Below are 44,583 nucleotides of genomic sequence, written 5' to 3'. Positions count from 1 at the left end.
GCCACCGTCCGCGGAGCCTCCGGCACCTGGAAGGACCTCACGGACAACGTCAACGTGATGGCGTCCAACCTGACCGGGCAGGTCCGTTCGATCGCCCAGGTCGCGACCGCCGTCGCCCGCGGCGACCTCAGCCAGAAGATCACCGTCGAGGCGAAGGGCGAGGTCGCGGCGCTGGCCGGCGTGATCAACACCATGGTGGACACGCTCTCCGCGTTCGCGGACGAGGTGACCCGGGTGGCGCGCGAGGTCGGCACCGAGGGCACCCTCGGCGGGCAGGCCCGGGTGCCGAACGTCGCCGGCACCTGGAAGGACCTCACCGACAACGTCAACTTCATGGCGCACAACCTGACCAGCCAGGTCCGCAACATCGCCCAGGTCACCACCGCGGTGGCGAAGGGCGACCTGACGCGCAAGATCGACGTCGACGCCCGCGGCGAGATCCTGGAGCTCAAGACCACCATCAACACCATGGTCGACCAGCTCTCCGCGTTCGCCGCCGAGGTCACCCGGGTGGCCCGGGAGGTGGGCACCGAGGGCACCCTCGGCGGCCAGGCCGAGGTCGAGGGCGTCTCCGGCACCTGGAAGCGCCTCACCGAGAACGTCAACGGCCTCGCCGGGAACCTCACCCGGCAGGTCCGGGCGATCGCCGAGGTGGCCAGCGCGGTGGCGGCCGGCGACCTGACCCGGTCGATCACCGTCGACGCCTCCGGCGAGGTCGCCGACCTCAAGGACAACATCAACTTCATGGTGGAGTCGCTGCGCGAGACCACCCGGGCCAACGAGGAACAGGACTGGCTGAAGACCAACCTGGCCCGCATCTCCGGCCTGATGCAGGGCCGCCGCGACCTCGCCGTGGTCGCCGAGGTCGTGATGGACGAGCTCACCCCGCTGGTCGGCGCCCAGTACGGCGCGTTCTACCTCGCCGAGGACACCCCCGAGGGCACCGAACTGGCCCTGGTCGGCTCCTACGCGCACCGGCCCGGACAGGCCCCCGCCCGCTTCCGCCTCGGCGAGTCCTTCGTCGGCCAGGCCGCCCGCAGCAAGCGCATGATCGTGGTCGACCGACTGCCCGGCGACTACGTCACCGTCTCCTCGGGTCTCGGCAGCACCACCCCGCTGGAGCTCGTGGTCTTCCCGATCCTGGCCGAGGACCAGGTGCTCGGCGCCATCGAACTCGCCACCGTGCACGGCTTCACCGCCGTCCACCGCGGCCTGCTCGACCAGCTGATGGAGACCATCGGCGTCAACGTCAACACCATCCTCGCCAACGCCCGCACCGACGAACTGCTCGGCGAGTCCCAGCGGCTGACCGCCGAACTCCAGACCCGCTCCCGCGAACTCCAGTCCCGGCAGGAGGAGCTGCAGTCCTCCAACGCCGAACTCGAGGAGAAGGCCGCCCTGCTGGCCGCGCAGAACCGCGACATCGAGACCAAGAACCTGGAGATCGAGCAGGCCCGCCAGGAGCTGGAGGACCGCGCCCACCAGCTCTCGCTGGCCTCCAAGTACAAGTCCGAGTTCCTCGCCAACATGAGCCACGAGCTGCGCACCCCGCTCAACAGCCTGCTCATCCTCGCCCAGCTGCTCGCCCAGAACCCCACCCGGAACCTGACGGCCAAGCAGGTCGAGTACGCGGGCATCATCCACTCCGCCGGCTCCGACCTGCTCCAGCTCATCAACGACATCCTCGACCTCTCCAAGGTCGAGGCCGGCAAGATGGACATCAGCCCCGAGCGCATCCCGCTCACCAAGCTGCTGGAGTACGTGGAGGCCACCTTCCGGCCGCTCACCGGCCAGAAGAGCCTGGACTTCCGGATCACCACCGCGGCCGGCGTGCCCGCCACCCTGCTCACCGACGACTACCGGCTGCGCCAGGTGCTGCGCAACCTGCTCTCCAACGCCGTCAAGTTCACCGAGCGCGGCGGCATCGAGCTGCGGATCGAACCCGCCGCCGCGGAGGCCGTCCCGGGCCTGGCCCGGCACGGCGGCCCGGTGGTGGCCTTCCACGTCACCGACACCGGCATCGGCATCGCCCCGCAGCACCTCGACAGCGTCTTCGGCGCCTTCCAGCAGGCCGACGGCACCACCAGCCGCAAGTACGGCGGCACCGGCCTCGGACTCTCCATCAGCCGCGAGATCGCCTACCTGCTCGGCGGCGCCATCACCGCCGAGAGCACCCAGGGCCGCGGCAGCACCTTCACCCTGTACCTCCCCACCGAGCACCCCGACGCCGTCGAGCCGCGCCCGGCGGACCAGGCACAGCCCGCCGGCCCGCAGGAACGGACCGCCCCCGCCGCCCCGGCGCCCGTGCTGCGCAAGCGGCTGCTGGTCATCGAGGAGCGGCCGCGCGGTCTGCTCTCCATGGTCGCCGAGAGCGCCGCCGCCGACCTGGCCGCGCACGCCGACCCCGGCGACCCGCGCGGGCCGGTCGAGATCGTCGCGGCCGCCGGCGCCCAGGAGGCCGCCGCCCTGCTCGCCGACCAGGCCTTCCACTGCGTCGTGCTGGACCTCGACCTCCCGGACGGCGCCGCCGCGGCCTTCCTCGACTCGATGGGCCGCGACCCCGCCCTGCACGGCGTGCCCGTCCTCGCGCACAGCGGCCGCCGCACCGGGGGCCACGAGGAGACGCTCGCCGCCCGGTCCGCCCAGCCGCCGGTCGACATGCTCTCCAGCCTGGACGAACTCCGCGAACGCATCACCCTGCACCTGAGCGCCGACCGCCCCGGCGACGTCCTGCCGCTGGTCCGCGGCGAGGAGACCGCCGGCCCCGTCGCCCAGGACGTGGACGGCACGCTCGCCGGGCGGACGGTGCTCGTCGTCGACGACGACGACCGCAACCTGTACGCCATCACCGGCATCCTCGAACTGCACGGCATGACGGTGCTGCAGGCCGAGAACGGGCGCGCGGGCATCGACACGCTCACCCGGCACCCCGGCGTCGACCTCATCCTGATGGACGTGATGATGCCGGAGATGGACGGCTACACCGCCACCACGGCGATCCGCGCCATGCCCGCCCACGCCGACCTGCCGATCATCGCGGTCACCGCCAAGGCGATGCCGGGCGACCGGGAGAAGAGCATCGCCTCCGGCGCCACCGACTACGTCACCAAGCCGGTCGACGCCCGCGACCTGGTCGCCTGCATCCGGCGCAGCCTCGGCAGCGGCGTCGCGGAGGTCCCGGCATGAGCACCGACCTCCCTGCGTCCGGCGAACTCCCGGCCGAGGCCCCTGCGGAGAGCGCCGAGGCCCCTGCGGAGAGCGCCGAGGTACCACCGGACACCGCCGAGGCCGCCGAGCTGCCCGTGCCCGGGCCGCGCCGGACGGACGGCCCGGTGCCGGGCGTCCTCGGCAGGCTCGCCTCCACCGTCGAACGGCTGCGCCGGGAGGTCCGCGAGGCCCAGGCCGCCGCCGACGGACGCGCGCTGATCGAGCTGGCCAAGGGCATCCTGATCGGGCAGCTCACCTGCGGTCCGGCGGAGGCCGAGGCGCAGCTCGCCGCACTCGCCGAGCGGGCGAACGTCACCGTGCTGGAGCTGGCCGCCGACATCATCAACCAGGCCGCGCAGGACGGCATCACCGACACCGCGCGGGAGTTCGTCGCCGCCGGTGGACCCGCCCCGCACGGCGGCGACCGGTCCGCACCCGCCGAGCCGGTCTCCCCGGCGCTGCGGCTGCGCACCGCCGAGGCGGCCGCCATGGCCGCCGACGACATCCACACGGTCGCGCGCTCCGTGCTCGACCACGCCCTCGCCCCGCTGGACGCCGGTGCCGCGGTCATCTGGGAGGCCCAGCCGGACGGTTCGCTCCGGCTCGCCGGCTCGGCCGGGTTCACCGCCGAGGAGGCCGCCCGCTGGCACTACGTCCCGCCCGGCGTCCCCACCCCGGCGCGCTCCGCGCTCACCGCCCGCGACCTCGTCCGGTTCGACTCGGTCGCCTCCGGCCCGCCCGGCATCGGCCGCCGCCAGCTCACCGGCACCCGGATCGCCGTGCCGGCCGGCATCGGCGGCCGGCTCACCTGCGTCCTGGAGATCTGCTGGGCCGCCCGCACCGCCGAGCAACCCCCGGCCGTGCTACGCCAGTTCGAGGCGCTGGCGGAGCTCTGCGCCCGCGCCCTGGAGTCGGCGCCGGAGATCCAGCCCGGCGCGCTGATCCCGGCCGCCGACGCCCGCCTGCGGGAACTGCTCGACCTGGTCGACGGCCTGCACGATCCCGGTCTGCTGCTCAAGCCGCTGCTCGACGACCGCGGCGCCGTCGCCGACTTCCTGATCAGCCACGTGAACACCCGCTTCGTCGACTTCGCGGGCCGCCCGGCCGCCGCGGTCGCCGGCGCCACCCTGCTGGAGGCGTACCCGCTCAGCGCGGAGCCCGGCGGCCTCTTCCAGCTCGTCGAGCACGTCCACGCCACCGGCGAGCCGTACCGCTCGGCGAACCTCGGCCTGGCCGCGCTGATCGACGACGTCCCGCTCACCATCACCGCCGAGGCCGCGCTCAGCCGCCACGGCGACCACGTGGTCTGCGTGTGGCGCACCCGGGACGAGTCCAGCCGCGTCGCCAGCCTGCTCCAGCACGCCCAGCGCCTCGGCCGGATCGGCGGGTTCGAGGAGGACCTGCGGACGGGCGCGGCCACCTGGAACGAGACCGTCTTCGACCTGTACGGGCTGCCGCCGACGGCGCCACCGGTGACCCTCGACCAACTCGCCGCCCACTGCCACCCCGACGACCGGCACGCCATCGGCCGCTTCGTGCGCACCCTGCTGCACCACCGCCGGCCGGCCGACACCGCCTTCCGGCTCAACCGGCCCGACGGCGTCGTCCGGCACATCCGGATCGTCGCCGAGCCCGTGCTGGACCAGTGGTCGCGGCTCGCCGCCGTCCGCGGCGCCTACCAGGACGTCTCCGCCCAGCACTGGACGGAGGTCGCCCTCGCCGCCACCCGCGAGCAGCTGGCCCACACCGAGGAGCAGGCCGCCGCCCGCAACCGGCTGGCGCTGCAACTCCAGCACGCCATCATGCCGGTGGGCCGCGGCCCGCTCGACCTCACCGGGCTGCGGATCGCCGTCCGCTACCGCCCCGCCGAGAAGGACCACATGGTCGGCGGCGACTGGTACGACGCCGTCACGCTGCCCAGCAAGCGGATCCTGCTCTGCGTCGGCGACGTCGCCGGGCACGGCATCGAGGCCGCCACCGGCATGGTCGCCCTGCGCAACGCGCTGCGCGGCCTGGCCGCGACAGGCTCCGGTCCGGCCCAACTGCTGGGCTGGCTCAACAACGTGACGCACCACCTGACCGACCACGTCACGGCCACCGCCGTCTGTGCGCTCTACGACCCCGCCGACCGCACCCTGAGCTGGGCCCGCGCCGGGCACCTGCCGCCGGTGCTGCTGCGGCGCGGCCGCGCCGAGACCGTCCCGCCGCTCGGCGGCATCCTGCTCGGTGCGCTCGCAGACGCGGACTACGAGGAGGGCACCCTCCAACTGGAGGCCGGCGACACCCTCATGATGTACACCGACGGTCTGATCGAGCGGAAGGACCGCACCCTGCAGGAGTCGCTCGACGGCCTGGTCGCGCTCACCGAGCGGGCCTTCGGCGCGGCCCGGGACGCCCGGGACCAGGCGCCGCTGGAGCGCCACCTCGACCACCTGCTCACCCACAGCAGCGCCGACACCGACGACGACACCTGTCTGATCGGCATCCAGGTCTGCTGACGCCGTCCCGGCCCGCACCCTGACCGGCCGCACCCTGACCGGCCGCACGCACGGCACCGGGCCGGTCGCCGACTCCTCGGCGACCGGCCCGGGTGACGGGCGGACGGGACTACCAGCGGTACCAGCGGGCCCGCGAACCGCCTGCCGTGGTGCCGCGGGCGACGAAGCCGACCAGCCACACGGCCAGGACGATCACGGCGATCCACCACAGTGCCTTGAGCGCGAACCCCAGGCCGAACAGCAGTAGCGCGAGCAGCAGGACCAGGACGACGGCGAGCATGCGCGTTCTCCCCTCACGGTGACGGACTGTGCACCGCTCCGGCTGCCCCGGCCCGGCCCGATCATGCGTGCCGCGGACCCGCCGCGTCAGCCGGCCGGGTCGCCGCCGCTCGGGACGTGGGCGAGCGCGGCCGCGGTGAAGGCGCGGAGCGCGGCGCTGCGGTAGGCGCTCTCGCGGTGGAGCAGCACGACCGTACGGGTGGGCAGCGGCGGATCGGTGGGCACCTCGGAGAGGTCCGGGTACTGTCGGACGGCCCGGTCCGGCAGCACGCTGGCCAGGGCGCCCGCGGCGACCAGGTCGGCGATCACCGCGATCGAGGCCGCCTCCACCGCGGCCGCCAGCGCGAGGCCGTTCTCGGCGGCGTAGGCGTCCAGGTGACGCCGGGTGGCGAAACCGCCGCTGAGCAGGGCGAGCGGATGCCCGGCCAGCTCGGCCGCGGGCAGCGGCTCCCGCCGCCCGGCGAGCGGATGGGACGGGCCGACGGCCAGCACCAGGCCCTCCGGGAAGAGCGGCTGCGCGGCGATCCCCGGACGGTGGGTGCCGCCGAAGGCGATGCCCAGGTCGAGCGCGTCCTCGGCGAGCTCGACCTCGATCCGGTCCTGCGGGACCTCCCGGACGTCCAGGACGATCCCCGGGTGCGCGGCGTGGAAGGCCGCGACCAGCGGCCCGGTCAGGTAGGCGCTGAAGGTCGGCGTGGTGGCCAGCCGCAACGTGCCGCGCGACAGGTCCTGCACGTCCTGCACCGCGCGTTCGGCGGTCGCGAGTTCGCGCAAGGCCAGCCGGGCGTGCCGCAGGTACGCCTCGCCGGCGTCGGTGGGCCGCACCCGCCGGCCGGTGCGGTCGAGCAGCTCCACGCCGAGCGACCGTTCGAGCTGCCGGACCTGGTGCGAGAGCGTCGGCTGGGAGAGGTGCAGGGCCTCGGCGGCCCTGGTGAAGCTCCCGTGCTCCGCCACGGCGAGCAGGTAGCGCAGGTGGCGCAGTTCCATGGCCCGATCATAGATGCAGTTGATGGGAGCCATGGAATCTCCGTCTTGGACGCTATACCCGCTGGTCGGGCAGAGTCGACGCCATGCAGCAGATCACCGACGGGCTGCGGCGCTTCCGCCGCGAGGCCTTTCCCCCGCGGGCCGCGCTCTTCGCGGACCTGGCCGTCCGGCACCGGCCCGGCACGCTCTTCGTCGGATGCTCGGACAGCCGGGTGGTGCCCGAGCTGATCACCCAGAGCGAGCCCGGGGAGCTCTTCGTCGTCCGGACGGCCGGCAACCTGGTGCCCCCGCACCCGGCCGGCGCGGACGGGATCGCCGCCAGCATCGAGTACGCGGTCGGCGTCCTGGGCGTGAGCGACGTCGTGGTCTGCGGGCACTCCGGCTGCGGGGCGATGACCGCGCTCGTCACCGGAGAGGGCCTCGACCGCCTGCCGTCGGCCGCCGCCTGGCTGCGGCACGGTGCGGGCGTCGCCGCCGAGGCGGACCCCGGCGCCGCGGACGCCCCGGTCGAGGACCGGGTGGCCGCCGTGGTGCGGGCCAACGTCGTCGCCCAGCTCGACCGGCTGCGCACCCACCCGGTCGTCGCCGAGGCGCTGGACCGGCGGGCGCTGACCCTGCACGGCTGGGTCTACGACATCGCCTCCGGCACGGTCGAGGCGCACGACCGGGAAACCGGCGGCTTCGCCCCGCTGCCCTGCTGACGGCGGCCGGCCCCATGGCTGAGCGGTCGTCAGAACATCACTCCACCGGGTGAATTCCCGGCTGGGCGGCGGTTCCCGGAAATAGCACGGGGATTCGGCCGGTTCGGGTACCACGGGCGGCCGCAGGGCCGTCGGCGTACCGAGGAGGGTGTTATGAAGATCGGCATCATCGGGGCCGGGAACATCGGCGGCAACCTCACCCGTCGGCTCACGGCCCTCGGCCACGAGGTGCGGGTGGCCAACTCGCGCGGCCCGCAGTCGTTGACGGCGCTCGCCGAGGAGACGGGGGCGACTCCCGTCGCGGCGACGGAGGCCGCGCTCGGCGCGCAGGTGGTCGTGGTGACCGTCCCGCTGAAGCGCGTGCCGGACCTGCCGGCCGGGTTGTTCGACGGCGCCGCCGACGGCTTCGTGGTGATCGACACCGGCAACTACTACCCGCAGCAGCGGGACGGCCGGATCGCCGGGATCGAGGACGGGCTGACGGAGAGCCGCTGGACGAGCGGACAGCTCGGCCACCCCGTCGTCAAGGCGTTCAACGGCACCTACGCCCAGGACCTGCTGGACGCGCCGCGCCCCCAGGGCGACCCGGAGCGCATCGCCCTGCCGGTGGCCGGCGACGACCCGGCGGCCAAGGAACTGGTCCGCGCCCTCATCGACGAGCTCGGCTTCGACACCGTGGACGCCGGCACCATCGACGAGTCCTGGCGCCAGCAGCCCGGCACCCCGGTGTACGGGCTCCGCGGCGGCGTGGCGCAGGTGGAGAAGGCCCTGTCCGAGGCCTCGCCCGAGCGGTCGGCGGCCTTCCGCGGCTGACCGCACGGCGAGGCGACGGGCCGGTACGACGACGGGCCGGACACGACGGGCCCGGTGCGGCAGCCCCCTCCGGGGGGCCGCACCGGGCCCGGACGGGCGGTGCGACCGCAGGTCAGCCGGTCGGCCCGTCCACCACGGAGTTGCCGGTCACGGCGCCGCTGGTGCCGTCCACGGTGACCAGGTGCCGGACACCGTCCGTGCCGACCACCACCGCCTGCCAGCTGCGGCCGCCGCCCTGCCGGTCGGCCGGGCGCAGCGACTCGACCTTGCCGCCGGGCACGGCCGCGGCGGCCTTCGCCACCGCGTCGCCCGCGGCGAGCTCGGGCAGCGGTGCGGGGGCGAGGTGCGGTATCGCCCTGCCGTCCGACGGGCCGGCCTCCGCCGGGTCGCCCACCGCCGGGCGGCCCGCCGTCCGCTGCTCGATCACGATCCGCCGCCCGTCCTCACCACGGACGATTCGCTGCTTGCCACCGACGGGCCCGACGGGCTCGCCTTCCCGGAAGGCGACCCGGGAGCCGTGGTGCTCCTCCACGTGGTGGACGGCGACCGCCGCGACACCACCCAGCACGACCACGGCCGCACCGACCCCGACCCAGCGGGCCGTCCGCCCGCGCACCCACCGCCCGACGGTCGTCCGCCGACCGCCCGGACCGACCGCCCCCGGCACCTTGCCGGTCTCCGTACCCGGCTCCGCCGGACCCACAGGCTCGCTCATCGGCCGCCTCTCCTCATCGCTCGTCTCCGCACGGTGTCGCCGCACCCCGCGGGCCCTCGCCCGGCCGGTACGGCGGCGGCCAGCATGCGGCACCGTTCCTGAAGCGCCGCTGAAGAACCTGAAGACCCCTTCAGGGAGCCGCCGGGACCACCTGTCACCCTGTAGCGCATGCGGGTACTGGTGGTGGAGGACGAACGGCGGCTGGCCGCGGCGCTGCGGCACGGCCTGACGGCCGAGGGCTTCACGGTGGACGTCGCCCACGACGGCGTCACCGGCCTCGCCCGCGCCGCCGAGCAGCCCTACGACGTGATCGTGCTGGACATCATGCTGCCCGGCCTCAACGGCTACCGGGTCTGCTCGCTGCTGCGCGCCGCCGGCCACGACGCGGGCATCCTCATGCTGACCGCCAAGGACGGCGAGTGGGACGAGGCCGAGGCGCTGGACACCGGCGCCGACGACTTCCTGTCCAAGCCGTTCTCCTACGTCGTCCTGGTCGCCCGGCTGCGGGCCCTCGCCCGGCGCATCGGCAGCCGGGCACCCCGCGCGACCGTCCTCGGCGACCTGGTGGTCGACGCCGCCGGACGCACCTGCACCCGGGCCGGCACCCCCGTCCGGCTCACCGCCCGCGAGTTCGCCGTCCTCGACCACCTCGCCCGGCGGGCCGGCGAGGTGGTGACCAAACGGGAGATCCTCGACGAGGTCTGGGAGTCCGGACCGGACGGCGATCCGAACATCGTCGAGGTCCACATCAGCGCCCTGCGCCGCAAGATCGACACCCCGTTCGGGCGGGGCGCCCTGCAGACCGTGCGGGGCGCCGGCTACCGACTGGCGGCCGACGGTGGCTGAGCCCATGCCCCCGGTACCGCACACCCCGGTGCCGCAGTCCCGTGTGCCGCACACCCCGGTGCCGCCCACGCAGGTGCCGCAGTCCGCCGGACCGGCGGTCGGCCTCACCCGCCCCCGCCCCCGCCTCCGCAAGCGCCTCCGCGGCCGGGCCGGCCGCCTGGTGGCGCGCCTCGCCCCGCGTTCGGTGCGCGCCCGGACCACCCTCGCCGCCTGCACCACCGTCGGCGCCGCCCTGCTCGTGGCCTCCACCGCACTCCTCGGCCTGCTGCACGCCAACCTCGAACGCAGCGTCGAGAGCGGCGCCCGCGAACAGGCCGTCGCCGTCGCCCGGCTGGCCGCGGACGCCCGGCTCACCCCGCTGCTCCCGCTCGACCACGGCACCGACTTCGTCCAGGTCGTCGACGAGAACGGCCGGGTGCTGGCCGCCAGCCAGAACCTGGCGGGCCGCCCGGCCGTCACCCCCGTCGGCGGTCCCGACGGCCACACCACCTTCGACCTGCGGCCGTTCGGCGAGGAGCACCGGCAGCGGGTCGCCACCATCACCGCCACCACCCCGTCCGGCCCGGTCATCGTGCACGTCGGCTCCTCGCTGCGCACCGTCGACACCGCCCAGCACGTCGCCGCCGGGGCACTCCTCGTCCTCTGCCCGCTGCTGCTGCTCACCGTCGGGGTCCTCACCTGGCGCACCACCGGCCGCGCGCTCGCCCCGGTGGAGGCGATCCGCGCGGGCGTCGCCGCCATCGGCGACCGGCACCTGGACCTCCGGGTCCCCGTGCCGGCCGCCGACGACGAGATCGCCCGGCTGGCGGGCACCATGAACGCCATGCTGGCGCGGCTGGAGGCCGCCGGCGCACGCCAGCGCCGCTTCATCGCGGACGCCTCGCACGAGCTGCGCAGCCCGCTGGCCGTGCTGCGCACCCAGCTGGAGGTCGCGCTGGCCCACCCCGATCCCGAGGTGCGCACCACCCTGCTCGAAGGCGCCCTGGAGGACACCGACCGGCTGCAGGCCCTCGCCACCGACCTGCTGCTGCTGGCCCGGCTCGACTCCGCCGGGCCCGAGCGCGCCGCCGACTCCTTCGACCCCCTCGATCCGGTCGACCTCGCCGAACTGGTGGCGGGCACCGTGCGGACCCGGGCCGGTGACCCGCACCCCGTAGGCCTCGACCTGCCGGACGGCGTCGCGGTGGTCGGCAGCAGGCTGTGGCTCGGCCGGCTGCTGACCAACCTGCTCGACAACGCGCAGCGGCACGCCGACCGGGACGTCACCGTCCGCGTCCACCGCGAGGACGGCGCCGGGTACGCCGTCCTGGAGGTCGCCAACGACGGCCCCGAGGTCGCACCCGAGGACCGCGAGCGGATCTTCGAACGGTTCACCCGGCTCGACGACGCCCGCAGCCGCGACCACGGCGGCGCCGGACTCGGTCTGCCGATAGCCCGCGACATCGCCCGCCACCACGGCGGCGACCTCACCCTCGCCCCCGCCCCGGGCACCACCGTCTTCCGCGCCCGCCTCCCGCTCGCCCCCGCCCGCGGCTGACCCGACCCGGCACACCACCTGCGGCCCGCCGGGCCCGGCCGCACGGGCTCAGGCCCGGCGGGCCGGACGCCCGGCCTCCAGATGGACGACGGTGCCGGCCTCGCGCGCCTGCAGGGCGGCGGACACCCGGGCCCCGAGGAAGGGCAGCAGCCGTCGGACGGCCTCCTCCGGAGGCAGCCAGCTCGCCGCCCTGATCTCCCCGTCGGCGAAGACCAGCCCCTCGGCCTGCTCCGGTGTCAGCGGCGCGGTGTCGAAGACGAAGCAGGCCAGCGCCCGGCCGTGCCTGGTCGCGGAGGCCGGCGTGGTGTCCACCACCAGCAGCCGTCCGACGGGCACGTCGAGGGACAGCTCCTCCATCAGCTCCCGTGCGGCGGCCTGCCCCGGGTCCTCGTGCGCCTCGACCATCCCGCCCGGGAGCTCCAGGTGGTCCTTGTAGCCGGGGTGCAGGACGAGCACCCGCCCGGAGGTGTCGGTGACCAGCGCGGTGGCCGCCGCCATCGGCGCCGGCAGCTGGGCGTAGTGGTCGCGCGGCCCCATCGGCGTCCGGTGGCCGTCGCGCAGCACCGCGGTGTGCGCCCCGCGCTGGGCGTCGACCGCGGCCGCTAGCCGCCGTGCCGCCGGTGGCGCGAGCAGCGCCACGGCCTCGTGCTCGGGGCGGAACGCGGCGGTGCTCGGCAGCACCCACCCGTCGCCGTCGACGGTGCCGTCGACGGCATGCACGGCGTGGAGGAACACCAGACGGGTGCGCCGACCCGCCGCCGGTGACTCGGTGTCCACGGCCAGCAGCCGGCCGGTTTCGGCGGATCCGCCGAACCGCTCCGCGAGGACGCGCAGGAGCGCGAGCGCGGGTTCCTCGTCCGCGACCGGGCCGCCGGGCAGCACCCAGGTGCCGCCGTCGCCCGCGCGGACGAGCAGGACCTGCCCCCGGTCGTCGCGGATCAGGGCTTCTGCGTGGACGGCGGGCGCGGGGGCGGGGAGGAGCGGGGTCACGGGCGGGTTCTCCAGCGGGTCCGGCGGCGGTTGTCGCCCGGAGCCTGCCCACCGGGCGCCGCCCGCTACGCACGGGCACGCCGTCCGGTCCGGCGGACCGGCAGGTCCCCGCCCCTGACCAACTCCGTTCGTGCCCCGGCCCCGTTCGACCGCCCTCGCTGCTGCGGCGCGCGGTGCACGGCGAGGGCGCGGGCCGGGGCGTCGTGCGCCGATCGTCCGCCTGTCCACTCCTGCATGCTCCTTCCCGCCGGGGTGGGCGCGGCGCGGCGTCCACACGCCGGGCGGAGCCGCGTCCCCGTCGCCCCGCGGCCCCGGTACGCCGTCGTCCGGTGTGCTCCGTGGGCCGACGTGGCGGTTCGGGGGTGATCGGCAGCGGCGACACCCCCCTGGAGCTGCTCCCGCGCGGCCCGGGTGCACCTGTGAGGGCGACGTTGCGCTGCGCAGCCCCGGCGGGATTCACTGGGACCGAACCGACCGACGCCGGAGGACAGCCATGAGCAGCGCCTTCCCGGCCCGCGGCCAGGATCCGGCCGTGTGGGCCGCGGCCGCCGTGCCGGGCCCGCTGATGCGAGCCCTCGACCAGCGGGGCGGCCTGCCGCACACCGTGCGCCAGGACATCGCCCGGCAACTCGCCGAGGGCACGCCGGCCACCCGGTTGCGGGACCGCATGGAGCGCCGCTGGTGGGAGCGGTACGCGCAGCTGACCGCGCCGGAGCTGCTGCAGCGGGCCGACGACATCGCCCTCGACCTGGTGGCCGCGCCGACCTGCCCGCTCGGCTGCGAGGACGGCTGGCTGCCGGACGAGTCCAGAGTGTGCCCGTGGTGCCGGCCCAACAACACCGTCATCGACGTGGCCCCGGACGAGGAACCCGCCGGCCGCCGCCTCGAACCCGAGGAGCAGGCCCGCCGCGCGGCCGAGGTCCGCGCGGCGATGCGCGCCGGCCGCCGCTACCCGCGCCCCGCACGGTGAGCCGCTGACGGCCGGACCTTCCCGGCCGAGGTGTCGGCGGGCCCGGGCCCCGGGTGTCGTGTCGGGGGCGGGTTCGGGACGGCGGGTCGGCAGCGGCGCGGCCGGTGGTCAGCGGCCGATCTCGAGGTCGGCCGCGACCCGTCGGGCGGCGGGAGCGAGTTCGGCGTCGATCGCGGGCCAGTCCGCCGAGTCGGCCCGGAGCCGACCGGCTGCGGGCGGCCGGGCTTCGAGCATGGCGAGCCTCAGGTGGGTCGGCGGGTGCGAGCGGTCGACGGTGCCGAATTCGCGGGCGGAGAGCCTCAGCAGCCGTTCGCGTTCCAGCGCCGGCACGTCGGTGAGCCGGGCCGAGAGCTCCTCCCACGGTCCGGCGGCGGGTGCCGGGCCGGTCCCGGCGCGGCGGCCCCGCCGGGCCCGGTCGGCCCGCATCCGCAGCAGGGTGGTGTCGACCGTCCGCCGGAGCATCAGGGTCCGCAGCAGCCCGAGGCTCGCCCCGGTGCCGGCGAGGTCTGCGGCGAGCCGGTCGGCGCGGTACTCGGCGGCCTGGCCGGTGCGCAGCGTGAGCCGGTCGAGCAGTTCCAGCAGCGCCCGGGCCACGAGGTTGACCGGGCGTAGCAGCAGTTGCAGGAGCGCCGAGGCCGCCAGCTCCACGAAGGTGCCGAAGGACTGCCGGTACAGGGCGGGCCGGGTCAGCTCCTCCCACTCGTCGAGGGCGGCGAGCGCGGACCGCAGCCACAGTCCGCGGCGGCTGTCGGCGTTGACCTGGTGCCCGAGCTCGTGGCCGAGCAGGGCCAGCCGCTGCCCTGGGTCCAGCACCGCCCACAGCGGGAGGCCGAGCCACAGCACGTGGCGCCGCCGCAGGCCGATCCGTCCGAATCCCGCGTTGAAGTCCTCGGTGACCAGCACGACGTCCACCGGCCTGCCGCCGAGGGCCCGTGCCACCCGGTCGGTCAGGGCGAACAGCCCGGGGGCGTCACCGCGGTACAGCCGGGCGGTGTTGCGCGGCAGCCGTCCGAGTCGTGGGCGGAGCGAGAGGACGAGCGCGGCGGCGAACAGTCCGAGCACCCGCAGGGGCCGGGTGGGGGCCGCGATCAGCAGGCCGGCGGCGCAGACGGCCAGGGCGAGGGTGGTGAGGTGGACGGCGCCGGCGAGGGCGTTGGCGCCGAGCCAGGCCGGGTCGCGGACGGCCGGGCGGTCGGCGGCGACCGCCGTGTAGACCCGCTCGACCCGGCCCCGCACGGTGCGGCGGGCTGCCTCCTCCTTGCGCCGGCGGCGGTCGGTGCGCCGCCGTTCGCGGGCGGAGGCGGCCGGGGCGGGCGCGGGGGAGGGGTCGAGGTTCCACTCGCAGGAGGGGCACCAGGAGGTGAAGCGCGGGTCGTCGGCGACCGGGGACCCGCACGCCGGGCAGGGCGCGGCGTCGGCCGCGCGAACTCGGGTCACGCCACCTGAGCTTGCCACTGCGGCCGCCCGGCGGGAAGGGGACCACGGCCTCCGGGTGGTTCCGTCCTTCCGCGCACGGGCGGCGCGCTGCAGGTCCGGGCGTGCCGTGCTCAGGCGGTCCGACCGCGCGCCCGGACGGCGGTGCGGGGCGGCGGGGCGGCCGGGGCCGTCCGTGCCGGGGCGGTGGCACCGCGGTCCGTGGGGCCGGTGCGGTCGCCGTGGTCGCCGTCCGCCGTCCCGTGCCCGCCGCCCGGCCCGCCGGGCCGGACCGGGAGCCGGCCGGGCAGCGCCAGTCCGGCGCCGACCGCGCCGACGAGGCAGATCGCCGCGGCCACCAGACAGGCGAGGTGGAAGGCGTCCATGAAGGAGGTCTGCACGGCGGTCAGCAGGTCGGCCCGGCCGAGGCCCGAGGCCGTGCCGAGTGCGGAGGCGACGGAGTCCTCGGCCGACGTGGCCGTCCGGGACGGGAGTCCGGAGAAGGCGGTGTCGGCGAGCCGGCTCGCGTAGAGCGAGGTGAAGACGGAGCCGAGGACGGCCACGCCGAGGGTGCCGCCCGCCTCGCGGGTGGCGTCGTTGACGGCGGAGCCGACACCGGCCTTGGCCGGCGGCAGCACGCTCAGGATCGACTCGGTGGCCGGCGCGGTGGTGAGCCCGAGGCCGAGGCCGATCAGCACCATCTGGCCCACGATCCGCTCGTACGACACGAAGGCCGACGAGGCGGCGATCCAGGCGAAGGAGACGCCCAGCAGGACCAGGCCCGTGGTGACCACGGCGCGGGTGCCGAGCCGGGCGACCAGGGCGACACCGCCGAGCGAGCCGACCGCGATGGTCAGGGCCACCGGCAGGATGCGGACGCCGGTGGAGAGCGTGCCGTACCCGCGGATGAACTGGAAGTACTGGGTCACCAGGAAGATGAAGCCGAAGAGGGCGAAGAACGCGAGGGTGACCGAGCCGCTGGCGGCCGAGAAGGCAGGGGTGCGGAAGAGCGACAGGTCGATCATCGGGTGGGCGCGGCCGCGTTCGATCCGGACGAAGGCCGCGGTGAGCACGGCCGTGGCGGCGAACCCGGCCAGGGTGGCGGGTGCGCCCCAGCCGCGCTCCGGCGCCTCGATGATCGTGTAGACCAGGACGCCGATGGCGGCCGAGGAGGCGGCGAGCCCGGGCAGGTCGAGGCGGGCCGAGCCGGGGTCGCTGGACTCCGGCACCCAGAGCCAGGTGGCGACCAGCGCGAGGAGGGCGACCGGCACCAGCGCGAGGAACACCGAGGGCCAGCCGAAGTGTGCCAGCAGCACGCCGCCGACCACCGGGCCGACCGCGACGCCGAGACCGGTGACGGCACCCCACACGCCGACCGCCTTGGCCCGGGAGCGGCGGTCGGGGAAGGTGTTGGTGATGATCGACAGGGTGGTCGGGAAGATGAGCGCGGCACAGGCGCCCATCGCGAACCGGACCGCCACCAGCGCGCCGGGCGATCCGACGGCGCTGCCGACGGTGCTGGTCGCGGCGAACCCGGCGAGTCCGAGCAGCAGGGCGGGCCGGCGACCGAACCGGTCGCCGAGCGAGCCGGCGCTGAGCACCAGCGCGGCGAAGGCGAGGTTGTAGCCGTCCACCACCCACTGCAGGTCGCGGGTGGTGGCGTCGAGCTGCCGGCTGAGGTCGGGCAGGGCGACGTTCACGATCGTCGTGTCGAGGTTGATCGCGAACGCCGCGAGACAGACCGTGGCCAGCACGAGGAGACGTCGGCGAGGGGTGAGGGCGGGCATCGGTGGCTCCATCCGCCGTGCATGTTGACAGTGACAACATGCGGTGATTGACACGTTTCCACTCGAAGTGGACAATGTCAACATCTGGCTAGGAAAGCGGTGAAACCTTGGAGAATCGGACATATCACCACGGGAATCTGCGCGAGGCGCTGATCGACGCCGGAGTCGCCCTCGCCCGCACCGGCGGCCCCTCGGCCGTGGTGCTGCGCGCCGTCAGCCGGGAGGCCGGCGTCTCCCACAACGCCGCCTACCGGCACTTCGCCGACCACCAGGACCTGCTGGCCGCCGTCGCCGTACGCTGCATGGAGCAGCTGGGCCTGCTGATGGTGCGGCGCACGGCCGAGGTCGCCGACGACGATCCCGTCCCGCGCGCCTGGGCCGGACTGGCGGCCATCGGCCGGGCCTACGTCGACTTCGCCCGCACCGAGCACGGCTGGTTCCGCACCGCATTCTCCGGCGCCACCGCGCATGGAGCCAAGCACGCCCTGACGGACCCGGAGGCCGGCCGCACCGACCCCTACACCCTGCTCGCCGCCCGCCTCGACGAGCTCGTCCAGGTCGGGGAGCTCCCGCCGGACCGGCGGCCCGGCGCGGAGTACGCGGCCTGGTCCGCCGTGCACGGCCTCTCCGCCCTGCTGGTCGACGGGCCGCTGCGCGACCTCCCGGCCGAGGAGGCCGGATTCGCGGTCGAGACCGTCCTCGCCGCCGTCGCCCGCGGCCTCTGAGCAGTGCCCTGCTCCGCTGCTCCGGGCCGGCGCGTCATCGGGGCCTGCGGTCGCGGACCGCTGCCACCGGAGCGGGAGTTCGAGACGGCGGTCGACGCCTTCCCGGCAGCGGCGGCCCGGCAGGTCCGCCGACTCCGCCGGCCGTCAGATCGACAGGACCCCGGGGAACACCCCGTGCCCGACGCCGGGGGCCGTCAGTGCGAACCAGCCGTGGCCGGTCATGGGTGTGTCGCCGTCGATGTCCTCCGGGTCGACGGTGACCCGCTCCGCGACGGCGCGCGAGTCCGACTCCAGCGAGGCGTTCGGTTCGAACATGCCCGGCTCCCACAGCGGGTCCTCGGTCTGCGGCTCCTCCCACGGCAGCGGCTCGCCCGTCCAGGCGGGCTCGCGGTAGGTCTGGAAGGACCGGACGACGCCCCGGCCGCGTTCGGCGATCGCCCAGTGGTGGCAGTCCTCGTAGCAGTCGCGGAAGTAGTAGTGCGCCTGCCCGCAGGCCTCGGCGAGCCGCTCCAGCCGCCCGTCGTCCGGGCAGTTGACCAGGACGGTGCCGAAGAACAGCCGCCAGCCGGCGATCTCGGGCGTGACGAAGACCCGATGGACGGTCAGATCGGTGCCGTCGGGCCGCGCCACGACCGCCTCGTCGTACACCCGGCCGGAGAGGCCCATCGCCAGGGTGGCAGGGGTCCGGTCGTGCAGGCCCAGTGCCTCGAACGCCGCCTCGTAGCCGTCGCCGGGCACCGCCACCCAATGGAAGTCCCACGTCTCGTCGGGGAGGAGGTCGTCCAGCAGCTTGACGCGGACCAGCCGCTCCAGCGCGGCCCGGTCGCGGGCCGGGAGCCCGGCGCAGCCGCCGAGGTGGGCGAGGGCGTGCCGGCGCAGCCGGCCCGGACCGTCCGCCCGGACGGCCAGCAGCTCGGGGACGGCCGCCGGGCCCATCGCCTCCAGGACCCGGCAGGCCGAATGCTCCTCGCGCCGCTCGCCGAGGAACGGCAGGACGGCGGCGAGGGCGGGCAGCGCGGCGGGCCCGAGACCGCGCAGCGCGGCGAGCGCCGCGCCGCGGACCTCGGGGGACGGGTCCTCCAGACGCGCGGCCGCCTCGGCCGCCGCCCCCGCGCCCGCCGCGGCTTCCGTCGCCGCGTTCCCGCCGTTGCTGTGCCGTTCCGTCCGGTTCTCCATGATCGAGAGGCTAGCGGGCCCCACTGACGCCCCGTCCGTCCGCTCCGGCGGCCCGCGCCGGGCCGGGGTCTTCCTCGCGGGGTGCCGGGGCGGACCAGGCGAGCAGCATCCGCAGGGCGTCCTCCGACGCGGAGCCCGGTTCGGCGGCGTAGGTGATGAGCGCCTGGCCGGGGTCGTCGGCCGCGCGCAGCGTCTCGTAGGCGAGTTCGAGCCCGCCCACCAGCGGATGGCGGAACCGCTTCGTGCCCGCGGTCTTGTCCCGGACGGGGTGTTCGGCCCACATCCGGCGGAAGTCCTGGCTGCGCATGGACAGTTCACCGATCAGCCGGGCCAGCACCGGGTCGTCGGGGTGCCGTCCCGCCTCCAGGTGGAGGTAGGCGACGTTCTCGCGGGCGCAGTCGGCCCAGTCCGCGAACAGCTCGCGGGACGACGGGGCGAGGAAGGTGATCCGGGCGATGTTCCGCTCGGCCGGGTCGAGCGCGCCGTAGTCCCCGAGCAGGGCGCCCGCGGCCGGGTTCCAGGCCAGGACGTCCATCCGCCGCCCCATCACCAAGGCCGGGAAGTCGTCGAGCCGGTCGAGCATCCGGCGCAGCATCGGCCGGACGAGCTGCGGCCGCGGCGGGTGGCCGGCCGCCGGTGCGCCGCCGCGCCGCGGCCGGGCGAGCTGGTGCAGGTGCCGGGTCTCGTCCTCGTCCAGCCGCAGCGCGCGGGCGAGGGAATCGAGCACCGAGGCCGACGGGTTGGGCACCCGTCCCTGTTCCATCCGCGTGTAGTAGTCCACGCTGACGCCGGCGAGCAGGGCGATCTCCTCGCGGCGCAGCCCGGCGACCCGGCGGGCGCCCCCGTACTCGGGCAGGGCGACGTCCTGCGGCCGCAGCCGGGCCCGCCGGCTGCGCAGGAACTCGTTGAGGCCGGTCGCAGTGCTCATGCCGCCGATTATGGCCGGGCGGCGGTGGCGGCAGCCTGGCCCTGCGAGGACCAGGCAGGGCCCTCCCGACCCGGCGGCCGGGGTGGCCGAGCTGCTGTGGGCGGTGCGGCACCTCACGGCGGACCGGCTCCAGGAGGTCGTCCGTCGCGCGGAGGCGCTGCGGGAGCCCATGGAGGCGCTGCGGTCGCCCTCGGAGGCCCGGCGGGGAGCACAGCCGCCCCGATAGGCTCGGGCCCGTGGCCGCCCTCGTTCCGTACCTGCTGACCGCCGTGGTGCTGGCCGTGCTGATGGGGTGTTCCGGCGGGCTCGCCGTCCTCGTCCGCCGCCGTGGACTCGCCGGCGCGGCCGTCCGGGCCGCTGTCGCGGCCTACGAGGAGGCGTACCACCCGAGCGGGCGCGACACCCACGTCGAGATCCTCGCGCAGGCCGAGCGCCGGGCACCCGTGGCCCTCCCCGGCGCGCCCCGGGGAGGCGCCGGGACGGGCACCGGGCCCTTCCACCCGCAGCCCGGCCGCCCCCGGCGCAGGCCCGGCCGGCTCGCGGCCCTGCTGCGCCGCACCCGCCCGGGCCGCCGCCCCTCCGGCCGCTGACGAGCCGCCACCGAGCTGTCCCACGGGCCGGTCGGCCGCTCGGCCACGCGCCGCGGTGCCCGGCCGTCCGACCCCGGCGGCCCCGGCCCGTCCGGCCCGAGCGGCCCGTCCGGCGGCGAGCGGACAGCCATGGTCCGATCGCCGCCGGTAATGGACTGCCGTGCTGTCGCCCCCACGTGATATGTACTCCGTTCGAGTGATCGTCGTACACGGCCCACTCACCTGTGCAGAAGCACCTGTGGACACGAACGTGTGCCGCGGCCGGACGGGGCCGGCGGCACGGAGGGGGCTGCCGCCATGTCGATTCTCGGACGGCTGCTGGGACGCCGGTCCGGCGGTGGGGGAGCCGGACCCGCCGTCGACCCGGCCTACGGCGAGGAGGAGCTCCGCGGCCTGCAGGCCCGGGCCGCCGTCGGCGACTGGCAGGCGGTCCGCGCCGGCCTCGGCACCGTCGAGGACGAGGCGGACCTGACGTGGCTGATCGCCCAGCTCGCCGAGACCACCGGCAGCGAGAGCTGGCTGGCCGAGGCGGTCGCCGCCGAGCCGGACTCGGCCCTGCCGCTGCTGCTCGCCGGCGCCCGCCAGGTCTCCTGGGCGTGGGAGGCACGGACGGCAGCCCGTGCCCAGCACGTCAGCCGCGAGCAGTGGCAGCTGTTCGGGGAGCGGCTGGAGCAGGCCGAGGAGCTGCTGTACGCCGTCGCCGAGCGCGAGCCCACCTGGCTCGCGCCCTGGTACTTCCTGCAGATCAGCGCCCGCGGCGCCTCCCTCGGCCCGGACGTCGCCCGGCACCGCTTCGAGGCCGCGCTGCGCCGCCGCCCCGACCACCTCGGCTCGCACCGCCAGCGGCTGCAGCAGCTCTGCCGCAAGTGGGGCGGCTCGCACGAGGAGATGCACGACTTCGCCCGGACGTCGATGCTCGCCGCGCCGGAGGGCAGCCCGCTCGGCGAACTGGTCGCGCTCGCCCACGTCGAGCACTGGCTCGACCTCGACAGCGGTGACGACCGTGCGTACATCACCCGGCAGGCCGTCAGGGACCAGCTGCACGAGGCCGCCGAGCGGTCCGTGCTGCACCCGGCGTACGTCCGCGGGCGCGGCTGGCGCAGCGCGCACAACACCTTCGCGATGGCCTTCTCGATGGCGGGGCAGCCGGCGACGGCGAACCTGCTGTTCGGCGAGCTCGGCGACACGGTGACCGAGTTCCCCTGGGCCTACCTCGACGCCGACCCCGTCCAGGCCTTCCGGACCTGTCGGACGGCCGCCGCCCGCGCCGGGCGCTGACCCGCCGCCGACCCGCGCCGCCGGCACCCGCCGCAGGCACCCGATCCCACCGCCGCCGAACCGAAAGAGCCCCGACCCGGTGTCAACCGACAGCACCCCCCGCGACCCGAAGACCGCCGCCGCCGGCAGCGCCGGCCCCGGCGCCGCCACGCCGACCGCGCACACCTTCCAGGTCGACCTGCGCGGCCTGGTGGACCTGCTCTCCCACCACCTCTACTCCAGCCCCCGGGTGTACCTGCGCGAGCTGCTGCAGAACGCGGTCGACGCCATCTCCGCCCGCCGCGCCGCCGACCCGTCCGCCCCCGCCCGGATCACCGTCCGGGCCGACGGCGACCTGACCGTCACCGACACCGGCATCGGCCTCACCGAGGCCGACGTGCACACCTTCCTCGCGACCATCGGCCGCAGCTCCAAGCGCACCGCCGACGGCGGCCTCGACAACTCCGGCCTGGCGGCGGCCCGCAGCGACTTCATCGGCCAGTTCGGCATCGGCCTGCTCGCCTGCTTCGTCGTCGCCGACGAGATCACCGTCGTCAGCCGCTCCGCCAAGAGCCCCGACGCCCCCGTCGTCGAGTGGCGCGGCCACTCCGACGGCCGCTACACCATCACCACCCTGCCCGCGTCGGCGAAGCCCGAGCCCGGCACCACCGTGCACCTCACCCCGCGCCCCGACGCCGCCCGGTGGACCCGCCACGACCAGGTCGTCGAACTCGCCCGCCACTACGGCAGCCTGCTGCGCCACGAGGTCACCGTCACCGATGCCCGCGGCACCGCCACCCGGATCGACGCCCCCGCTCCCTGGGACGTCCGGCACGGCTCCCCGCTCGCCCGCCGCGAGGCGCTGACCGCCTACTGCCGGGACACCTTCGACTTCACCCCGCTCGACACCATCGAGCTCGACCTGCCGCTGGTCGGCCTGCGCGGCGCCGCCTACGTGCTGCCCGACGCCGCGCCGCCCTCGCGCCGGGCCGGCCACCGCGTCCACCTCAAGGGCATGCTGGTCTCCGACCAGGCCGACGACCTGCTGCCGGACTGGGCGTTCTTCGTCCGCTGCGTCGTCGACGCCGACGGCCTGCGCCCCACGGCCTCCCGCGAGGGCCTGTACGCCGACGAGACGCTCGCCGCCGTCCGCGAGGCCTGCGGCGCCAGGATCCGCGACTGGCTGACCGGCCTGTCCGCCAGCGACCCGGCGCTGCTGCACCGGTTCATCGGCGTCCACCACCTGGCCGTCAAGGCGCTCGCCCGCTACGACGACGAGCTGCTGCGGATGCTGCTGCCCTGGCTGCCCTTCGAGACCACCGACGGCAACGTCACCCTCGACGAGTTCGCCCGCGCCCACCCGGTGATCCTGGTCGCCCGCACCGTCGAGGAGTTCCGCCAGGTCGCGCCGATCGCCGGCGCCGCCGGCCTCGGCGTCGTCAACGGCGGCTACACCTACGACAGCGACCTCGTGCACCGGCTGCCCGAGATCCGGCCCGGCACCTCCGTCGCCGACCTCGACCCGGGCACCGTCACCGCCCACCTGGACACCGTAGACCCGTCCGCCGAACTCGCCGCCGCCGCCTTCCTCGCCACCGCCCGCGAGGTCGTCGGCCGCTTCGACTGCGACGTCGCGCTGCGCAGCTTCCACCCCGCCAGCGCGCCGGCCCTGCTGCTCGACAACCGCGAGGCCCGGCACGAGCGCACCCGGGCCCGCCTCGCCGACGAGGCCGACGGCCTGTGGGCGGACATCCTCGGCTCGCTGCGCGCCGAGGTGCCGCGCGCACAGCTCGTCCTCAACCACCTCAACCCGCTGGTGCGCCGCGCCGCCACCATCACCGGCAAGGAGCTCGCGGTGATCGCCGCCGAGGCCCTCTACGGGCAGGCCGTGCTGCTCACCCGCCGCCCGCTGACCGCGGGCGAGAGCGCCCTGCTCAACCGGTCGTTCCTCGGACTGCTCGACCACGCCATGCTCGGCCGCGACGCCGCCGACCCGCAGAAGGAGTCCTGATGACGGACACCCCCGAGGCGCTCACCGAGGCGCTGCGCGCCAACGACGCCCGCCCCTACGGCCGTTCGCGCACCGTCACCGCCGAGGAACTCGCCGAGGCCGCCGAGCAGTTCCCCGACCACCGCGAGCTGCAGGTGCTCGCCCTGATGGACCTGATGGAGGCCTACGAGTACGACGGCGAGGCCCGCAAGGCCCCCGTCGTCTTCGCCCGGATCCTCAAGCTCTGGGACACCCACCCCGACGACTTCAACGAGTGGGCCCGCCTCCAGGTGTTCTGGCGGTTCAAGTGGGTCGCCTCCGCGCTGCTCTCCACCCCGGACGTGCCGCTGGACGCGATCCGGCGCTGGCACGACGAGATGCGCAGCCGCTACACCGCCGCCGGCCACGGCCTGCAGCCGTACTACGCGCAGCGGTACCACCTCGCGGCGCACACCGGTGACGCCGCCGACGACGCCTTCGACCTGTGGGCGACCCGGCCGCGCTCGCAGATGAGCGACTGCACCGCCTGCGAGATCCGCGCCCGGGCCCGCCACCACGCCGCCCGCGGCGACGACGCCCGCGCCCTGCGGGAGTGGCAGCCCGTGCTCGGCGGCGAGAGCACCTGCTCCGAGGAGCCGTGGACCAGCCACGCCTGGGCCCTGCTGCCGCTGCTGCGCGAGGGCAGGCTCGACGAGGCCCGCTCCAGCCACCTGGTCGGCTACCGCGGTGCCCGCGGCAAGTCCAGCACGGCGAGCCAGATCGGCCTGCACCTGGAGTTCTGCGCGCTCTCGGGCAACGAACCGCGCGGTCTGGAGATCCTCGCGGAGAACCGAGGCCTCTTCGACGGGCACGGCGACCCGCTGGCCCGGCTGGGCTTCCTCGTCGGCGTCGAGGTGCTCACCGCCCGGCTCGCCGCCCTCGGCCACGGCGACCTGCCCGCCGCCGGCCCCGCCGGGCGGAACTGGACGGTCGACACGCTGCACGCCCACGTCGCGGCCGAGGCCGAGCAGTCGGCCGCCCGCTTCGACGCCCGCAACGGCACCACCGCGGTCGGCGACCACCGCCGGGCCCGTCTCGCCCGCACCCCGCTGCTCGACCGGCCGCTCGCCCTCGGCGTGCGGGCGGCCGGCCAGGTGCCCGCACCGGCCGTCGCCCCGGTGGTCCGGTCCACGGCCGAGCCCGTCCCCGAGGACTTCGTCGCCCTGGTGCTGCGCGCCCGCGAACTCGACCGGACCGACCACCCCGACGCCGACGCGCTGTGGGCCCGGATCACCACCGTCGTCGCCACCGACGACCACGTCCACCCCGACCACCCGGAACTCGGCCCCGCGGAACGGCTGCAGGGCAACCTCGCCGACCACCGCGCCCAGCACGCCTTCGAGGCCGACGACTGGCAGACCGCCCGCACCGAACTGCTCACCGCCGCCGAGCTGTACGAGAGCGCCGGACTGCCGATCCGCGCCCTGGTGATGCGCACCCGCGCCGCCGTCGCCCACCTCGGCGAGGAGGACGGCGCCGCCCCCGACTGGCCCGCGCTCGACGAGGCACTGCGCCGCGCCGACGAACTCGCCGCCGCGGCCCCGCGAACCGGCGAGGGACAGGGCGGGGACGCCGCCGAGGACCGGCTGGCCGTGGTGCACAGCCTCACCTTCGCCGCCTACCAGGAACTGGTCGCCGCCCTGCCGGAACCGCCCACCGAGGTGGCCGCCCGCTTCGGCCGGCTGCTCGACGCCTACCGCACCGGGGCCACCGAACTCGGCCTGCCGCTGCGCATCGCCGCCGCCCGCCAGTACGCCGCCGACATCGCCGCCCGGCAGGGCCGGATGGCCGAGGCGCGCGAGGGACTGGAGACCTCGATCGAGCAGTTGGAGCGCGGTGGGCTGTCCTGGCGCACCCCCCGCCCGCTCGGCCTGCTCGGCCAGATCGAGCTGATGACCGGCGAGCACGCCCGCGCGGCCGAGGTCCTGCAGCGGGCGGTCGCCGAGGCCGTCCGCTGGCACGACACCTCCTTCCCGTACGGCCCGACCTACGCGATGCTCGGCCACGCCTGCGAGCACACCGGCGACGCGGCCGGCGCCGTCCGCGCGCTCACCGAGGCCGCCGACCGCTTCGACCGCGCCGGCAAGGCGGAGGACGCGGCGGGCGCCCGGATGCAGCTCGCCTCGGTGCTGCGCGACAGCGGCCGGCCCGGCGACGCGGTCGCCGTCCTGGAGTCGCTGCTGCTGGAGACCGGCGCGGACGGCTTCGACGGGCGGGCCCGGGCGCAGGTCCGGCTCGACCTGGCCCGCGGCCTGCTCGGACTGGAGGAGTACCGGGAGGCCGCCGAGCACTACCTGCTGCTCGCCGACGAGGCCGCCGGCTGGGAGGACGGCCAGGACATCCACACCATGGTCGCCTGCGAGGCCACCGTCGCCCTCGCCGAGGCCGGCCGCTGGGAGGCCGCCGACACCGCCCGCACCCGCGCTCTCGCCGCGCACGCGGTCGCACCCCGCGCCGACCAGGTCTGCGGCATGCTGCAGCAGCTGGCCCGGCTCACCGTGCAGGCCCGCGGCGAGGAGGGCCTGGACGAGGCGCTGGCCCGGCTCGACGAGGCCGACGAGGTCGTCGCGCTCACCGAGGCCGACGGCCACCCCGTCACCTCCTGGTACCAGCGCGGCCAGGGCCACTACGAGCGGGCCCGCTGCTACGCCTTCACCGACCGGGCCGAGGAGGGTCTGGCCGCCGCGGAGGCGGCCGTCGCCGCCCACGAGGCCGGTGGCGCGGACGGCGAGGAGCCGCGCGCCGAGGCCCTGCGGATGGCAGCCCTGATCGAGGGCCGCAGCCTCGGCCGCACCGACGCCGCCCGCGCCCGGCTGGCCGAGGGCGTCCGCCGCTGCGAACGCGCCGGACTGCCGGAGGCCGCCGGAGTCCTCGCCGCCCTCGGCGACCGCCTGGCCGCCGAGGCCGGGCGGTAGGACGCGTCTCAAGGCGCGTGGGTGATCACACCAGGTGGCCCCACGCGCCCCTGACGTGACCTCCCCGGTGCCCTCGGACCAGTCCCGGCGGGGGGAGACTGGGCGGATGACCGATCCTTCCGACGGCCGGGGTGTCCCGGCCGAGCTGCGGCCCTACCTCGACGAACTGGTGCGCCGCACCCGGGCGGTGTGCGGGCCGCGGCTGATCGGCGTGTACGCGGTCGGGTCGGTCGCGCTCGGGGACTACCGGCGCGGGCGCAGCGACGTGGACGTCGCCGTGGTGGTGGATCCCGCGCTGCCGGCCGCGGCGCTGCGGGAGCTGGCCGCCGTGCTGTCGCACCCGGGGCTGCGGTGTCCGGCGGCCGGGCTGGAACTGGTGGTCTACGGCGAGGACTCCGTGCGCCGGCCGTCCGGCGGGGCCGGGTACCTGCTGGACCTCAACACCGGCCCGCTGCTGCCCGACCGGGCGAGCTTCGACCCCGCCGGGGCGACGGCGTTCTGGTACACCGTCGACCGTGCCGTCGCCCACGGGTCGGGCCTGGCGCTGTTCGGCCGACCGGCAGCGGAGGCGATCGCCGCTCCGGCGCGGGCCGAGGTGCTCGCCGCGCTCGCCGCCTCGGTGCGTGAACACGCCGAGGGCGAGGGCCACTTGGCGGACAACCGGGTGCTGAACGGCTGCCGCGCCGCGGAGTTCTGCCGGACCGGACACTGGCTGTCCAAGCGCCGGGCCGGGCGGGAGGTCGCCGCGGCCGAGGAGGGCTTCCGTGCGCTGGTCGGTGCGGCGCTGGAGAGTTTCGACCGGCCCCGCACCGAGGCCCGCCCGCTGCCTGCGGCCGATGTGCGGGCCTTCCTGGCCTGGGTGGGCGACCGGGTCGCGGAGGCCGCCGCGGCGGAGGGCTCCTGCTGAGCCGGACCGGCCGCCGGGGGCCGTCCTTTGAGGACGACCGATAAATCATATGATCCGACAAGCTGTGATGCAGGTCATAGCTTGATGCAGTGCGGGCGCGGACACAATGGCCGGTCAACGTTTGATCGCCGCCGCGACCGACCGGCAGCGGCGGCCAGCCAGCCGGGGGGCCCATGCCGCACGCACCGCACGACCTGTCCCAGGACACCGTACGCCTCGTGGAGATCGAGGACGGCGTCCACGTCTACCTCCAGTCGCACAGCGGATGGTGCGTCAGCAACGCCGGCGTGCTCGCCGGACGCCGCTCCACCACCCTCGTCGACTGCACCGCGACCGAGCGCCGCGCCCTCGGCCTCAAGGCCGCGGTGGCCGAGCTCACCCCGCACCCCGTCACCCGGGTCGTCATCACCCACCACCACGGCGACCACCACTACGGGGCCAGCCTGTTCACGCCGCAGGCCACCGTCATCGCCCACGAGGAGGCGCGCTCCGCCAACCTGCTCGACGGCCTCAACCTGCCGGTGATCTGGCCCGAGGTGCAGTGGGGCGCCGTGCGGCCGATGGAGCCCGACGTGACCTTCCGGGACCGGCTCACCCTCCACCTCGACGACCGTCCGGTGGAACTCGTCCACTACGGCCCCGCCCACACCACCGGCGACCTCGTGGTCTGGCTGCCCGACACGCGGGTGCTGTTCGCCGGCGACCTCACCTTCAGCGGGACGACCCCCTTCGTGATGATGGGCTCGGTGACCGGCTGCATCGAGACCCTGGAGCAACTCGCCGCGCTCGACCCCGCCGTGGTCGTCAGCGGCCACGGCCCCGTCCAGGACGCCTCCGTCATCGCCACCAACCTCCGCTACCTGCGCCTCGTCCTGCGGCTCGCCCAGGAGGGCCGGGCCGCCGGGCTCACCCCGCTGCAGGTCGCCCAGGACGCCGACCTCGGCGAGTTCGCCGACCTGCCCGAGTCGGAGCGGCTGGTGGCCAACCTGCACCGCGCCTACCACGACCTCGCCGGCGGCGTCCGCGGCGAGCGCCTGGCGATCCCGCCCGTGCTCCGCGACATGATCGCCTGCAACGGCGGAGCCCCGCTGCGCTGCCTCGCCTGATCGGCGGCCCCGCCGCGGCCCGGGCCGCCGCAGCCTTCGCACCCCTTGCGGGCGCGCCGGGGTACCCCCCTGCGGTACCCCGGCCACCCGGGTGGACGAACCGCCGGCGTGCACCTCGACCACTCCGCCGCGGGCGGCCCGACCGTCCGCCGTCCCGGTGTTCGCCCGGGCACGGGCCGCGCGCCGCGGCCCGGCCGGCCCGCTCCGGTGGCTCCTGTCCGCTGTGCCGGATTTAGCCTGAGATGCCCTGACCAAGACGGGCAGGCTGCTGCCCGTCAGGCTGCTGGAGGTGTCACGTGGGGGTACCCGCGGCTCGCATCGTGTTCGACGAGGCCGACCAGGCGGCGGTCGCCGAGGCGGTCGAGGAGATCCTCGCCACCGGCGCGCTGACGCTCGGCCCCTGGACGGAGCGGTTCGAGGAGGCCTTCGCGGCCGAGCACGGCGCCGCCCACGCGGTCGCCGTCTCCAGCGGCACCGCCGCCCTCGAGGTGCTGCTGCGCACCGTCGGTGTCCGCGGCCGCGACGTCGTCGTCCCCGCCGTCACCTTCTACGCCACCGGCGCCGCCGTCCTGCACGCGGGTGGCAACCCCGTGATGGCCGACGTCGACCCCGCCACCCTCGCCCTCAGCCCCGCCACGCTGGAGGCCGCCCTCACCCCGGACACCGCGGCCGTCGTCCTCGTCCACATCGGCGGCCTGATCACCCCGGAGGCGGACGCCCTGCGCGCCCTGTGCGACGCCCGCGGCATCGCCCTGGTCGAGGACGCCGCCCACGCCCACGGCAGCAGCTACGACGGCCGCGCCGCCGGCGGCTTCGGACTCGGCGGAGCCTTCTCCTTCTACCCGACCAAGGTCGTCACCAGCGGCGAGGGCGGCATGATCCTCACCGGCTCGTCCGAGGTCCGCGACGAGGCCCGGATCTACCGCGACCAGGGCAAGGGCTCCTTCACCACCAACCACCACGTCCGGCAGGGCTACGCCTGGCGCCTCAGCGAGCTGAACGCCGCCGTCGGCACGATCCACCTGCGCCGCCTCAAGGAGTTCGTCGAGGCCCGCCGCGAGGTCGCCCGCCGCTACGACGCCGCCCTGGCCGGAGTCCCCGGCCTCGACGCCCTGCCCGAACCCCCCGGCTGTCGCAGCAACATCTACAAGTACATCGCCCTGCTGCCGCCCGGCACCGACCGGGCCCGCTTCAAGCGCGAGGTCCACGACGGCTTCGGCGTCCGCCTCGCCGGCGAGGTCTACGACCTGCCGCTGCACCGCCAGCCCGTCTTCGGCCCCTACCAGGGCCCGCCGCTGCCGGTCGCCGAGGACGTCTGCGCCCGCCAGATCTGCCTGCCCGTCCACTCCGACATGACCGAGGACGAGACCGCCCGGGTGATCGAAGCCGTCACGGCCGTCCACCGCCGACTGGCCCGATGAAGGAGGAGGCACCATGCGCGTAGCCGTCACCGGGGGCTGTGGATTCATCGGCTCCCACGTCGTCGACCGGCTCGTCACCGCCGGCCACGACGTGCTCGTCCTGGACACCACCGACCAGTACCTCAACCCCGCCGCCGAGCACGCCCGGGTCGACGTCCTCGACCTGCCCGCCCTGACCGCCGCCCTCAACGGCGCCGAGGTGGTCTTCCACCTCGCGGCCATGGCCGACGTCGAGAAGGTCGCCGCCGACCCCGTTCGCGCCGTCCGGGTCAACATCGACGGCACCGCGACCGTCCTGGAGGCCGCCCGCCTCGCCGGACTCAGCCGCACCGTCCTCGCCAGCACCGTCTGGGTCTACGGCGCCGCCCAGACCGAACCCGGACCCGACGGCGGCGAACTCGACGAACACGTCCCCGTCGACCTCGAACGCAGCGGCCACCTCTACGTCGCCAGCAAGCTCGCCGCCGAGATGCTCGTCCACAGCTACCGCGAGCTGTACGGCCGGCACTTCACCATCCTCCGCTACGGCATCCCCTACGGGCCGCGGATGCGCGACGAACTCGTCGTCGCCCGCTTCGTCAAGGCCGCCCTGCGGCACGACCCCATCACCATCGCCGGCGACGGCCGCCAGACCCGCAACTTCGTCTACGTCGAGGACCTCGCCGACGCCCACGTGCACGCCCTCTCCCCGGACGCCCAGGACGAGACCTTCGCCCTGGAGGGCCCCACCGCCGTCTCGATCCGGCAGATCGCCGACACCGTCGACCGCCTGCTCGGCCCCGTCGCCATCGAGCACATCGAGGCCCGGCCCGCCGACTACACCCCCCGCCGGATCTCCGCCGCCCGTGCCAAGCGGCTGCTCGGCTGGTCCCCGCAGACCAGCTTCACCGACGGCGTCAGCCGGTACGTCGACTGGCACCGTGCCCAGGACGACCCGCCCGCCCCGCCGCGGCCCGGCCGCTGAACCGGTCGGAGCCGACCGTGCCCACCGCACTGCTGATCTCCGGATCGATCGGCCAGGGCCACGACGTCATGGCCGAGGCGTGCGCCGACACCCTGCGCGCCCGCGGCTGGACCACCAGCACCGTCGACGCCATGGCACTCCTCGGCAGCACCGCCGGCCGGGCCGGCGAAGCCGTCTTCCGCCGCATGCACGACCTGCCCGGCCTCTACGACGCCTTCCACTTCGCCGCCCTGCGCCCCGGCAGCCGGCTCGCCCTGCTCGCCGACTCCGCCGCCCGCACCCGCCTCACCCGCCAGGTCCGGATGCTCCTCGACCGGCACCGGCCCGACCTGGTGGTCTCCGTCTTCGCCACCGCCACCTCCGCCGTCAACGACCTGCGCGCCGGACGGCCCGGGATGCGGCACTTCGTGTTCTGCACCGACGTCACCCCGCACCGCCTGTGGGTCCAGGACGGCACCGACCTCTTCCTGGTCACCTCCGAGGTCGCGGCCTGCGCCGTCCGCCGCTACCGCCCCGACGCACCGACCGCCGTGGTGCCGCCGCCGCTGCGCAAACCGTTCTACCGGCCGCCCGGCCGCGCCGAGGCGCGCGCCGGGCTCGGCGTCCCGGAGGGCGCGCCGTGCGTGCTGCTGATGTCCGGCTCCTGGGGGCTCGGCCCGCTCGCCCGCACCGCCGCGGCGATCGCCGACGCCGGGCCGCACGTCCTCGCCGTGGCCGGCCGCAACCCCCCGCTGGAACGCCGCCTGCGCGCCGCCGAGGAACGGCAGCCCCGGGTGCACGCCTTCGGCTGGACGGACCGCATCCCCGCCCTGATGGCCGCCGCCGACCTGGTCGTCACCAGCTCCGGCGACACCTGCAGCGAGGCCCGCGCCCTCGGCCGCCGCCTGCTGCTGCTCGACACCGTGCAGGGCCACGGCCGCGACAACCTCCAGCACGAACTGGAGCTCGGCCACGCCGACGTCACCTCCGCCCGCCCCGACGAGATCGCCCGCAACGCCCTCGCCGCCCTCCGCCGCCCGGCCCCCGCGCCCTCCCCCAGCGCCACCCCGGACGCCTGGCGCACCGCCTTCGAGGCCGCCCTCGTCCGGGTGGGCCTGGCGACCGCGGCCTGACCGCCGGCCGCCCCGGCTCAGGCGGCGAGCCCGTGGTCGCGCAGCGGACCGAGGGCCAGGCCCAGGGCGGCGCAGCGGTCGGCGACGGCCGGCAGCGCGCCGAGCGCGGACCGCCAGGAGCCCGGCGCGGAGGTGCAGTCCGAGTCGTGCAGCAGCACCGTCGCCCCGCCGCGCAGACCGGGCCGGAGCGAGCGGTACACCGAGTCGGGGGAGGCGTGGGCGGTCCAGTCCCGGCCGCAGGCCGTCCACAGCACGGTGCGCAGGCCCAGCCGGTGCGCGGCGGCGGCGAGCCCCGAACTCAGCACCCCGTACGGCGGCCGGTACCAGCGGGGCGGGACCCCGCAGACCTCGGTGACGGCCGCGGCGGCGGCCCGCAGTTCGGCGAGGTCACGGCCGGGCCGCGGGTAGAGGGGACGCCGGTGGTGCCAGCCGTGCACGCCGACCTCGTGGCCGCGGCGGACGAGCTCGCGGCCGAGGTCGGGGGAGCGCTCCAGCATGCTGCCGAGGACGAAGAAGGTCGCCCGCACCCCGAGCGCGTCCAGCGCCGCCAGGAAGTCCGGCGTGCTCGCCGGGTCGGGTCCGTCGTCGAAGGTCAGCGCGACGTGCCCGGCGGCGCCGTGGCCGGCGGTGCGCCGGGTGGCGAGGCGGCCGACCGCCGGCAGCCGGGTCACCGCGGGCGCCAGGTGCAGCACCCCGACGCCGACGGCCGTGGCACCGACCGCGGCCGCCATGCGCGCCGGGCCCCTCACGCGAACCGGTCCGCCAGCCGCCGGAACACGCCCGGGGCGGCGCCGTGCAGCCGGGCCGGCAGTGCCAGCCAGTGCGGGGCGAACACCCGGCTGCGGTTGCCGGTGATGGTGCGGGCGATGGAGTCCGCGATGGACTCCGGCGGCAGCGGGCGGGGCCGGGTGCGGTGGAACGGGGTGCCGCGGCGGGCGAAGAACGGGGTGTCGACCACGCCGGGCAGGATGATCCGGACCCCGACGCCGGTGCCCCGAAGCTCGTACCAGAGGCTCTCGGCGAACAGCGACAGCCCGCCCTTCACCGCGGCGTACGCGGCCTCGCCGCCCACGCCGACCTGTCCGGCCATCGACCCGAGCAGGACGATCCGGCCGCGGCCGCGTTCCAGCATGCCGGGCAGCAGGGCACGGGACAGCTGCAGCGGCGCCGCGAGGTCGACCGTCACCATCTCGGCGAGGACCTCCGGCGGCATCGCGGAGAACGGCCCGCGCCAGCCGATCCCGGCGCTGGCCACGAGGGCGTCCACCCGGCCGGCCGTGGCCAGGGCCCGTTCGGCGAGCCGGCCGGGCCCCTCGGCGGCGTTGAGGTCCTCGGCCAGGACCCGGCCGCCGGTCCGCGCCGCGACCGTGTGCAGCCGGCCGGCGTCGGTCCCGGAGAGCAGCAGCGACCACCCCATGGCGTGCAGCCGGTCGGCCGTGGCCGCGCCGATCCCGGAGGACGCGCCGGTGATCAGGGCGACCGGCCGGACCGGCCGGGCGGCACGTCCGTCGGCGGACGCCGCCGGGGCGGAGAAGGTCTCGGTGCTGTCGTCGATGCTCACCTGGGTCACCTGTCTGCGGTGCGGGGGAGGGTGGTGGTGGCCGGCAGGTCCGTCGGCGGGGCGTCCGTCGTCGGCGGGTCGGTGGCCGGTGGGTCCGGGGCGTCGGGCGGCGCCTCGACGTCGCCGAACCGGGCGAGGACGACGGTGCCGCCGACCGCGGCGGTGAAGCCGAGCAGCGCGGCCCAGCCGGCCCCCGGCCGGGCCTGGTCGCCGAGCGCGAGCACCCCGACCAGCGCCGGGCCGAAGGTCTCCGCGACCGTGCCCGCGGCGGTCGCCGCCGTCACACTGCCGCGCTGCAGCGCCAGCGCGAACGCCAGGTAACCGCCGAGCCCGCCGAGGACCAGCGCGTACGTCGCCGGATCCGCGAGCACCGCGGCCGGGCCCGACACGTCGAGCACGCGCACCGCCAGACTGGTGATGCCGAAACCGACACCGCTCAGCACACCCAGCGCGGCCGCCGCCGCGGTGCCCCGGCGCCGCGCCAGCAGGACGGTGAGCAGCAGCATCGCGATCGTCGCGGCGAGCAGCGCCGCGTGGAAGACCGGACCGGCGTGGTTGCGGCCGTCCGGGCCGGACGCGAAGGCCAGCAGCGTCAGCCCCGCGACGACCGCCGCGATCCCGGCCGGGTCGCTCCGGTGCAGCCGGGCGCCCAGCAGCCAGACGGCGGCGCCCGCCGTGACGGCGAGCCCGGCGTTGGTCACCGCCTGCACGAAGAAGAGGGGCATGGTGCGCAGGGCGACGATGCTCAGCGCGAAACCGGCGACATCGAGCCCGGTGCCCAGCAGGAACGGGCCCGAACGGGCGAGCCGGACGAGCAGACCCGGCCGCACCCGGTCCGCGGTCGGCGCGGCCCGCGCGCCGCGGGCCTGGAACACGCAGGCGAAGCCGAAGCACACGGCCGCCGCGAGCGCGGTGGCGAGTCCGAGAAGCACGGTTGCTCCAATCCCGCCAGGGCCGTGCCGTACGGCCCGACCGCCCGCCCCACTACGGCGGGATCCACCCTCAGTCTGTGCCACCCCCCGCCGCCCTGCAGTCCGCTGCGGCTCAGCGACGGGTCGGGCCGGACCGACCAGGGGCGCGGGGGAACTGCGCAGCCCGGATGCGGCTCGGGGGCGGGTACCGCCGTCCGGCGGCCGCGCGTATCGTGCTGCCCGCGGGGCGGTGGCCGCCTCGCGCACACCGCAGGGGGAGGAGACCGGCCGATGGGTGCCGCGCGGATCTGGACCGTCGAGGAGTCGTTGGAGTTCCCCGCCGTCCCGCCGGACGCGGTGTACGCGTTGCTCGCCGACGTGCGCCGGATGAAGGAGTTCAGCCCCGAGGTGGTGGGTGTCTGGCGGCGCGGCCGGAACTTCGTCGGTTTCAACCGGCGGGCCGGCTGGGTCTGGTTCACGACCTGCCGGATCGTCGTCGCCGAGCCGGAGCGCGAGTTCGCCTTCGACGTCACCACCTTCGGCCTGCCGGTGGCCCGCTGGGGTTACCGCCTCGAAGCGCAGGGCGACGGCACGCTGGTCACCGAGTACTGGATCGACCGGCGGCGCGGCGGTGCGGGGGCGTTCGTGGCGGAGACCCTCGGGCTGGTCTTCTCCGGCACGCCCGCCGCGCAGCGCGCGGAGCGCAACCGGGCGGGGATGCGCACCACCCTCCACCGCCTCCGGGACGCCTGCCTGCCGCCGGCCTGAGGACCGGTCGGACGGCGACCGGGTGCGCTGCCCGGCGGACCCCGCTCAGGCCGGTCCGGCGCCCACCGCTGCCCCGTCCGGGCGCCGGCGCTGCGCGGCCACCGAGGTGTGCAGCGGCCCGGACGGAGCAGCGGTGGGCGCCGTTCCGTCGCCGAACTCCGCCACCGCCTCGGTGACGATGCCGCTCAGCTGCTCGTGGTGGGCGCCGCGCCAGTACACCTGGTCGCAGGCCGTGCACTGGGCGAAGACGTCGTACGAACGCTCGGTGCCGTGCTCCAGGTGCGCGCGCACCGAGGTCTTGTCGGCCTCGCGCAGCGTCCCGTTGCAGGCGGTGCAGCGCGTCCACGGGGCCAGCGGGGGAGCGAACCGGGAGAGCACGTCCCGCAGTTGGTCGGCGGGGCGGTGGCTGTACACGTAGGCGCCGGCCCACAGCTCCCGGCGGTGCAGCAGCCCGCGGTCCCGGGAGAGCAGCACGCGCTGCTCGGCGGCCGAGCGGGCCGCCAGCGCCGGGTCGCCGATGTCGGTGCTCTCGTAGGCGGCGTCCACCCCGAGCAGCCGCAGCCGGCGGGCCAGGGTGCCCAGGTGGACGTCGAGCAGGAAGCGCGGCGGCCCGGCGAGCCGCTGCGGCCGGGCGACGGCGAGCACGGCCACCTCCTCGCCCGCCGCGGGCACGTGGGAGGCGTCCGCGGCCGCACCGTCCACGACGAGGCCGCCCACCTCGGTCAGTGGGACGCCGAGCGACTCCACCACGTGCCCGAGGGTCGAACTGCCGTCGGTCGTCACCGCCGACCGGCCGTCCCGCCTGCGCGCGTTCACGAAGACGTGCAGCTCGGGGACGAACTCGATCCGGATCTCCGCTCTCTCCACACGCCCAGGATGCCAGGACGGCGGTGCGCCGGTCGCCCCATTTCCGGGTCGGCGCACCGCCGGTGTCAGCGGGCCCGCCGGGCCCGTTCGAGGTGGTCGACCAGTGCGGCCGTGCGTTCCGCGGGCCAGGGCAGGCTGCTGCTCAGCTCGGCACCGCGGTCCTGCCGGAGCCGCCGGGCGGCCCGCTTGGTCTCCTCGCCGCTGTGGAACGCCGCCCCCAACTCGTCCCAGCCGCGGGCGAGCTCCTGCACGCGCGGGTCGTCGACGGGCGTGCCGGCCCCGACGTGGGCGAGGAGCTCCTCGATGAGGGCCGCGAACCTGGTCCGCGCCGCCTCCACGGCCTCGGGCCCGAGTTCGGCCCTGCGGCGGGCCAACTGCTCCTGCTGTTGCGGGGTGGGGTACTGGTCGAGCACCGAGATCATCTCCAAGGCCGTCATGAATCGGTCCGGATCGGGCATCGACTCCCGGTCGAGCTGCCGCAACAGGCCCTCGACCTGCTCGGTGAGCCGCCCGATCCGCTCGGCCCGGCGCCGGAGCGCGGCCAGCTGGGTGCCCAGCAGGTCGCGCATCGCCGCCAGGTCGGCCGGCGGGCCTTCGACCGCGGCGGCGATCTCCTCCAGCGACAGGCCGAGTGCCCGCAGCGCCCGCACCCGGTAGAGGCGGTGCAGGTCGTCCGCGGTAGCGGCGGTGCCCCGAGGCGGTGCGCCCGCTCGCCCGCAGCAGGCCGATGTCGTCGTAGTGGTGCAGCGTCCGCACGGTCACGCCGGTGGCCCGCGCCAGCTCGCCGATGCTCCACCGCCGCCCGGCGGGGTCGTCCCTCCCGATCACGACCGCCACGGTAGAACCTCTCGTCGCGGGAGGTTCAAGCCCCGCCGGGCACCTCGGACGGGCCCCGTCGGACCGGCTCGCCGGAGGCCGGCGAACCGTACTGCCGCGCGGTGCGCGTGACGGTCCGTCCGCCGGCCGCCCCGCCGGTCAGCCCGGTCCCTGCCCGTGGTGGACGGTGAGCTCGCCGAGCGGGGCGAGGGCCGCCGCCGGGTCGCCCGGCCGGTCGCGCAGGACGGCGTCCAGGAAGGCCAGGCACGCGGCCGCGGTCAGCCGGGGGCCGTCGGCGCGGTCGAGGGTGCCGACCAGGGACGGCACCGGCGGCAGGTAGAGCGGCGCGTCGGTGAAGGTGAGGTGCGCGGTGCCGGGCACGGTGAGCCGGTAGGACACCGCGGTGTCGCGATCGAGGACCCTCTCCAGCGCGGGCAGGTAGTCCGGATCGGTCTGCGGCCCGATCTCCTGGGTGAGGGCGAGGACCGGCCGGTGGAGGGGCTGCGGGTCGGCGTCGTGCGGGGCACCGTCCAGGTCGATCGCGGCGGCGAAGCCCGCGTCCCGGCGGGCGGCCAGCAGCGCGGCGGCCCCGCCGAGCGAGTGGCCCGCCGCCGCGACCCGCTCGGTGTCGAGGCGGCCGGCCAGCGGGTCCGCGTCCTGTCCGCGCCCGATCCGCTGCAGCCGGCCGAGGACGAAGCCGAGATCGGCGGCCCGGACCTCCTTCCAGCCGACCGCCCGCCGCTCGTCCTCGGCCCGGTCGCCGGTGGCCGTCACCCGGGTGCGGACCGTCCGGCCGTCGGACAGCACCACGGCGGCGGAGTCGTAGGGGTGGTCGAGACCGGCCACCACGTAGCCGTGACTGGCAAGTTCCTCCGCCCAGGCGGTGTTCTGGCCGCGCACGCCGCCCAGGCCGGGCGAGAACAGCACCACGGGGAACCGCCCGCCGCGGGCGGCCACCGCGGCGTCGGGCACCGCCCGGGTCCGGGCGCGCGCAGGCCCGTCGAGCAGGAGGCCCGGGAGTCCGGCGTACCCGGCCAGGGCGTCGGCGACCGTCCGGGACTCCTGCGCCGTCCGCCCCAGGTAGCGGGCGCGAGTTGCCCCGGCGGCCGGCTCGGCCGGGTACCAGAGCTGGACGACCACGGTGCGCCGGTCGTCGGGGTCGTCGGTGGCAGGCTCGGGACGCTGCCCGTCCGACCACTCCACCACCCGGGTGCCCACCGCGTACGGGCCGGTCGGCCGCGGGAACTCCGGTACCGGGAAGACCCAGGCCGCCGCCGGGCCCGCCGCGACCAGCAACAGGCAGACCGCCGAGGCCGGCACCGCGAGCCACCGGCGAGCCCGGCGCGGCGTGCGGCCCGGCCGCGGCAGCAGCGGGGCGACGGCGAACGGCGCGACCAGCACCGCGGTGGCGAACACCGGCGCCAGCTGCCAGCGGAGTCCACCGGTCAGCGCCGCTGCGGCGCCACCCACCAGGACGGCGCCGCCGCCGGCCGCCACCGTCACCCGCCGGGCCGCCGGCGGCAGCCACCGCGCCAGCACCAACGCCACGGCCCCCAGCACCGCCAGGAGCTCCGGCACGGTCATCCGAAACCACGTCATGTCCTCGATCACCCGGCCATGCTGGCCGGGCGGAGCCCGCCGCCGCATCGCTCGGAGGTCGCGCCCGCATACGCCCGGAGACCAATCCCTGAGCCGTGCGGCCTCCACCTCGCGGCGTACGGCGGACCGTCCCGGCTCCGGGCACCCTTCCCGACTCCGGGCACCTTCCCGGCAGGCGCCGTTCCGGCAGCGGGCGGCGGCGCCCGGTCAGTCGGCGGCGGCCGTCCGGGCGCGGTACCGGGAGAGCTGCCCGGCCCCGACGGGGACGACGATCCAGAGGATCCAGGCGTACTGAGTCGCGAAGAACAGCGGAACGGACAGGCCGAAGCCCAGCAGCAGCCCGTAGAGCACCGGGTCCCCGGCGGCGACCAGCTCGGGCGGGACGTCGCGGTCACGGAGCTGCTGCGCCGTCATCCGGCGCTCCATCGCGATCACCGAGGCGTGCGCCAGACACTGCAGCAGGGCGTAGAACCCGAACCGCAGGCCGACGGTGTCGGTGTCCTCCCCCTCGGTGGTGAGCAGCTTGGTCGCGAAGGGGTTGAGCACGATCGTGAGCAGCCAGCAGGCGTTGAGGGTCCACAGCCGGTCGTCGGCGCGCTCGGTGTAGCGGAAGGCCCGGTTGTGCTGGCCCCAGGCGGCCGCGATCACGGCGAAGCTGATCAGGAAGGCCGTGTAGTGGCCGAGATCCTCGTGGACGGCGGAGCGCAACGCGGCGACCGTCGGCCCCTCCGGCACCGGCAGTTCGAGCGCCAGCAGGGTGATGGCGATCGCCACCACGGCGTCCGAGAAGAAGATCAACCGGTCCGCGGCACGCGCCTCGAACCTCCGCAGCTTCCTCGCCCGCACCGCAGCCTCCCTCGCCGGTCCGGCCCATCCTCGCCGCCGACCGTGCCCCCGCGGCCGCTACGACACGCCCCCGTCGCCCGCCGCGCGTCCCGCCCGGGCGACGGCCGGCCGGGAGAGCACCGTGACCGCGACGGAGACCGCGGCCAGCAGGGTGATCGCCGTCCCGGTGCCGAGGACCTGGGCCGTCCCGCCGGCGAGCGCGGCGCCGATGCCCTGCCAGGTCATTCGGCCGGCCGACTCCACCCCCTGCACCTGGCCACGGACATGACCCGGCGACAGCGCCAACAGCCGCTCCTGCAGCGGCAGCGTCGCGGCGAACCCGGCGCCCGCCGCGAACACGGCCACCACCAGCACGGCCGTCGGCGGTCGGAGCGCGAACAGCAGGAACGGCACCGCGAGCAGCAACCGCAGCCGGAACGCCAGCCGGTGGCGCACCGCGGCCGGGACGAGCCGCCCCACCACCAGGTCGCCGGCCATCATGCCCGCCGAGGCGGCGGCCAGCAGGACACCGGCACGCTCCGGGGCGAACGGCACGAACAGCGCCTCGCAGCCGACCACCAGTCCGTTCGGCACCCACAGGTTCAGCAGCAGCGCCCGTCGGCCCGGGTCGGCGAAGAGCAGTGCGTTGGTCGCCCAGGTGCTGCGCAGGCCCGGCCTGCGCACCGGGCCGATCGGGCGCTCCCGGACACCGGCCGCCACCACGAGCAGCGACAGCGCGCTCAGTCCGGCCGCCACGGCGAGCACCCGCTGCGGGTCCACCTGCTGCAGCAGCGCGGCGCCCGCGGCGCAGCCGAGCACGGTCAGGCCGCCCGAGGCGATGTTCATCAGGGAACGGGCCGGCGCGTACCCGGCGGCGGGCACCGCCTCGGCGAGCAGCCCCATCCGGGTGGCCGTCCCCAGCGACTGGACGAAGCCCAGCACCACGAGCACGCCGAACCGGCCCACCAGCGGCAGGCCGGGCACCGCCTGCGCGGCCGTGCCCGCCAACGACACGCCGTGCAGCACCAGCAGGGTCCGGCGCGGGCGGCGCCCGTCGGCGACCGACATCAGGGTCAACGCGCCGAGGACGGTCGCGAACGTGGCGCCGTACATGCTGACCGCCGTCAGGAACGGTGAGCCGGTCTGCCGGCCGACGAGGGTGCCGAGGGCGAGGCCGGCGAGCGCGTTCGCGGCCACGGTCAGCGTGAAACTCGTGAACAGGGCGGCGAACCGCCCGGTGCGCAGCAGCGTGCGGTAGGTGGTCGGGACGGCGGACGAGGGAGGTGCGAGCGTGTCGGAAGGCATGAAAAAAGCCTCCGGACAAGCCCAGTTCGGGCGCCGAAGGCAGCACGCACATGGTAGCAGCCGAGGGGCCCGCGAATAATCGTTTGCATCCGTCGCTTCCGACGGGTAGAACTCCGGGTCGACGCGAAGTCACCTGGACGACGTGAGAGGAGTGCCGGCGATGACCAGCAGGACGACCGCGCACGGACCCTCCCGGACGGCGCAGCAGCGCTGACCGGAGCGGCCGGGCGCACCACACACGGAGCGTGCCTTGACCGCAGTACCCGCACCGCCTTCCCCCTCCACCACCGACGGCATCGTGCTGCGCCCGATCACCGGGCCGGACGAGGTGCAGCTGTTCAACCGGCTGCCGTACCTGTTCAACCACGAGATCGCCGGCGACCTCGCCTCGGGGCGCCGCCGTCCGGAGCTGCTCTGGACGGCGCTGGACGCCGACGGGCGGCTGCTCGCCCGCGTCGGCTGGTGGTGCCCGCCAGGCAGCACCGAGCCGCTGCTGCTGGACGTGCTCGACCACCTGCCCCGCCACCGGGCCACCGCGGAGGCGCTGCTCCGGCACGCACTCGCCGTCGTCGTGCCCGAGGGCGCGGTGCCGCCGAAGTACACCCGGTTCCTGCCCGCCGGCTGGCGCGCGGACCCCGCCGTGCGCGCCGCCGTCGACGGCCCGCTCGCGGTCGTGGAACGGCTCGGCGCCGTGCCGTTCGTGGAACGGCTGCGCCTGGAGTGGCGCGCCGGCACCCCCGTGCCGGGCCCGACCGGGCGGCTGCGCTTCCGGCCCGCCGCCGGCGAGGCCGAGGTGGTCGACCTCTGCACCGGGATCCTCACCGGCACCCTGGACGCCCACAGCCGCGACGACCTGCGCCGTATGACGGCCCGTGAGGCCGCACAGCTGCAGTACGACGAGGAGTTCGCGCACTACACCACCCCGCGCGCGTGGTGGCGGGTCGCCGAGTCCGCCGGGACGGGCGAGCCGGTGGGCCTGGTGGTCGCGGCCCGCAACGCCTACCGGCCGATCATCGCCTACCTCGGCGTACTGCCCGCCCACCGCGGCCGGGGACATGCGGAGGAGATCCTTGCCGAGGGCACCCGGGTGCTGGCCGCGGCCGGCGCCGACACCGTCCGGGCCTCCACCGACGTCGGCAACACGCCGATGGCGGCCGCCTTCGGCCGGGCCGGGTACACCGTGTTCGAGCACGAGTACGTGATGGCCTGGGGCTGACGTCCTCGCGGCGGGGCCGTGGGCGTCCCGCCCGCACGGGTCGTGGGTGGCGGCGGCTACGGTGCAGGTCATGAACGGCACGGGGCGGGGCGGCGGTACGGGCGACGACCGGGGTCCGGCGACGGCACCCGACGACTCCCGCGAGGTGACCGGGCACGTGGCCCCGGAGTGGCACACCGCCTGGGTGGGCGGACCCGCCGCGGACCCCCGCCTGCGGCGGACCCTCACCGGCCACGACGGCCCGGCGCAGGCGGTGGCCGTGGCCGTGGTCGACGGCCGCCCGGTGGTGGTGTCGGCGGGCCGCGACGCCACCGTCCGGGTCTGGGACACGGCGACCGGGCAGCAGGTGCACGCCTGGCCGTCCGGCCGCACCGACCGGCTCTCCTCGGTGACGGCCGAGGCGCTGGCCCTCGCCGTGGCCGAGGTCGACGGCCGCCCGCTGGTCCTCGGCCTCGACACGGACGAGGCCGTCACGATCCGCGACCTGCGGACGGGCCGCCCGGTCGGCGAGGTCGTCGCCCTGGTGGAACGCGCCGAGCTGGACGGCCGCGCCGTGCTGCTGACCATGGACGCGGCGCGGACCCTGCAGGTCTGGGACGAGGTGACCGGCGGTCTGCTCGGCGCCCATCCGGCGGTCGTGACGGTCTGCACCCTCGGCGGCCGCCGGACGGCCGTCTCGGCACCGGGCGACCGGCCGGTCGAGGTCCGGGACTTGGCTCCGCCCACCGGCGGCACGTCCGTCGGCGAGAGCCTGCCGGTGCTGCGGGCCCGCCTGTACGCCGACGGCACGGCGTGGGCCGAGACGCCCGTGGACGGCGGGACACCGCGGTTCTGGGACCTCGACAGCGGACTCCCGCTCGCCGAGGCCGACCTGCCGCGGACTCGGGGAAGCGCCCTGCACGGCGTGTCGGAGCTCACGGTCGCGCACGGCCGGGCCGTCGCGGTCACCCTCGACCACCAGGACGAACCCGAGCTCACCGCCGTGCCGGCCGCAGGCCGTGCCGCGCTCGACGCCCGGACCACCGACGTCCGGCTCGGCGGGCGCCGTGTCGCGCTGGTCGCCGGATCCGACGGAGTGCTGCACTGCTGGGACCTGACGGCCGACCGGCCGCACGGCGACGGACCGCGGACCTTCACCGGCGTGCCCGCCGGACACCGGACGCCGGCGCCCGCACCGGGCTCCGGCGGGTCGGCCGACCTGTGGGCGCTGGTCTCCGCCCGGACCAACGGCGGTCTCGCGATCCTCGGCCCGACCGGGTCCGACGGCAGACCCGCGGTGTCCCGCCGCACCGCACACAACGGCCGGCCGGCCGTCCTCACCGCGGAGGAGGACGGCACCGTCGCCACCCGGCCGAACGCCGACGCCACCCCGCCCGGCCCGCGGCTGACCGGCCACACCGACCGGGTGTGGGCGCTGGACACGGTGACGGCCCCGTCCGCCGCCCTCGCGGTGACCACCGGCCTCGACCGGACGGTGCGGGTGTGGGACACCACCACCGGCCGACAGCTCGGCGAGCCCCTCACCGGACACGCCGGTCAGGTCTGGGACGTCGCCGCAGCCGTCGTCGACGACCGGCCGGTCTGCGTCACCGCGGGCGACGACGGCACCCTCCGCACCTGGGACCTCGCCGGCCCGCCGCCGCAGGGCGCCGACGACGGCCACCACACCGCCCCCGTCCGCGCCCTCGCCGCCGCCGAGGTCGACGGCCGCCCGGTGGCCGTCACCGCGGCTGCCGACGGCACCGTCCGCAGCTGGGACCTGGCCACCGGGCGGCAGGCCGCCGCGCTGCTGCCCACCGAGGCCGCCGTCCTCGCGGCAGCCGTGACGGCAGGCCGCACCCTGCTGGTCCGCATCGCCCCGGACGGCACGGTGCGCACCGCCGACCCGGCCACCGGCGAGGAGGTGCACCGCCCCTACGACAGCGCGCAGGGGCGTGTGCTGGCCGCGGCCACGGCGGTGGCCGACGGCCGCCCCGTCCTCGTCACCGCAGGCAGCGACCGCACCGTCGGCGTGCGGGACCTGACCACCGGCGAGCCGGTGTTCGAGCCCCTCACCGGTCACACCGGCCGGGTCACGGCCGTGGCCACCACCCTGCTCGGCGGACGGGCCGTCGCCGTCACCGGCAGCTGGGACCGGACGGTGCGGGTGTGGGACCTGACCACCGGCCGTCCGATCGGCGGACCGCTGACCGGGCACACCGACTGGGTGACCTCGGTGTCCACGGCGGTGCTCGACGGGACACCGGTCGCCGCGAGCACGGCGCGCGACGGCACGCTGCGGCTGTGGGACCTGACGGGGATGGCGGAGATCGGCCGTACGGAGATATCCGCGGCGCCGTCCGCGGCCACGGCGGTGCTGGTCGGGGCAGCAGGGGGACGGCCCGTGGCGGCCGTTCGCGAGGGATGTGCGGTGCGGTTCCTCGATCCGCGCACCGGCCGCGGGGCCGGTGCCGACCGCGTGCTGCCCGAGCCCGTGCAGGCGCTCGCCGCCGTCCCGGACGGACGGCTGGCGATGGCGTTCGGGTCGCACGTCGCCGTCCTCGTGCCGCGCTGACACGGGGAGCGTGCGCGGAGGAGGGCGAGGGGCGGTCGAGTGGGGGCGCCACGGTGGTGCGTTCGTCGGCGGGGTCCGCGGCGGGCGCCGGAGCGGCGGACCGGCCGGGGGTCAGTCGATCGTGCAGTCGCCCTTCTTGGCACCGTCCGGGCAGGGGAAGCGGGTGACGGACTCGGCGAAGGCACGGCCGGAGTCCACCACCGACTGCGGTACCTTCAGCTGCCACCTCGGGCTCTGCACCAGCGCCTTCCAGCCGTCCAGGCCGAGCGGCGGCCGCTCGCGGGTCAC

At 76.2% G+C, this 44,583-nt stretch carries 37 protein-coding genes (1 of these 37 cut by a window edge); 20 read left to right on the top strand and 17 right to left on the bottom strand.

All coding sequences use genetic code 11. From position 1 onward, the window contains the following. Positions 1-3,186: HAMP domain-containing protein (locus tag AB0442_RS17410; protein WP_366163718.1), on the top strand; the 3,186-nt coding region annotated here is incomplete at its 5' end. After that, a complete protein-coding gene (locus AB0442_RS17405; protein ID WP_366163716.1) occupies positions 3,183-5,705 on the top strand; it encodes a SpoIIE family protein phosphatase in 2,523 nt (840 codons plus the stop codon). The genes AB0442_RS17410 and AB0442_RS17405, both read left to right, overlap by 4 nt. 109 nt (positions 5,706-5,814) lie before the next feature. Here the strand turns inward: AB0442_RS17405 and AB0442_RS17400 are convergent, their stop codons facing one another. Both AB0442_RS17400 and cynR read right to left on the bottom strand, forming a co-directional pair. Then, positions 5,815-5,985, bottom strand: a complete 171-nt coding sequence (locus AB0442_RS17400; RefSeq protein ID WP_366163714.1) for a hydrophobic protein — start codon at positions 5,983-5,985, stop codon at positions 5,815-5,817. An 86-nt stretch (positions 5,986-6,071) separates the two neighbouring features. Then, positions 6,072-6,971 carry a transcriptional regulator CynR gene (cynR, locus tag AB0442_RS17395; protein WP_366163712.1) on the bottom strand — a complete coding sequence of 300 codons (900 nt, stop codon included), beginning with the start codon at positions 6,969-6,971 and terminating at the stop codon, positions 6,072-6,074. Positions 6,972-7,054: 83 nt separating this feature from the next. Here cynR and AB0442_RS17390 point away from each other — a divergent pair, with 83 nt between their 5' ends. Continuing rightward, entirely contained in the window at positions 7,055-7,672 is a 618-nt protein-coding gene (locus tag AB0442_RS17390; RefSeq protein ID WP_366163710.1) for a carbonic anhydrase, read from the top strand. 18 nt (positions 7,673-7,690) lie between these two features. Continuing rightward, complete coding sequence (locus AB0442_RS17385; RefSeq protein ID WP_366163726.1) at positions 7,691-8,485, top strand: NAD(P)-binding domain-containing protein; 795 nt, start codon at positions 7,691-7,693, stop codon at positions 8,483-8,485. A gap of 112 nt (positions 8,486-8,597) precedes the next feature. Here AB0442_RS17385 and AB0442_RS17380 read toward each other — a convergent pair whose 3' ends face one another. After that, positions 8,598-9,200 (bottom strand): hypothetical protein, encoded by a 603-nt coding sequence (locus tag AB0442_RS17380; protein ID WP_366163708.1) that lies wholly within the window; start codon positions 9,198-9,200, stop codon positions 8,598-8,600. A 168-nt stretch (positions 9,201-9,368) separates the two neighbouring features. On the opposite strand from AB0442_RS17380, the gene AB0442_RS17375 reads away from it, so the two are divergent. Further along, the gene (locus AB0442_RS17375) at positions 9,369-10,046 is read left to right on the top strand and encodes a response regulator transcription factor (RefSeq protein WP_366163706.1); all 678 of its coding nucleotides are present in this window, start codon (positions 9,369-9,371) and stop codon (positions 10,044-10,046) included. 4 nt (positions 10,047-10,050) lie between these two features. After that, positions 10,051-11,583 (top strand): HAMP domain-containing sensor histidine kinase, encoded by a 1,533-nt coding sequence (locus AB0442_RS17370; RefSeq protein WP_366163704.1) that lies wholly within the window; start codon positions 10,051-10,053, stop codon positions 11,581-11,583. A gap of 48 nt (positions 11,584-11,631) precedes the next feature. On the opposite strand, the gene AB0442_RS17365 is transcribed toward AB0442_RS17370, so the two are convergent. Next, positions 11,632-12,573 (bottom strand): NUDIX domain-containing protein, encoded by a 942-nt coding sequence (locus AB0442_RS17365; RefSeq protein ID WP_366163703.1) that lies wholly within the window; start codon positions 12,571-12,573, stop codon positions 11,632-11,634. A 493-nt stretch (positions 12,574-13,066) separates the two neighbouring features. On the opposite strand from AB0442_RS17365, the gene AB0442_RS17360 reads away from it, so the two are divergent. Further along, positions 13,067-13,543, top strand: coding sequence for a hypothetical protein (locus AB0442_RS17360; RefSeq protein ID WP_344622411.1), 477 nt, complete (start codon positions 13,067-13,069; stop codon positions 13,541-13,543). Between the two features lie 108 nt (positions 13,544-13,651). Here AB0442_RS17360 and AB0442_RS17355 read toward each other — a convergent pair whose 3' ends face one another. Together AB0442_RS17355 and AB0442_RS17350 are read right to left on the bottom strand one after the other, a co-directional pair. Further along, entirely contained in the window at positions 13,652-14,980 is a 1,329-nt protein-coding gene (locus AB0442_RS17355; RefSeq protein WP_366163701.1) for a M48 family metallopeptidase, read from the bottom strand. A gap of 110 nt (positions 14,981-15,090) precedes the next feature. Further along, on the bottom strand, positions 15,091-16,743 hold the full coding sequence (locus AB0442_RS17350) for an MFS transporter (protein ID WP_366163700.1): 1,653 nt from the start codon (positions 16,741-16,743) through the stop codon (positions 15,091-15,093). Positions 16,744-16,850: 107 nt separating this feature from the next. Between AB0442_RS17350 and AB0442_RS17345 the strand changes: the two genes are divergently transcribed. Beyond that, the gene (locus tag AB0442_RS17345) at positions 16,851-17,468 is read left to right on the top strand and encodes a TetR/AcrR family transcriptional regulator (protein WP_366163698.1); all 618 of its coding nucleotides are present in this window, start codon (positions 16,851-16,853) and stop codon (positions 17,466-17,468) included. A 144-nt stretch (positions 17,469-17,612) separates the two neighbouring features. On the opposite strand, the gene AB0442_RS17340 is transcribed toward AB0442_RS17345, so the two are convergent. Then, a complete protein-coding gene (locus AB0442_RS17340; protein WP_366163696.1) occupies positions 17,613-18,644 on the bottom strand; it encodes a hypothetical protein in 1,032 nt (343 codons plus the stop codon). Between the two features lie 10 nt (positions 18,645-18,654). Next, positions 18,655-19,572: a helix-turn-helix transcriptional regulator gene (locus tag AB0442_RS17335; RefSeq protein WP_366163694.1), complete on the bottom strand. Its 918-nt coding sequence runs from the start codon at positions 19,570-19,572 to the stop codon at positions 18,655-18,657. Between the two features lie 236 nt (positions 19,573-19,808). Between AB0442_RS17335 and AB0442_RS17330 the strand changes: the two genes are divergently transcribed. From AB0442_RS17330 to AB0442_RS17290, 9 genes are all read left to right on the top strand, one after another. Further along, positions 19,809-20,162, top strand: coding sequence for a hypothetical protein (locus AB0442_RS17330; RefSeq protein ID WP_366163692.1), 354 nt, complete (start codon positions 19,809-19,811; stop codon positions 20,160-20,162). Between the two features lie 297 nt (positions 20,163-20,459). Continuing rightward, on the top strand, positions 20,460-21,440 hold the full coding sequence (locus AB0442_RS17325) for a hypothetical protein (protein ID WP_366163690.1): 981 nt from the start codon (positions 20,460-20,462) through the stop codon (positions 21,438-21,440). Between the two features lie 79 nt (positions 21,441-21,519). Continuing rightward, positions 21,520-23,430 (top strand): HSP90 family protein, encoded by a 1,911-nt coding sequence (locus tag AB0442_RS17320; protein WP_366163688.1) that lies wholly within the window; start codon positions 21,520-21,522, stop codon positions 23,428-23,430. Next, positions 23,430-26,363 (top strand): hypothetical protein, encoded by a 2,934-nt coding sequence (locus AB0442_RS17315; protein WP_366163686.1) that lies wholly within the window; start codon positions 23,430-23,432, stop codon positions 26,361-26,363. Before AB0442_RS17320 ends, AB0442_RS17315 begins: the two co-directional genes overlap by 1 nt. 106 nt (positions 26,364-26,469) lie before the next feature. Continuing rightward, a complete protein-coding gene (locus AB0442_RS17310) occupies positions 26,470-27,270 on the top strand; it encodes a nucleotidyltransferase domain-containing protein (RefSeq protein WP_366163684.1) in 801 nt (266 codons plus the stop codon). Positions 27,271-27,443: 173 nt separating this feature from the next. Further along, positions 27,444-28,376, top strand: coding sequence for an MBL fold metallo-hydrolase (locus tag AB0442_RS17305; protein ID WP_366163683.1), 933 nt, complete (start codon positions 27,444-27,446; stop codon positions 28,374-28,376). A 296-nt stretch (positions 28,377-28,672) separates the two neighbouring features. Further along, entirely contained in the window at positions 28,673-29,797 is a 1,125-nt protein-coding gene (locus AB0442_RS17300; protein WP_366163682.1) for a DegT/DnrJ/EryC1/StrS aminotransferase family protein, read from the top strand. A gap of 13 nt (positions 29,798-29,810) precedes the next feature. Continuing rightward, the gene (locus tag AB0442_RS17295; RefSeq protein ID WP_366163681.1) at positions 29,811-30,761 is read left to right on the top strand and encodes an NAD-dependent epimerase/dehydratase family protein; all 951 of its coding nucleotides are present in this window, start codon (positions 29,811-29,813) and stop codon (positions 30,759-30,761) included. A gap of 17 nt (positions 30,762-30,778) precedes the next feature. Continuing rightward, on the top strand, positions 30,779-31,873 hold the full coding sequence (locus tag AB0442_RS17290) for a hypothetical protein (protein WP_366163680.1): 1,095 nt from the start codon (positions 30,779-30,781) through the stop codon (positions 31,871-31,873). 17 nt (positions 31,874-31,890) lie between these two features. On the opposite strand, the gene AB0442_RS17285 is transcribed toward AB0442_RS17290, so the two are convergent. Genes AB0442_RS17285 through AB0442_RS17275 form a run of 3 tightly spaced genes read right to left on the bottom strand, consistent with a single transcriptional unit; the run spans position 31,891 to position 34,366 of the window. After that, on the bottom strand, positions 31,891-32,604 hold the full coding sequence (locus AB0442_RS17285) for a polysaccharide deacetylase family protein (protein ID WP_366163679.1): 714 nt from the start codon (positions 32,602-32,604) through the stop codon (positions 31,891-31,893). Positions 32,605-32,618: 14 nt separating this feature from the next. Next, positions 32,619-33,434: an SDR family NAD(P)-dependent oxidoreductase gene (locus AB0442_RS17280; RefSeq protein WP_366163678.1), complete on the bottom strand. Its 816-nt coding sequence runs from the start codon at positions 33,432-33,434 to the stop codon at positions 32,619-32,621. 5 nt (positions 33,435-33,439) lie between these two features. After that, positions 33,440-34,366 (bottom strand): hypothetical protein, encoded by a 927-nt coding sequence (locus AB0442_RS17275; protein WP_366163676.1) that lies wholly within the window; start codon positions 34,364-34,366, stop codon positions 33,440-33,442. A 270-nt stretch (positions 34,367-34,636) separates the two neighbouring features. Between AB0442_RS17275 and AB0442_RS17270 the strand changes: the two genes are divergently transcribed. Then, positions 34,637-35,113 (top strand): SRPBCC family protein, encoded by a 477-nt coding sequence (locus AB0442_RS17270; protein ID WP_366163675.1) that lies wholly within the window; start codon positions 34,637-34,639, stop codon positions 35,111-35,113. A 45-nt stretch (positions 35,114-35,158) separates the two neighbouring features. Here the strand turns inward: AB0442_RS17270 and AB0442_RS17265 are convergent, their stop codons facing one another. The 5 genes from AB0442_RS17265 to AB0442_RS17245 all read right to left on the bottom strand — a co-directional run bounded on the left by AB0442_RS17265 (position 35,159) and on the right by AB0442_RS17245 (position 40,525). Continuing rightward, a complete protein-coding gene (locus AB0442_RS17265) occupies positions 35,159-35,980 on the bottom strand; it encodes a Mut7-C RNAse domain-containing protein (RefSeq protein WP_366163724.1) in 822 nt (273 codons plus the stop codon). A 65-nt stretch (positions 35,981-36,045) separates the two neighbouring features. Continuing rightward, positions 36,046-36,630 carry a TipAS antibiotic-recognition domain-containing protein gene (locus tag AB0442_RS17260; RefSeq protein WP_366163673.1) on the bottom strand — a complete coding sequence of 195 codons (585 nt, stop codon included), beginning with the start codon at positions 36,628-36,630 and terminating at the stop codon, positions 36,046-36,048. 325 nt (positions 36,631-36,955) lie between these two features. Further along, positions 36,956-38,395: a hypothetical protein gene (locus tag AB0442_RS17255; RefSeq protein ID WP_366163723.1), complete on the bottom strand. Its 1,440-nt coding sequence runs from the start codon at positions 38,393-38,395 to the stop codon at positions 36,956-36,958. 207 nt (positions 38,396-38,602) lie between these two features. After that, positions 38,603-39,241 carry a TMEM175 family protein gene (locus AB0442_RS17250; RefSeq protein WP_366163671.1) on the bottom strand — a complete coding sequence of 213 codons (639 nt, stop codon included), beginning with the start codon at positions 39,239-39,241 and terminating at the stop codon, positions 38,603-38,605. A 57-nt stretch (positions 39,242-39,298) separates the two neighbouring features. After that, positions 39,299-40,525, bottom strand: a complete 1,227-nt coding sequence (locus AB0442_RS17245; protein WP_366163670.1) for a hypothetical protein — start codon at positions 40,523-40,525, stop codon at positions 39,299-39,301. 250 nt (positions 40,526-40,775) lie between these two features. Here AB0442_RS17245 and AB0442_RS17240 point away from each other — a divergent pair, with 250 nt between their 5' ends. Together AB0442_RS17240 and AB0442_RS17235 are read left to right on the top strand one after the other, a co-directional pair. Further along, the gene (locus tag AB0442_RS17240) at positions 40,776-41,741 is read left to right on the top strand and encodes a GNAT family N-acetyltransferase (RefSeq protein WP_366163669.1); all 966 of its coding nucleotides are present in this window, start codon (positions 40,776-40,778) and stop codon (positions 41,739-41,741) included. A 70-nt stretch (positions 41,742-41,811) separates the two neighbouring features. Next, positions 41,812-44,295, top strand: coding sequence for a WD40 repeat domain-containing protein (locus AB0442_RS17235; RefSeq protein ID WP_366163667.1), 2,484 nt, complete (start codon positions 41,812-41,814; stop codon positions 44,293-44,295). A 111-nt stretch (positions 44,296-44,406) separates the two neighbouring features. On the opposite strand, the gene AB0442_RS17230 is transcribed toward AB0442_RS17235, so the two are convergent. Continuing rightward, positions 44,407-44,583, bottom strand: partial view of a hypothetical protein gene (locus AB0442_RS17230; RefSeq protein WP_366163665.1) — the end only. Its footprint extends 822 nt past the window's final position; 177 of the gene's 999 nt are visible here — the last part of the coding sequence; the start codon falls outside the window, past its right edge — the gene reads right to left on this strand; the stop codon is at positions 44,407-44,409.

The sequence above is a fragment of the Kitasatospora sp. NPDC085895 genome (assembly GCF_040702125.1).
GTDB classification, from domain to species: Bacteria; Actinomycetota; Actinomycetes; order Streptomycetales; family Streptomycetaceae; genus Kitasatospora; species Kitasatospora arboriphila.
This window is presented reverse-complemented; position numbering and strand designations above follow the sequence as displayed.

Bases quoted from the DNA above. Each gene is read 5' to 3' on its own strand.
- AB0442_RS17245 (WP_366163670.1), bottom strand. From the start codon at position 40,525: ATGCCTTCCGACACGCTCGCACCTCCCTCGTCCGCCGTCCCGACCACC.
- AB0442_RS17285 (WP_366163679.1), bottom strand. From the start codon at position 32,604: ATGGCGGCCGCGGTCGGTGCCACGGCCGTCGGCGTCGGGGTGCTGCAC.
- AB0442_RS17325 (WP_366163690.1), top strand. From the start codon at position 20,460: ATGTCGATTCTCGGACGGCTGCTGGGACGCCGGTCCGGCGGTGGGGGA.
- AB0442_RS17315 (WP_366163686.1), top strand. From the start codon at position 23,430: ATGACGGACACCCCCGAGGCGCTCACCGAGGCGCTGCGCGCCAACGAC.
- AB0442_RS17255 (WP_366163723.1), bottom strand. From the start codon at position 38,395: ATGACGTGGTTTCGGATGACCGTGCCGGAGCTCCTGGCGGTGCTGGGG.
- AB0442_RS17360 (WP_344622411.1), top strand. From the start codon at position 13,067: ATGAGCAGCGCCTTCCCGGCCCGCGGCCAGGATCCGGCCGTGTGGGCC.
- AB0442_RS17340 (WP_366163696.1), bottom strand. From the start codon at position 18,644: ATGGAGAACCGGACGGAACGGCACAGCAACGGCGGGAACGCGGCGACG.
- AB0442_RS17235 (WP_366163667.1), top strand. From the start codon at position 41,812: ATGAACGGCACGGGGCGGGGCGGCGGTACGGGCGACGACCGGGGTCCG.
- AB0442_RS17400 (WP_366163714.1), bottom strand. From the start codon at position 5,985: ATGCTCGCCGTCGTCCTGGTCCTGCTGCTCGCGCTACTGCTGTTCGGC.
- cynR (WP_366163712.1), bottom strand. From the start codon at position 6,971: ATGGAACTGCGCCACCTGCGCTACCTGCTCGCCGTGGCGGAGCACGGG.
- AB0442_RS17295 (WP_366163681.1), top strand. From the start codon at position 29,811: ATGCGCGTAGCCGTCACCGGGGGCTGTGGATTCATCGGCTCCCACGTC.
- AB0442_RS17310 (WP_366163684.1), top strand. From the start codon at position 26,470: ATGACCGATCCTTCCGACGGCCGGGGTGTCCCGGCCGAGCTGCGGCCC.
- AB0442_RS17305 (WP_366163683.1), top strand. From the start codon at position 27,444: ATGCCGCACGCACCGCACGACCTGTCCCAGGACACCGTACGCCTCGTG.
- AB0442_RS17375 (WP_366163706.1), top strand. From the start codon at position 9,369: ATGCGGGTACTGGTGGTGGAGGACGAACGGCGGCTGGCCGCGGCGCTG.
- AB0442_RS17390 (WP_366163710.1), top strand. From the start codon at position 7,055: ATGCAGCAGATCACCGACGGGCTGCGGCGCTTCCGCCGCGAGGCCTTT.
- AB0442_RS17335 (WP_366163694.1), bottom strand. From the start codon at position 19,572: ATGAGCACTGCGACCGGCCTCAACGAGTTCCTGCGCAGCCGGCGGGCC.
- AB0442_RS17370 (WP_366163704.1), top strand. From the start codon at position 10,051: ATGCCCCCGGTACCGCACACCCCGGTGCCGCAGTCCCGTGTGCCGCAC.
- AB0442_RS17380 (WP_366163708.1), bottom strand. From the start codon at position 9,200: ATGAGCGAGCCTGTGGGTCCGGCGGAGCCGGGTACGGAGACCGGCAAG.
- AB0442_RS17350 (WP_366163700.1), bottom strand. From the start codon at position 16,743: ATGCCCGCCCTCACCCCTCGCCGACGTCTCCTCGTGCTGGCCACGGTC.
- AB0442_RS17270 (WP_366163675.1), top strand. From the start codon at position 34,637: ATGGGTGCCGCGCGGATCTGGACCGTCGAGGAGTCGTTGGAGTTCCCC.
- AB0442_RS17405 (WP_366163716.1), top strand. From the start codon at position 3,183: ATGAGCACCGACCTCCCTGCGTCCGGCGAACTCCCGGCCGAGGCCCCT.